The sequence below is a fragment of the Streptomyces sp. NPDC045470 genome (genome assembly GCF_040646595.1).
Classification (GTDB): Bacteria; Actinomycetota; Actinomycetes; order Streptomycetales; family Streptomycetaceae; genus Streptomyces.
In genome coordinates this window covers 1-57671 of the sequence record NZ_JBEZAN010000018.1, presented here as the reverse complement: position 1 = coordinate 57671, position 57671 = coordinate 1, and the positions used below count along the sequence as shown (strand labels likewise).

The 57671-nt window shown below is 70.6% G+C and carries 44 protein-coding genes, 9 tRNA genes and 1 pseudogene (1 of these 54 running past the window's edge); 24 read left to right on the top strand and 30 right to left on the bottom strand.

Features of this window, described 5'->3' with window-relative positions; genetic code table 11:
• Positions 1 to 652: the 3' portion of a phosphoribosylaminoimidazolesuccinocarboxamide synthase gene (locus AB0A97_RS33760; RefSeq protein ID WP_361157260.1), read on the top strand. The gene continues 251 nt to the left of window position 1, outside the view; only the last 652 of its 903 coding nucleotides appear in the window; its start codon lies beyond the left edge, outside the window; its stop codon occupies positions 650 to 652.
• Between the two features lie 138 nt (positions 653 to 790).
• On the opposite strand, the gene AB0A97_RS33755 is transcribed toward AB0A97_RS33760, so the two are convergent.
• The 9 genes from AB0A97_RS33755 to AB0A97_RS33715 form a co-directional block, all read right to left on the bottom strand.
• Positions 791 to 863 (bottom strand) — tRNA-Gly (locus tag AB0A97_RS33755).
• Positions 864 to 897: 34 nt separating this feature from the next.
• Positions 898 to 1638 carry a response regulator transcription factor gene (locus AB0A97_RS33750; protein WP_361157257.1) on the bottom strand — a complete coding sequence of 247 codons (741 nt, stop codon included), beginning with the start codon at positions 1636 to 1638 and terminating at the stop codon, positions 898 to 900.
• Positions 1639 to 1740: 102 nt separating this feature from the next.
• Entirely contained in the window at positions 1741 to 3126 is a 1386-nt protein-coding gene (locus AB0A97_RS33745; protein WP_361157255.1) for a histidine kinase, read from the bottom strand.
• Positions 3108 to 3935, bottom strand: a complete 828-nt coding sequence (locus AB0A97_RS33740; RefSeq protein ID WP_361157252.1) for an ABC transporter permease — start codon at positions 3933 to 3935, stop codon at positions 3108 to 3110. Before AB0A97_RS33740 ends, AB0A97_RS33745 begins: the two co-directional genes overlap by 19 nt.
• The gene (locus AB0A97_RS33735) at positions 3932 to 4906 is read right to left on the bottom strand and encodes an ABC transporter ATP-binding protein (RefSeq protein WP_361157249.1); all 975 of its coding nucleotides are present in this window, start codon (positions 4904 to 4906) and stop codon (positions 3932 to 3934) included. Before AB0A97_RS33735 ends, AB0A97_RS33740 begins: the two co-directional genes overlap by 4 nt.
• A gap of 205 nt (positions 4907 to 5111) precedes the next feature.
• Positions 5112 to 5184, bottom strand: a tRNA-Gly gene (locus AB0A97_RS33730).
• Between the two features lie 75 nt (positions 5185 to 5259).
• Positions 5260 to 5331 (bottom strand) — tRNA-Gly (locus AB0A97_RS33725).
• A 45-nt stretch (positions 5332 to 5376) separates the two neighbouring features.
• Positions 5377 to 5448, bottom strand: a tRNA-Gly gene (locus AB0A97_RS33720).
• Positions 5449 to 5739: 291 nt separating this feature from the next.
• Positions 5740 to 6060, bottom strand: coding sequence for an Lsr2 family protein (locus AB0A97_RS33715; RefSeq protein WP_361157246.1), 321 nt, complete (start codon positions 6058 to 6060; stop codon positions 5740 to 5742).
• Between the two features lie 300 nt (positions 6061 to 6360).
• Here AB0A97_RS33715 and purS point away from each other — a divergent pair, with 300 nt between their 5' ends.
• Genes purS through purL form a run of 3 tightly spaced genes read left to right on the top strand, consistent with a single transcriptional unit; the run spans position 6361 to position 9589 of the window.
• Positions 6361 to 6618 carry a phosphoribosylformylglycinamidine synthase subunit PurS gene (gene purS, locus AB0A97_RS33710; protein ID WP_361157243.1) on the top strand — a complete coding sequence of 86 codons (258 nt, stop codon included), beginning with the start codon at positions 6361 to 6363 and terminating at the stop codon, positions 6616 to 6618.
• On the top strand, positions 6615 to 7319 hold the full coding sequence (purQ, locus tag AB0A97_RS33705) for a phosphoribosylformylglycinamidine synthase subunit PurQ (protein ID WP_361157240.1): 705 nt from the start codon (positions 6615 to 6617) through the stop codon (positions 7317 to 7319). Before purS ends, purQ begins: the two co-directional genes overlap by 4 nt.
• Positions 7316 to 9589: a phosphoribosylformylglycinamidine synthase subunit PurL gene (gene purL, locus AB0A97_RS33700; protein ID WP_361157237.1), complete on the top strand. Its 2274-nt coding sequence runs from the start codon at positions 7316 to 7318 to the stop codon at positions 9587 to 9589. The genes purQ and purL overlap by 4 nt, the downstream gene beginning before the upstream one ends.
• Positions 9590 to 9899: 310 nt before the next feature.
• Here purL and AB0A97_RS33695 read toward each other — a convergent pair whose 3' ends face one another.
• On the bottom strand, positions 9900 to 11375 hold the full coding sequence (locus tag AB0A97_RS33695) for an MFS transporter (protein ID WP_361157234.1): 1476 nt from the start codon (positions 11373 to 11375) through the stop codon (positions 9900 to 9902).
• A 228-nt stretch (positions 11376 to 11603) separates the two neighbouring features.
• Here AB0A97_RS33695 and AB0A97_RS33690 point away from each other — a divergent pair, with 228 nt between their 5' ends.
• The 4 genes from AB0A97_RS33690 (at position 11604) to purM (ending at position 16360) form a co-directional block, all read left to right on the top strand.
• The gene (locus AB0A97_RS33690) at positions 11604 to 12251 is read left to right on the top strand and encodes a TetR family transcriptional regulator (RefSeq protein WP_361157230.1); all 648 of its coding nucleotides are present in this window, start codon (positions 11604 to 11606) and stop codon (positions 12249 to 12251) included.
• Between the two features lie 10 nt (positions 12252 to 12261).
• The gene (locus tag AB0A97_RS33685) at positions 12262 to 13068 is read left to right on the top strand and encodes a sterol carrier family protein (protein ID WP_361157228.1); all 807 of its coding nucleotides are present in this window, start codon (positions 12262 to 12264) and stop codon (positions 13066 to 13068) included.
• Positions 13069 to 13673: 605 nt separating this feature from the next.
• The gene (gene purF, locus AB0A97_RS33680) at positions 13674 to 15233 is read left to right on the top strand and encodes an amidophosphoribosyltransferase (RefSeq protein ID WP_361157225.1); all 1560 of its coding nucleotides are present in this window, start codon (positions 13674 to 13676) and stop codon (positions 15231 to 15233) included.
• Positions 15234 to 15265: 32 nt separating this feature from the next.
• Positions 15266 to 16360: a phosphoribosylformylglycinamidine cyclo-ligase gene (gene purM / locus AB0A97_RS33675; protein WP_361157223.1), complete on the top strand. Its 1095-nt coding sequence runs from the start codon at positions 15266 to 15268 to the stop codon at positions 16358 to 16360.
• Positions 16361 to 16470: 110 nt separating this feature from the next.
• Here the strand turns inward: purM and AB0A97_RS33670 are convergent, their stop codons facing one another.
• On the bottom strand, positions 16471 to 16731 hold the full coding sequence (locus AB0A97_RS33670; RefSeq protein ID WP_125055478.1) for a DUF3073 domain-containing protein: 261 nt from the start codon (positions 16729 to 16731) through the stop codon (positions 16471 to 16473).
• 564 nt (positions 16732 to 17295) lie between these two features.
• Complete coding sequence (locus AB0A97_RS33665; protein WP_361157220.1) at positions 17296 to 18414, bottom strand: Glu/Leu/Phe/Val dehydrogenase dimerization domain-containing protein; 1119 nt, start codon at positions 18412 to 18414, stop codon at positions 17296 to 17298.
• A 263-nt stretch (positions 18415 to 18677) separates the two neighbouring features.
• On the opposite strand from AB0A97_RS33665, the gene AB0A97_RS33660 reads away from it, so the two are divergent.
• Together AB0A97_RS33660 and bldC are read left to right on the top strand one after the other, a co-directional pair.
• Positions 18678 to 19514 carry a hypothetical protein gene (locus AB0A97_RS33660; RefSeq protein ID WP_125046185.1) on the top strand — a complete coding sequence of 279 codons (837 nt, stop codon included), beginning with the start codon at positions 18678 to 18680 and terminating at the stop codon, positions 19512 to 19514.
• Between the two features lie 526 nt (positions 19515 to 20040).
• Positions 20041 to 20247 (top strand): developmental transcriptional regulator BldC, encoded by a 207-nt coding sequence (gene bldC, locus AB0A97_RS33655; RefSeq protein WP_003980577.1) that lies wholly within the window; start codon positions 20041 to 20043, stop codon positions 20245 to 20247.
• A 504-nt stretch (positions 20248 to 20751) separates the two neighbouring features.
• Here bldC and AB0A97_RS33650 read toward each other — a convergent pair.
• From AB0A97_RS33650 to hrpA, 3 genes are all read right to left on the bottom strand, one after another.
• Positions 20752 to 21078: a DUF6274 family protein gene (locus AB0A97_RS33650; RefSeq protein ID WP_361157216.1), complete on the bottom strand. Its 327-nt coding sequence runs from the start codon at positions 21076 to 21078 to the stop codon at positions 20752 to 20754.
• Between the two features lie 288 nt (positions 21079 to 21366).
• Positions 21367 to 21441, bottom strand: a tRNA-Asp gene (locus tag AB0A97_RS33645).
• A gap of 109 nt (positions 21442 to 21550) precedes the next feature.
• Positions 21551 to 25603 carry an ATP-dependent RNA helicase HrpA gene (gene hrpA / locus AB0A97_RS33640; protein ID WP_361157214.1) on the bottom strand — a complete coding sequence of 1351 codons (4053 nt, stop codon included), beginning with the start codon at positions 25601 to 25603 and terminating at the stop codon, positions 21551 to 21553.
• 175 nt (positions 25604 to 25778) lie between these two features.
• Between hrpA and AB0A97_RS33635 the strand changes: the two genes are divergently transcribed.
• Positions 25779 to 26885 carry an ABC transporter permease gene (locus tag AB0A97_RS33635; protein WP_361157211.1) on the top strand — a complete coding sequence of 369 codons (1107 nt, stop codon included), beginning with the start codon at positions 25779 to 25781 and terminating at the stop codon, positions 26883 to 26885.
• 135 nt (positions 26886 to 27020) lie between these two features.
• Here the strand turns inward: AB0A97_RS33635 and AB0A97_RS33630 are convergent.
• The 4 genes from AB0A97_RS33630 to AB0A97_RS33615 form a co-directional block, all read right to left on the bottom strand.
• Positions 27021 to 27097 (bottom strand) — tRNA-Phe (locus AB0A97_RS33630).
• A 4-nt stretch (positions 27098 to 27101) separates the two neighbouring features.
• A tRNA-Asp gene (locus AB0A97_RS33625) sits at positions 27102 to 27176 on the bottom strand.
• A gap of 48 nt (positions 27177 to 27224) precedes the next feature.
• Positions 27225 to 27297: transfer RNA gene (locus AB0A97_RS33620), tRNA-Glu, on the bottom strand.
• Positions 27298 to 27470: 173 nt separating this feature from the next.
• Positions 27471 to 29192, bottom strand: coding sequence for a metallophosphoesterase (locus AB0A97_RS33615; RefSeq protein ID WP_361157209.1), 1722 nt, complete (start codon positions 29190 to 29192; stop codon positions 27471 to 27473).
• A 120-nt stretch (positions 29193 to 29312) separates the two neighbouring features.
• Here AB0A97_RS33615 and AB0A97_RS33610 point away from each other — a divergent pair, with 120 nt between their 5' ends.
• From AB0A97_RS33610 to AB0A97_RS33585, 6 genes are all read left to right on the top strand, one after another.
• Positions 29313 to 29663 (top strand): metallopeptidase family protein, encoded by a 351-nt coding sequence (locus tag AB0A97_RS33610; RefSeq protein ID WP_003980582.1) that lies wholly within the window; start codon positions 29313 to 29315, stop codon positions 29661 to 29663.
• A 307-nt stretch (positions 29664 to 29970) separates the two neighbouring features.
• The gene (locus AB0A97_RS33605; protein WP_361157206.1) at positions 29971 to 30519 is read left to right on the top strand and encodes a hypothetical protein; all 549 of its coding nucleotides are present in this window, start codon (positions 29971 to 29973) and stop codon (positions 30517 to 30519) included.
• Positions 30520 to 30859: 340 nt separating this feature from the next.
• Positions 30860 to 33139: a DEAD/DEAH box helicase gene (locus AB0A97_RS33600; protein ID WP_361157203.1), complete on the top strand. Its 2280-nt coding sequence runs from the start codon at positions 30860 to 30862 to the stop codon at positions 33137 to 33139.
• 345 nt (positions 33140 to 33484) lie between these two features.
• Positions 33485 to 33557, top strand: a tRNA-Lys gene (locus tag AB0A97_RS33595).
• A gap of 428 nt (positions 33558 to 33985) precedes the next feature.
• On the top strand, positions 33986 to 34372 hold the full coding sequence (locus tag AB0A97_RS33590) for an STAS domain-containing protein (RefSeq protein WP_361157201.1): 387 nt from the start codon (positions 33986 to 33988) through the stop codon (positions 34370 to 34372).
• Between the two features lie 472 nt (positions 34373 to 34844).
• Positions 34845 to 35930, top strand: coding sequence for a PP2C family protein-serine/threonine phosphatase (locus AB0A97_RS33585; RefSeq protein WP_361157472.1), 1086 nt, complete (start codon positions 34845 to 34847; stop codon positions 35928 to 35930).
• 120 nt (positions 35931 to 36050) lie between these two features.
• Here AB0A97_RS33585 and AB0A97_RS33580 read toward each other — a convergent pair whose 3' ends face one another.
• Positions 36051 to 37079, bottom strand: a complete 1029-nt coding sequence (locus tag AB0A97_RS33580) for a DUF2332 family protein (protein WP_361157198.1) — start codon at positions 37077 to 37079, stop codon at positions 36051 to 36053.
• 583 nt (positions 37080 to 37662) lie between these two features.
• On the opposite strand from AB0A97_RS33580, the gene AB0A97_RS33575 reads away from it, so the two are divergent.
• The 3 genes from AB0A97_RS33575 to AB0A97_RS33565 all read left to right on the top strand — a co-directional run bounded on the left by AB0A97_RS33575 (position 37663) and on the right by AB0A97_RS33565 (position 41758).
• Positions 37663 to 38937 (top strand): M23 family metallopeptidase, encoded by a 1275-nt coding sequence (locus tag AB0A97_RS33575; protein ID WP_361157195.1) that lies wholly within the window; start codon positions 37663 to 37665, stop codon positions 38935 to 38937.
• 241 nt (positions 38938 to 39178) lie between these two features.
• A complete protein-coding gene (locus AB0A97_RS33570; protein WP_361157193.1) occupies positions 39179 to 40744 on the top strand; it encodes an MFS transporter in 1566 nt (521 codons plus the stop codon).
• Between the two features lie 72 nt (positions 40745 to 40816).
• Positions 40817 to 41758, top strand: coding sequence for an aldo/keto reductase (locus AB0A97_RS33565; protein ID WP_361157191.1), 942 nt, complete (start codon positions 40817 to 40819; stop codon positions 41756 to 41758).
• A 141-nt stretch (positions 41759 to 41899) separates the two neighbouring features.
• Here AB0A97_RS33565 and AB0A97_RS33560 read toward each other — a convergent pair whose 3' ends face one another.
• From AB0A97_RS33560 to AB0A97_RS33545, 4 genes and pseudogenes are all read right to left on the bottom strand, one after another.
• Positions 41900 to 42202, bottom strand: coding sequence for a hypothetical protein (locus AB0A97_RS33560; protein WP_361157189.1), 303 nt, complete (start codon positions 42200 to 42202; stop codon positions 41900 to 41902).
• A gap of 159 nt (positions 42203 to 42361) precedes the next feature.
• Positions 42362 to 42568 (bottom strand): hypothetical protein, encoded by a 207-nt coding sequence (locus AB0A97_RS33555; protein ID WP_361157188.1) that lies wholly within the window; start codon positions 42566 to 42568, stop codon positions 42362 to 42364.
• Between the two features lie 263 nt (positions 42569 to 42831).
• On the bottom strand, positions 42832 to 43245 hold the full coding sequence (locus AB0A97_RS33550; protein ID WP_361157487.1) for a hypothetical protein: 414 nt from the start codon (positions 43243 to 43245) through the stop codon (positions 42832 to 42834).
• A 45-nt stretch (positions 43246 to 43290) separates the two neighbouring features.
• Positions 43291 to 43503 (bottom strand): annotated as a pseudogene (locus tag AB0A97_RS33545) (helix-turn-helix domain-containing protein); the annotation flags it as partial.
• Positions 43504 to 44402: 899 nt separating this feature from the next.
• Between AB0A97_RS33545 and AB0A97_RS33540 the strand changes: the two are divergent.
• The 4 genes from AB0A97_RS33540 (at position 44403) to dcm (ending at position 49928) form a co-directional block, all read left to right on the top strand.
• A complete protein-coding gene (locus tag AB0A97_RS33540; protein WP_361157469.1) occupies positions 44403 to 45092 on the top strand; it encodes a hypothetical protein in 690 nt (229 codons plus the stop codon).
• A gap of 51 nt (positions 45093 to 45143) precedes the next feature.
• Complete coding sequence (locus tag AB0A97_RS33535) at positions 45144 to 46556, top strand: transcriptional regulator (protein ID WP_361157186.1); 1413 nt, start codon at positions 45144 to 45146, stop codon at positions 46554 to 46556.
• A gap of 6 nt (positions 46557 to 46562) precedes the next feature.
• Complete coding sequence (locus AB0A97_RS33530) at positions 46563 to 48389, top strand: DEAD/DEAH box helicase (RefSeq protein ID WP_361157184.1); 1827 nt, start codon at positions 46563 to 46565, stop codon at positions 48387 to 48389.
• A 318-nt stretch (positions 48390 to 48707) separates the two neighbouring features.
• The gene (gene dcm / locus AB0A97_RS33525) at positions 48708 to 49928 is read left to right on the top strand and encodes a DNA (cytosine-5-)-methyltransferase (RefSeq protein WP_361157181.1); all 1221 of its coding nucleotides are present in this window, start codon (positions 48708 to 48710) and stop codon (positions 49926 to 49928) included.
• Here dcm and AB0A97_RS33520 read toward each other — a convergent pair.
• From AB0A97_RS33520 to AB0A97_RS33495, 6 genes are all read right to left on the bottom strand, one after another.
• A complete protein-coding gene (locus AB0A97_RS33520; RefSeq protein ID WP_361157466.1) occupies positions 49863 to 50303 on the bottom strand; it encodes a very short patch repair endonuclease in 441 nt (146 codons plus the stop codon). The genes dcm and AB0A97_RS33520 overlap by 66 nt on opposite strands.
• 40 nt (positions 50304 to 50343) lie before the next feature.
• Positions 50344 to 51321, bottom strand: coding sequence for a NaeI family type II restriction endonuclease (locus AB0A97_RS33515; protein WP_361157178.1), 978 nt, complete (start codon positions 51319 to 51321; stop codon positions 50344 to 50346).
• A 127-nt stretch (positions 51322 to 51448) separates the two neighbouring features.
• A complete protein-coding gene (locus AB0A97_RS33510) occupies positions 51449 to 52792 on the bottom strand; it encodes a PrsW family intramembrane metalloprotease (RefSeq protein WP_361157175.1) in 1344 nt (447 codons plus the stop codon).
• 28 nt (positions 52793 to 52820) lie between these two features.
• Entirely contained in the window at positions 52821 to 53732 is a 912-nt protein-coding gene (gene trmB, locus AB0A97_RS33505; protein WP_361157172.1) for a tRNA (guanosine(46)-N7)-methyltransferase TrmB, read from the bottom strand.
• 104 nt (positions 53733 to 53836) lie between these two features.
• Entirely contained in the window at positions 53837 to 55054 is a 1218-nt protein-coding gene (gene lhgO / locus AB0A97_RS33500; protein WP_361157169.1) for an L-2-hydroxyglutarate oxidase, read from the bottom strand.
• A 285-nt stretch (positions 55055 to 55339) separates the two neighbouring features.
• Complete coding sequence (locus tag AB0A97_RS33495; RefSeq protein ID WP_361157167.1) at positions 55340 to 56809, bottom strand: MFS transporter; 1470 nt, start codon at positions 56807 to 56809, stop codon at positions 55340 to 55342.
• Positions 56810 to 57671 lie beyond the last annotated feature (862 nt).

The following is a 57671-nucleotide window of genomic DNA, read 5'->3' as shown; positions in this document are numbered from 1 at the left end:
CCTGCCCCCCGGCGCCCCGGCGGACTGGGAAGGCCGTACGACGGTCTGCACCTCCCTCGCGATGGTCCCCGTCGAGTGCGTCGCCCGCGGCTACCTCACCGGCTCCGGCCTCGCCGAGTACCAGCAGACCCGTACGGTGTGCGGGCTGGCGCTGCCGGAGGGGCTGGCCGACGGCTCGGAACTACCCGGACCGATCTTCACCCCCGCCACCAAGGCCGCCGTCGGCGAGCACGACGAGAACGTCCCGTACGAGGAGGTCGCCCGCCAGGTCGGCGCCGAGGTCGCCGCCCAGCTCCGGCAGACCACCCTCGCCGTGTACGGGCGCGCCCGCGACATCGCCCGCGAACGCGGCATCGTCCTGGCCGACACCAAGTTCGAGTTCGGTTTCGACGGGGAGCGGCGGCTGACGCTGGCGGACGAGGTCCTCACCCCGGACTCCTCGCGCTTCTGGCCCGCGGACGAATGGCAGCCGGGCCGGGCCCAGCCCTCCTTCGACAAGCAGTACGTCCGCGACTGGCTCACCTCGCCCGCCTCCGGCTGGGACCGCAAGAGCGAGCAGCCGCCTCCGCCGCTGCCGCAGGAGACGGTCGAGCAGACCCGCGCCAAGTACATCGAGGCGTACGAGCGGCTCACCGGGCTGCCCTGGTCGTGACACCGGGGACGGAGCGACGCCGGTCGCCGGTCGGGAAGCGGCGACCGGCGTCACTCCCCGCCCGCAGGTGAGGGCCCCGTACGCAAAAGGCCCCGTACGCAAAAGGCCCCGGTCGCGATGACCGGGGCCTTTTCCCTGAGCGGACGACGAGGCTCGAACTCGCGACCTCAACCTTGGCAAGGTTGCGCTCTACCAACTGAGCTACGTCCGCCTGCCCCGCGCTCAGCGGCGCGGTGCGGGCTCCACTATAGCCAACCTCGGGCGCGGGCGATGCGCGCTGCCGCGTGCCGGTTCTCCGCGCACAGTTTCGCGGCGGCCGAGGACAGGTAGTTGCGCACCGTTCCCGGCGACAGCGCGGCCCGCTGAGCGATCTCCGCGATGGGCGCGCCGTTCTCCGCGTACTCCAGCACCTCCGCCTCCCGTACGGTCAGCGGCGAGTCCCCGGCGCTGATCGCGTCGGCCGCCAACTCCGGGTCGACGTAACGGTTTCCGGCGTGCACCGTGCGGATGACCTCGGCCAGCCGCTGGGCCGAGACGGTCTTGGGGACGAACCCCTTGACCCCCGCCTCCAGAGCCCGCTTCAGATGGCCGGGACGCCCGTGACTGGTCACGATCATGGTCCGGCAGCCGGGCAGCCGGGTGCGCAGGGATGTGGCCACCGCCACACCGTCCATCCCCGGCATCTGAAGATCCAGTACGGCGATGTCGGGACGCTGGGCCAGCGCCATCGCCAGGGCCTCCGGCCCCGAAGCGGCCTCCGCCACCACCTGGAGATCGTCTTCCAGGGCCAGCAGCGCCGCCAGGGCTCCCCGGATCAGATGCTCGTCGTCGGCGAGCAGCACCCGCAGCGGCGCCGGGGCCCCGGCCGTATCCGGATTCCCGGTGACATCCGGAGCCCCAGCCGCACCCGGAACCCGCTCCGGAGCCGCGTCCGGCCCCCGCCCCTCGGCCCGCTGCGCTTCCACCATGCTCTCCGCTTCTCTCACGTCGTTCCGTCCCTGCGCCGGGGCTTCCGGCGGCATCCGATGGCCTGCGGGCCCCACGCCCGGCCTGTCCCCGCGCCTCCCCCCCCCGCGTCCCGGTGGCGCCTACCCTTGCGCCCCGGCAACCCGCCCGTCCGCGGTGGTCTCCGGCCCGTACCCCTGCGGCTCATCCTTCTCCAGCGGTACGTGAGCCCGCAGCCAGAAGCGCCCGTCCGGCCGGGGACCGACGGTCAGGGTGCCGCCGAGGGCGGCGAGCCGTTCCCGCAGTCCGGCTATGCCGCTCCCGCCGCCGCGGCGCACGGCATCCTCCACCACGCCGTCGTTCTCCATCGTGAACACCACCGCAGGTCCGGTCCGTGCCGTCGTGGCCGCCCGCCCGGCGCCGTCCGGACCGTCACCCGTCACCCGCAGCGTCATCCAGCAGGTGACCGCGTCGGCGTGCCGCAGCACATTGGTGGTGCCCTCCCGTACGACCCAGGCCAGCACCGACTGCATCTGCTGCGGTACCCCGGCGCTGTCCTCCTGGTCGATGAGGCACTCCACCCCGGCCGCCTGGAGCACGGCCCGGGCCCCCGCCAGCTCCACCTCCAGGTCGGCCTCCCGATAGGCGCGCACCACGTCCCGTACCTCCCGCTGGGAGTTCTGGGCCAGCTGCTGGACCTCCGCCATCTGGCCGGCGGCCTCCGGGCGCCCCTTGAGCGCGAGCCGTTCCGCCAGCTCGCTCTTGAGCGCGATCACGGCCAGGTTCCGGCCGACCACGTCGTGCATGTCGCGCGCGAACCGCAGCCGCTCCTCGGTGACGGCCAGCCGGGCCTGGTCGCCCTTGGCCTCGTCCAGCTCCCGCATCGCGGCGAGGATCCAGGCCCAGCTGCGGCACGTCAGCGCGGCGAAGCCCGCGGAGAAGGCGAAGGTGGGCGGCAGCCCTCCTGCGTACTTCAGCGGGACGCCCACGAGGGCCAGGGCCCCCACGGCGACCACCGAGACCACGAGGCACACCAGGGCCTGCCAGCGCTTCTTGACGACCAGGGAGAGGAGGGACCCGGCGGGCAGGGTGGGGAACAACATCGCCGTGCAGTAGACCGCCACCCGCAACGGCAGGGTGACGGCGACCGTTGTCAGCAGGCCCACCGACACGGCCGACAGCACCCCGGACACGGCGATCAGCAGCCACGGCGCGGGAGTGCCGTACACATAGTGCGACAGTCCGCGCCGGACACCGGGAACGTAGATGCCGCACTGCACCAGCCCCAGGACCACGGTCGCCACGAGCAGCGGCGGCACCCGGTGCGTCTCGGCCGCCGCGGCGACCAGGGGCCCCGCGAGCCAGCCGAGGAACAGCAGCCACGGTGTGACGTACAGCGTCCACCGCGCCCACAAGTACACCTGCGCGACCCTGCCGCGCCCCCGCAACTTGCGCAGTTGCCCGTGGATCACCGGCTCCGCACCCCCGTCGTCCCCATCGCTGTACATCGTCAGTGCCGTGGCTCCCAACGGAACCACCGTCGTACAGCAAACACCGCGAGACCGGCCCAGACCAACGCGATGACCAGCCGCTTCAGCGTTTCGGTGAGGTCGCCCTCGCCGAGCCAGCCGTCCCGGACCAGCCCCATCACCGGGGAGAGCGGCAGCAGCTCCAGGATGTTGGCGATCTTGTCGGGCAGGATGTCCAGCGGCAGGATCATGCCGGAGCCGCCCATCGAGACGAAGACGAACGGCATCGTCGTCAGCTGCGCCGCCTCGGCGCTCTTGGTGATGCCCGTGGAGGCGGCGGCCATCGCCACCGCGATCAGCATGCCCAGGGCCACCCCCAGCACGACCAGGTGCGGGGAGCGGGGCGCGCCCGCGTCCAGCACCATTGAGCCGAGGATCGCCAGCAGGACGATCTGCGCCAGCCCGAGGAGCACCGCCGGCAGCGCCGAGCCGGCCAGGATCTCCCGGTCCGACAGCTCACCGCAGCGCAGCCGCTTGAGCACCAGCTCCTCGCGCCGCGTCACCAGCGACCCGGTGACGGACGAGTACACCGCGAAGAGCAGCACGAAGCCGATGGTCCCCGGCAGCAGCACCGTGCCGACCGACAGGCCGTTGGCCTGCAACGGCATCTCGGAGACCGCCTGCCGCATGGCGAAGGCCATGATCAGCGGCATCAGCAGCGTCATGAACAGCGCGGTCTTGTTACGGCCCAGAAGGATCAGTTCGGCGCGGAACAGGGCGGTCAGCCGCTCCCGCGTTCCCCTACGGGCGGTCGCCCCGGCGCCCGTACCGGGCTCCTGCTCGACGGCCTTGACGTCGGCGACGCTCACTTGTCCTCCAAACCCTTGGCGATCCGCAGGAACGCCTCTTCCAGCGATGCCGAGCGGGCGTCCAGCCCCCGCAGCTCGACGCCCTCGTCCCGTGCCCAGAGCAGCAGGCCGGTCGCGGCCCGCTGCAGGTCGGACGTCTGCAGCCGCAGGGTCCGGCCCACCGTCTCGTGTCCGTCGACGCCCAGCGCCGCCAGCGGCGGCAGGTCGCCCGGCGTGTAGCCGGGGGGCAGTTCGAAGGAGATCTGCGCGGGGTGGGTGGCCACCACGTCCGCGACGGTGCCGGCCGTCGCGATCCGGCCCTGGTGCATGATCGCGAGGCGGTCGGCCAGCTCCTGGGCCTCTTCCAGGTAGTGCGTGGTCAGCACGACCGTCGTGCCGCCCGCCCGCAGCTCGCGGATCAACTCCCAGGTCGTGTGGCGGGCTTCGGTGTCCAGGCCGGTGGTCGGCTCGTCCAGGAAGAGCACCTCGGGCCGGCCCAGCGTCGCCGTGGCCAGGTCCAGCCGCCGCCGCTCACCGCCGGAGAGCTGCTTGACCCGTACGTCCTTGCGCTTGGTCATGCCGACCGCGGCCAGCGCCTCGCCGACCGGCCGGGCGCCGGTGGTGGCCCCGGCCCACATCCGTACGGTCTCCTCCACGGTCAACTCCGCGGGGAAGCCGCCCTCCTGGAGCATCGCGCCGACCCGCGGCCGGACCTTCGCGCGCTCCGTGTACGGATTGTGGCCCAGCACCCGCACCGTCCCGCCGGTCGGCGCGGCCAGTCCCTCCAGGATTTCGAGGGTGGAGGTCTTGCCCGCCCCGTTCGTCCCCAGCAGGGCGAACAGCTCGCCGCGGTCGACGGAGAAGTCGATGCCCCGTACCGCTTCGAAGGACGTGGTGTCCTTCTTGTTCTTCCGGCCGCCCCCGGACGGCCCGTACCGCCTGCGCAGGCCCGTGACGTCGATCACGCACCCGCTCGTGTCCCCGATGTTCATGCTTCAAGGCTCCCGCCGGAATCCGGCTCCGGGCAGTGCGGCTTGTCATCACCGCAGATGACAAATGTCAGGAGGGGCGGGGGCGGGGGAGCCGGAGGGCAGGGAGGGGCCCGGTACCGAGGCGGGGGTCGAGGTGGGCCGGGGCGAGGTCCGGTGCGGGAGAAGACAAAAGACCCCGGTCGCGATGACCGGGGTCTTTTTCCTGAGCGGACGACGAGGCTCGAACTCGCGACCTCAACCTTGGCAAGGTTGCGCTCTACCAACTGAGCTACGTCCGCAGGCATCCGACCGGCTTTCACCGGGCGGCGCGACAGCTACTCTACCTGATCCACTGGAGTGGTCGGTACTGTCGGAGCGGGTGACAGGGATTGCACACTGCGCCTCCCCCTTGGAAAGGGGGCGCTCTACTACTGAGCTACACCCGCATGACCACCATCAATCGGTCCGTACGGACTTCTTGATGCTGTCAGAGCGGGTGACAGGGATCGCACACTGCGCCTCCCTCTTGGAAAGAGGGCGCTCTACTACTGAGCTACACCCGCATGACTCCTCGGGATCCGGCCTTTCGGCCTCGCCCCTCGGCGTGCTCCAGACTCTAGCTGATCAACGGGGGTGCTGTGCAACTCCGCTGCGGGACAGCCGGAACCGGCCGCGGCCGCCCCCGTCTTCGCTCCTCGCCTCCGCGTCCGTCCCCGGCCCGTGCGTCCCCACTCCGTGCATCCCCAGTCCGACTGTCCCCGGTCCGTGCGCTCCCACTCCGCCCGGCTGCGGACCGGCGGCCGGACGGAGGCGGGGGCGGGTGGCGGTGTGTGGGGGAAGGCGGGCCTTCCGGGTCAGTTGTTGGCCGCGTCGAAAGCCTCGTAGATCTTCTTCGGGATCCGGCCGCGCGGGGGCACGTCCATGTGGTGGGAGCGGGCCCAGGCGCGCACGGCGGAGGGGTCCGGGGTCACCGAGGTGTGGTGGTACGCCTTGCCGGACTTCGACCGCTTGCGGCCGGCCTCCACGAACGGTGCGAGGGTGCCGCGCAGTTTCTTCGCATTGGCGGGATTGAGGTCGATCTCGTACCACTTCCCGTCCAAACCGAAGGTGACCGTCTCTGCGGCTTCTCCGCCTTCGATGTCATCGGAGAGCGTGACTACTACGCGCTGCGCCACGGATATCGGTCCTTTCGAGCAGCAACCCCGCCTTGACATGGGGGGACGCTGCAGATCCGGCTGATTGGGATCAATGCATTTTCATTTGTACAGCGGCGGGCATTGCATGGTGAAGCCCAGTTAATTTCCTCAGCGTGTCCGTCCGCAATGCGGACCCTAGGTCTTTTCTGAGATTTTCCCCACCGCTTACCGCGGCCGACGCCGTACCGTGACCGCGCCGTCACGATATCTATGCGCGTAGATTTTCGAACACGGTACTGTGATGGCACCGCCTTACGCACCACACCATCGGGAGTGCCAGTGGCACGCGTCGTAGTCGACGTCATGCTCAAGCCGGAGATCCTCGACCCGCAGGGCCAGGCGGTGCAGCGCGCACTGCCACGCCTGGGATTCGAGGGGATCGGCGACGTCCGTCAGGGCAAGCGATTCGAACTTGAGGTGGAGGGCCCGGTCGACGACGCCGCCCTCGCCCGTATCCACGAGATGGCCGAGACCTTCCTGGCCAACACCGTCATCGAAGACTTCACCGTCCATGTCGAAGACCGGCCCGGATCATGACGGCACGCATCGGAGTCATCACCTTCCCGGGCACGCTCGACGACCGTGACACCCAGCGCGCCATCCGGCTCGCCGGGGCCGAGGCGGTGCCGCTGTGGCACCGCGACAAGGACCTCAAGCAGGTCGACGCCGTGGTGCTGCCCGGTGGCTTCTCCTACGGCGACTACCTGCGGGCCGGCGCCATCTCCCGCTTCTCGCCGGTCATGGAGACCGTGATCGAACAGGCCAGGGGCGGCCTGCCGGTCCTGGGCATCTGCAACGGCTTCCAGGTCCTGACCGAGACGCACCTGCTGCCCGGCGCGATGCTGCGCAACGACAGCCTGCACTTCGTCTGCCGCGACCAGAAGCTGCGGGTGGAGAACGCGGACACCGCCTGGACCACCGACTACACCGCCGGCCAGGAGATCTCCGTACCGCTGAAGAACATCGACGGCCGGTACGTCGCCGACGAGCGCACGCTCGACATGCTGGAGGCTGAGGGCCGGGTCGCCTTCCGCTACCTGACCGAGGGCGACACCGCCGACGGGTACGGCAACCCCAACGGCTCGCTGCGCGACATCGCCGGCGTCACCAACGAGGCGGGCAACGTCGTCGGCCTCATGCCGCATCCCGAGCACGCCGTCGAGCCGCTGATCGGCACCGGCCGTACGGACGGCCTCGGATTCTTCACCTCGATCCTGAAGAAATTGGTCAACGCATGACGCTCGACACGGTCAAGCACGCAGCCGAGACGCCGGACACCGACCAGCCGTGGGCCGAACTCGGCCTGAAGCAGGACGAGTACGAGCGCGTCCGCGAGATCCTCGGCCGCCGCCCCACCGGCGCCGAACTCGCCATGTACTCCGTCATGTGGTCCGAGCACTGCTCCTACAAGAGCAGCAAGGTCCACCTGAAGCAGTTCGGCCAGAAGGTTCCCGAGAACGACGCGATGCTCGTCGGCATCGGCGAGAACGCGGGCGTCGTCGACGTCGGCCAGGGTTACGCCGTCACCTTCAAGGTCGAGTCGCACAACCACCCGTCCTACGTGGAGCCCTACCAGGGCGCGGCCACCGGCGTCGGCGGCATCGTCCGCGACATCATCGCCATGGGCGCCCGCCCGGTCGCCGTCGTGGACCCGCTGCGCTTCGGCGCCGCCGACCACCCCGACACCAAGCGCGTCCTGCCGGGCGTCGTCGCGGGCATCGGCGGCTACGGCAACTGCCTGGGCCTGCCCAACATCGGCGGCGAGGTCGTCTTCGACTCCTGCTACCAGGGCAACCCGCTGGTCAACGCCGGTGCCATCGGTGTGATGCGGCACGAGGACATCCACCTCGCCAAGGCGTCCGGCGCCGGCAACAAGGTCATCCTCTACGGCGCCAGGACCGGCGGCGACGGCATCGGCGGGGCCTCCATCCTGGCCTCCGAGACCTTCGACACTGCGCCGGACAGCGCCGACGGCACGGGCAAGCCGTCCAAGCGCCCCGCCGTCCAGGTCGGCGACCCCTTCCAGGAGAAGCTGCTCATCGAGTGCACCCTGGAGGCGTTCGCCGAGAAGCTCGTCGTCGGTATCCAGGACCTCGGCGCGGCCGGACTGTCCTGCGCCACCAGCGAGCTGGCCTCGAACGGCTCCGGCGGTATGCGGGTGGAGCTGGACGACGTACCGCTGCGCGACTCGACGCTCTCGCCCGAGGAGATCCTCATGAGCGAGTCGCAGGAGCGGATGTGCGCCGTCGTGGAGCCGGCGAAGGTCGAACGGTTCCTGGCGATCTGCGAGAAGTGGGACGTCACCGCCACCGTCATCGGCGAGGTCACCGACGGCGACCGGCTGGAGATCTTCTGGCACGGCGAGAAGATCGTCGATGTCGACCCGAAGACCGTCGCCCATGAAGGCCCGGTCTACGAGCGCCCGTACGCGCGCCCCGCGTGGCAGGACGCCCTCCAGGCCGACGACGCGGGCAAGCTGGCGCGGCCGCAGACCGGCGCGGAGCTGCGCGAGCAGGTCCTGAAGCTGGTCGCCTCGCCCAACCAGGCGTCCAAGTCCTGGATCACCAGCCAGTACGACCACTTCGTGCAGGGCGGCACCGTGCTGGCCCAGCCGGAGGACGCCGGCATGATCCGGATCGACGAGACGACCGGGCTGGGCGTGGCCATCGCCACCGACGGCAACGGTCGCTACGCCAAGCTCGACCCGTACCACGGCGCGCAGTTGGCGCTGGCCGAGTCGTACCGCAACGTCGCGGCGACCGGCGCCAAGCCGCTGGCGATCTCCGACTGCCTGAACTTCGGCTCGCCCGAGGACCCGGCGGTCATGTGGCAGTTCTCCGAGGCCGTCCGCGGTCTCGCCGACGGCTGCCTGGAGCTCGGTACGCCCGTCACCGGCGGCAACGTCTCGCTCTACAACCAGACCGGCGAGGCCGCCATCCACCCGACCCCCGTGGTCGCGGTGCTCGGCGTCATCGACGACGTCAGCCGTCGCACGCCGGTCGCCTTCGCCGACGAGGGCCATCTCGTCTACCTCCTCGGTGACACCGAGGACGAGCTGGGCGGTTCGGCCTGGTCCCAGGTCGTCCACGACCACCTGGGCGGCCTGCCGCCGCGGGTGGACCTCGCCCGCGAGAAGCTGCTGGCCGAGATCCTGATCTCGGCCTCCCGCGACGGCATGGTCGACGCGGCGCACGACCTCTCCGACGGCGGCCTGATCCAGGCCCTCGTCGAGTCGTGCCTGCGCGGCGGCAAGGGCGCCCGGATCGTCGTCCCCGACGGAGTGGACCCCTTCGTCCTCCTCTTCTCGGAGTCGGCGGGCCGCGCGATCGTCGCGGTCCCGCGCAGCGAGGAGCTGCGCTTCACCGACATGTGCGGTGCGCGCGGCCTCCCGGCCACCCGCATCGGTGTGGTCGACGGTGACGCGATCGACGTACAGGGCCAGTTCACCCTGCCGCTGAGCGACCTCCGCGCAGCGCACGAGGCGACCATCCCGTCCCTGTTCGGCTGACCCGGCCGGAGGGCGCCGTACCGGGCGCCGTCCGCCCGCACGGTGGCCCGTCCCTTCCGGGGCGGGCCACTGTCGTAGGCCCTGCCGGTTCCGGCCTCCGCAGCGGCAGATCCTCTGCCTCTTCCCTCCCTCCCCGCCCCCTCCCTCCCCGCCCCCTCTCTGCCCCCTCCCTCTCTGTCCTCTCTGCCCCTCTTGCCCCCTGGCTCCCCGTCCGAGCCATTCGCCCTCCTTGGGGCCCCTCCCCGAGCCACTTGCCCTCCTTGGGCCCTCGTCCCCGCCCCACTCACCCCCCGGGCCCCGTTTCTCCGTCCTACTCGCTCCCGGCTGCCGTCTTCGCCGGCTCCCCGGCCGCATCTCCTCCCCGTATGCGGAGCGCCAGGAGCGCTGCCAGTACCAGTACGGCGGTCGAGCAGAGGAAGACGACGGATATGGAGGAGCCGAAGGCGTCCACCGCGCGGGCGTGGGCCTCGCCCTTCAGGGCCGGTATGGCGCTGGTGGAACCGCCGGGGCCGCGGTCGGCGTAGACGCGGGCCAGCACCGTTCCGAAGAAGGCCACGCCCAGCGAGCTGCCGAGGGTCTGGAAGAAGCGGATGCCGGTCGTCGCCACCCCGAGCTGGTGGCGCGGCGCGGCCTGCTGCGCCAGCACGATCAGTTGCCCGAGCGTCTGGCCGAACCCGGCACCCAGCAGGAAGAGTTCGGCCCGTACGCTCCACAGGCCGGTGTCTGCGCCGTTCGTCGAGAGCAGCAGCGCGGCCACGGCGGCGCAGGCCGCACCGCTGACCACGGAACGCTTCTCCGACCAGCCGCGGGCGCCGAGCCGGCCCGTCATCAGGCCCGAACCGGCGATGCCGAGCGCCACCGGGATCATGAACAGGCTGGCCGAGGTGGGATCGATGCCGCGCACCAGTTGGAGATAGATCATCACGTACACCAGCGAGCCCGTCAGGGCCACGCCGACCAGGCCCTGGACGGCGAAGGCGGCACGCAGCGTACGGATACGGAACATCGTCAGCGGGAGCAGGGGTTCGGCGGCGGTGGCCTGCCGCCACAGGAACAGCGCGAGCAGCGCCACGGCCCCGCCGGCCAGGCCGAGTGTCACCGGGGAGCCCCAGGGGTGCTCCCGGCCGCCCCACTCCGTCACCAGCAGCAGCGCCGTCGAGAACGCGGCCGCCAGCGCGGCTCCGACGAAGTCGATGCGTCGCCGCTCGCCGTGGCGGGGGAGTCTGAGGACGAGTGCCGACACGACGAGCACGACCAGGCCGATCGGCAGGTTGACGTAGAAGATCCAGCGCCAGTCCGCGTGTTCGGCGAGCAGTCCGCCGACGACCGGTCCCAGGGCCATGCCGGCCCCCGCGACCAGCCCGCCCAGTCCGGCTCCCTTGCCGGCGCCGTGCTTTCCCGCCCCTCTGAGCTGGGCGATGACGACCATCGTGACGCTCATCAGCCCGCCGCCGCCCAGGCCCTGCACCGCGCGGAAGGCGATCAGCTGGTCCATGTCCTGCGCGGCCCCGCACAGCGCCGAGCCGAGCAGGAAGGTGGCGACGGCGCCGAGGAAGACCCGCTTCGCGCCGAGGGAGTCGCAGAGCTTGCCGTACAGGGGCAGCGCGGCGGTGGCGGCGAGCGAGAACGCGCTGACGAGCCAGGGGATGCGGTCGATGCCGTGCAGCGGGTCCAGTCCGCGGACGATCGGGACGGTCGCGGCCGAGACGATGTTCTGGTCGAGGACGGCGAGCAGCATCGTGGCGAGACAGACGAAGAAGCCGACCTTGCGCCGGGCCGACGTCATACCGCCGGACCCGTCGGCCCCGTGTCTGTCGCCGCCGATGGCTCGGTTTTCGTCGGCTCGGTTTCTGTCGGCGCCGGACCTGTCGCCGCCGGTGGCGACGCCGGCCGGCGAGGTCCGCGAAGGGTGCGGAGGAGCGGTGGAAGCGTTCATGGCAGCACCATGCCCGCCAAGCATGGACCGAGTCAATGTTTTGCCCGGTATTATTTTTTGCCCTGGTACAGTGGCGGCATGGCCGAGGAGCTGGGACTGCGCGAGCGCAAGAAACTGCAGACGGAGCGACGGGTGCGGCGGACCGCCGTCGAACTGTTCCTGGAGCGGGGCTTCGAGAAGGTCTCCGTCCAAGAGATCGCCGCTGCCGCCGAGGTCTCCAAGATGACCGTCTTCAACTACTACGGCTCCAAGGAGGACCTGGTCCTCAAGCCGATGGAGCACCACGCCGGAGACGCGGCCCACGCCGTCCACACCCGCGCGCCGGGGGAGTCGGCGGTCGCGGCCGTCTGCCGCCAGTTCGTCGAGCTGCTGGAGCTGCGGGACCCCTCCGTCGGCCTGTGCGACCAGCCGGAGGTGCTCAGCATCCGCCGCCTGATCGTGGAGACACCGGACCTGCTGCTTCGCGCGTACGCCAACCGGATGCACGGCCTCCAGCAGCTCGCCGAGGTGCTGGAGGCGGAGTCCGGCGGCGACCGGATGGAGGCCCAGGTCGTCGCGGGCCAGCTGATGGCCGCCCGTAACGCGCTCATCAACGAGAACCACCGCAGGCTGCTGGCCGGCGAGTCCGCCGACGCGGTGTATCCGGACGCGGTGGCCGCCGCCCACCGGGCTTTCGGCCTGGTGGAACAGGGGTTGGGGGACTACGCGACGCGCCCCGCCGAGTAGCCTCGACGCCATGCCCAGTGCCCGCAAGCCGTCCGGCCGAGCCCGCGCCCGCAGTTACGACTCCGCCAAGACCCGCGCCGCCGTCATCGCGCAGTTCGGACACGTACGGTCCGCCGTGGAGCGCCTGACGCCCGAGCAGTTCGCGCTGCCCACCCGGCTGGGGGACTGGACGGTCCGCGAACTGGTCGCCCATCTGGCCATGGCGGTGGAACAGGTCCCGGCGGCGCTCGCGCAGCCCGCGCCGCCCGCCCAGGAAGTCACCCTGGCCACCTGGCCGTCCGTGACGCGCGCGCTGGCCGCGAAGGTCGACGCGAACGCCCGCGACACGGCGGCCGGCGGCGAGCCCGCGGCCCTCCTGGACCATGCCGCCGCCCGGTATGCCGAAGCGGTCCCGATGGCCCCCGACGACCGGCTGCTGGCGGTCCGTGTCGGCGCGATGCGCCTGGCCGACTTCCTGGTGGTGCGCTGCGTCGAACTGGTCGTGCACACCGACGACCTGGCCGCCGCCACCGGCCTGGACATCCCGTTCGACCGCCAGGCCCTGGCCACCGCCACCCGGGTGCTCGCCGACGCGCTGGCCGTCAAGGCGCCCGGCGGCTCCGTCGAGGTACGGGTGCCGCCGTTCGCCGTCGTCCAGTGCGTCGAGGGCCCCCGGCACACCAGGGGCACGCCGCCGAACGTCGTCGAGACCGACCCGCTGACCTGGCTCCGCCTGGCCACCGGGCGTACGGACTGGCCCGCGGCGCTCGAAACGGCCGCCGTGAGCGCCAGCGGCGAACGGGCCGATCTCGCGCCGTACTTGCCTCTCATGGGATGAGCCCCGGGGAGCCGCTCGCCGCGCAGCGGACGACCCGCCGGGTCCGTACCGTCCAGCGGGCAGGCGCGGTGCCGATCCGTGGGCCGTGGCGCAGGCCGCGGTCTTCGGCGTCACCCTTGGTGACGTTGCCTTCGCGAACGTCGCACTCCCCGGCCGTCGTTCCGCGAGGAGATGGACAGGCGCGGGACGGAGACGCGACGAGCCGGGGCCGAAAAGCCCGGAATTCTCCGGAACGTTCGCCGTGCCGCGTCCCCCGGACGGTGGAGTGGCGCATCTCACCCCGCCCCTCGGTCCGGGCTGCGAGGGAAGCGGAACGGCACCCGCCGGATCCGTACCGGAACCGGCCGGACCTCGCGTGACGAGAAGGTGAAGACGAACGCGGGGCAAAGCGGCACGCAGCCCCGCCGCACGCGGCGACAGATGGCACCGGCGGCGCGCCCGGAATCGACGTGGCGGCGCTGCGCCAAGGGCCGTAGGGAGCGTGATCCCGTCCGCGAGTACGTGCTCACGTCAAGCACTCGCCCACCTGGAGCAGGCCCCCCGGACCCGGCCCCGGTTCGATCCCCGGTTCGGATGAATCGCGGACCTGCCCTAGACTCAGTGCTGTGCCACGTGGTGACGGACGACTCAGCCACGACCTGCTCCCCGGCGAGAAGGGCCCCCAGGACGCATGTGGCGTCTTCGGTGTCTGGGCTCCGGGTGAAGAGGTCGCCAAACTCACCTATTTCGGGCTGTATGCCCTGCAGCACCGCGGTCAGGAGTCCGCGGGCATCGCAGTGAGCAACGGCTCCCAAATCCTCGTATTCAAGGACATGGGCCTGGTTTCCCAGGTCTTCGACGAGACATCCCTCGGTTCCCTCCAGGGCCACATCGCCGTGGGCCACGCCCGCTACTCCACCACCGGCGCCTCGGTGTGGGAGAACGCCCAGCCGACGTTCCGCGCGACCGCGCACGGCTCGATCGCCCTGGGTCACAACGGCAACCTGGTCAACACCGCCGAACTCGCCGAGATGGTCGCCGCACTGCCCCGTGAGGGCGGCCGCGCGACCCAGGTCGCGGCGACCAACGACACCGACCTGGTGACGGCCCTGCTGGCCGGCCAGGTCGACGAGGACGGCAAGCCGCTGACCGTCGAGGAGGCCGCGCCGCGCGTCCTGCCCAAGGTCTCGGGTGCCTTCTCGCTGTGCTTCATGGACGAGCACACCCTGTACGCGGCCCGTGACCCGCAGGGCATCCGCCCGCTGGTCCTCGGCCGCCTGGAGCGCGGCTGGGTGGTGGCCTCCGAGACGGCCGCCCTGGACATCTGCGGCGCCAGCTTCATCCGCGAGATCGAGCCGGGCGAGCTGATCGCCGTCGACGAGAACGGCCTGCGCAGCTCCCGCTTCGCCGAGACCAAGCCCAAGGGCTGTGTCTTCGAGTACGTCTACCTGGCCCGCCCCGACACCGACATCGCGGGCCGCAACGTGTACCTCTCCCGGGTGGAGATGGGCCGCAAGCTGGCCGCCGAGGCACCCGCCGAGGCCGACCTCGTCATAGCGACCCCGGAGTCCGGCACGCCGGCCGCGGTCGGCTACGCCGAGGCCAGCGGCATCCCGTACGGCGTCGGCCTGGTCAAGAACTCCTACGTCGGCCGGACCTTCATCCAGCCCTCGCAGACCATCCGGCAGCTCGGCATCCGGCTCAAGCTCAACCCGCTCAAGGAAGTCATCCGCGGCAAGCGGCTGGTGGTCGTCGACGACTCGATCGTCCGCGGCAACACCCAGCGCGCCCTGGTCCGGATGCTCCGCGAGGCCGGTGCCGCCGAGGTCCACATCCGGATCTCCTCGCCGCCGATCAAGTGGCCGTGCTTCTACGGTATCGACTTCGCCACCCGCGCCGAGCTGATCGCCAACGGACTGACCGTGGACGAGATCGGTACGTCGCTGGGCGCCGACTCGCTGGCGTACATCTCGATCGACGGCATGATCGAGTCGACGACGATCGCCAAGCCGGACCTGTGCCGCGCGTGCTTCGACGGCCAGTACCCGGTCGACCTCCCCGACCCGGAGCTGCTGGGCAAGCACCTCCTGGAGGCGGAGACCGCGGGCCAGGCCAAGCCGGACCTGGACGGCGTCGGGACGCTGACGGCCGGGGTCGGCGGCGCCGACGCGCTGCGCCGCCCGTAGAGCTCGTACACACCGACAGGAAAGATCTCACCGTGTCTGCCGAGTCTTTTGAGCGTGCCCAGCACGCGGGCACCAGCGCCAGCTACGCAGCAGCGGGCGTGGACATCGAAGCGGGCGACCGCGCCGTCGACCTGATGAAGCAGTGGGTCAAGAAGGCCACCCGCCCCGAGGTCGTCGGCGGCCTCGGCGGGTTCGCCGGCCTCTTCGACGCCTCGGCCCTCAAGCGCTACGAGCGGCCGCTGCTCGCCTCGGCCACCGACGGCGTCGGCACCAAGGTCGACATCGCCCGCCGGATGGGCGTGTACGACACGATCGGCCACGACCTGGTCGGCATGGTCGTGGACGACCTGGTCGTCTGCGGCGCCGAGCCGCTGTTCATGACCGACTACATCTGCGTCGGCAAGGTCTACCCGGAGCGGGTCGCGGCGATCGTCAAGGGCATCGCCGAGGGCTGTGTGCTGGCCGGCTGCGCGCTGGTCGGCGGCGAGACCGCGGAGCACCCGGGGCTGCTCGGGGCCGACGACTTCGACGTCGCGGGCGCCGGCACGGGTGTCGTCGAGGCGGACCGGGTGCTGGGCGCGGATCTTATCCGTACGGGTGACATCGTCATCGCGATGGAGTCCTCCGGTCTTCACTCGAACGGGTACTCACTCGTCCGCCACGTGCTGTTCGACCGCGCGGGGATGTCGCTGGACCAGCGGATCGAGGAGTTCGGCCGGACGCTCGGCGAGGAACTGCTGGAGCCCACGAAGATCTACTCGCTGGACTGCCTGGCGCTCACCCGTACGGCCGAGGTGCACGCCTTCTCGCACATCACCGGCGGCGGCCTGGCCAACAACCTGGCCCGGGTGATCCCGGACGGCCTGCACGCCACGGTCGACCGGTCCACCTGGACCCCGGACCCGATCTTCGACCTGGTCGGCAAGGCCGGCGACGTCGAGCGGCTGGAGCTGGAGAAGACCCTGAACATGGGCGTCGGCATGATGGCCGTCGTGCCGCAGGAGTCGGTGGACGTGGCGCTGGCCACCCTCGCGGACCGCGGCGTGGACGCCTGGGTCAGCGGCGAGATCGTCGAGCGTGGTGACCACACCGAGGCAGTGACCCTGACCGGTGACTACTCCGCCTGACCCGGCCGCCCGCAGGGCAGCACAGAACCCGGTCCGAGGTGACTACCCCGGACCGGGTCCGTGGAACTGCTGTGCACACCGTGCACGTACGACAGAAGAGACGTCGTACGTCAGGCGCGACGACGCTGCTGGGACGAGTTGCCCTCGTCCTCGTCATCGTCGTCTCGGTTGTAAAGGTCGGCGTACCGCGCGTACGGGTCGTCGTCCTCGTCATCCTCGAACGGCTCGCCGTTCGGCGGCTGCTGCGATGCCGGCTGTTGCGGCGATGCACCCAGCTCTTCGGCCAGGCGTGAGAGATCAGTCCCACCGCTGTTGTACTTCAGCTGGCGGGCGACCTTCGTCTGCTTGGCCTTGGCCCGGCCGCGCCCCATGGCTCGACCCCCTCAACGACGGGGCTCGACGGCCCCAGAGTCTTGACACGCGTTCATGATTCAGAGCGGACTCTCGACGGAGAGACCGGCCCGTAGGGCTTTAACGGTACCTGCTTCCGCGGCCATACGGTACGTCGCCCGCATCACCGACCGCTCGGCACGACCGGCAGGACGCCCCGTCCCCGCTGGTCAGCTGCGATTTTAACCTGTCCCGTCCGGCGACCCGCCGACGGGTGGTGAGGGATGTCTCCTTCACCACCCGTGATCCCTTACGCAGCGTTCAGAGATCGTTACGCGAGCGTTCCGCAGGCCATTTCCGTACCCACCGTGACGGCGGCCGGTACGGTCCGTGACCGGCGCGGCGTCCGCAGGGGTGTACGGGCCCGCTCGGGGCCTCCCGTGTGCGTGATCGGATCGCGATCGGCTTCGGTCGGACCCGAGCATTCTTAGACATTGAGGAGCAGGAACGGTCGCGAATTCGCTCCGCGACCGGCTGGAAAAATGGCCTGAACCGTTCGGTCCCGGCCCGGCCGGCCCCGCCGCCGGACGGCGGCACCGGGTGCGTCAGGCCCGCCGGGCGTCCGCCATCCGCTGCTCGGCCAGCCGGTCCGCCGCCGCGGCGGGCGGAATGCCGTCCTCCTTCGCACGAGCGAATATCGCCAGCGTGGTGTCGAAGATCTTCGCCGCCTTGGTCTTGCAGCGGTCGAAGTCGAAGCCGTGCAGCTCGTCGGCCACCTGGATGACGCCGCCGGCGTTCACCACGTAGTCCGGCGCGTAGAGGACGCCGCGGTCGGAGAGGTCCTTCTCGACGCCGGGGTGCGCCAACTGGTTGTTGGCCGCGCCGCAGACCACCTTCGCGGTCAGCGCCGGCACGGACTCGTCGTTCAGCGCGCCGCCGAGGGCGCACGGCGCGTACACGTCCAGGCCCGGCGTACGGATCAGCGACCCGGTGTCCGGCGCCACCTGCACCTGAGGGTGCCGGCCGCGGATGCGCTCGATCGGTTCGGCACGCACATCCGTGATCACGACCTCCGCGCCGTCCTGGAGCAGGTGTTCGACGAGGTGGTGGCCCACCTTGCCGACGCCCGCGACGCCGACTTTGCGGCCGCGCAGCGTCGGGTCGCCCCACAGGTGCTGCGCCGAGGCGCGCATGCCCTGGAAGACACCGAAGGCGGTCAGGACGGAGGAGTCGCCGGCGCCGCCGTTCTCGGGGGAGCGGCCGGTGGTCCACCGGTTGGTGCGGGCGACGACGTCCATGTCCGCCACGTACGTGCCGACGTCGCACGCGGTCACGTAGCGACCGCCGAGGGAAGCCACGAACCGGCCGTATGCCAGCAGGAGTTCCTCGGTCTTGATCAGTTCGGGGTCGCCGATGATCACGGCCTTGCCACCGCCGTGGTCGAGACCGGCGAGGGCGTTCTTGTACGACATGCCACGGGAGAGATTCAGGGCGTCCAGCACGGCCTCCTCCTCGGAGGCGTACGCGTGGAAGCGGGTGCCGCCGAGGGCCGGGCCCAGGGCGGTGTCGTGGATGGCGATGACGGCCCGCAGGCCACTGGCGCGGTCCTGGCAGAGGACGACTTGTTCGTGGCCACCCTGATCGGAACGGAACAGGGTGTGCAGCACGCCCCCGTCAACGCTGACGGAGGAGGGACGTACGTCGGTCACGGTGGTGACTCCCATAAGTCGCGGAGGGCGCCTTCCGACGGCTCCCTATGGCTTGTGGCAGGAGGAGAGCCGGAGGGCCGGTCGGGAAGAGAGTAAGACCTGAGGGGCGCGCTGATCGGTGCAGTGCGGAGGATCACCCTCTCCTGAGGGACGGACGTGGGACGATTTGCCGTATCCCGAGCCGGGTGGCGCGAGCCAACTCCCGGTGCTTTGCACCTGTTTGCCATTCTTTGCGGTAGTTCTGCGGACGTCACGTTGTAGGAGACAAAGGAGCGGGCGTGGCCTTGGCGTCGTCGGTGATGGTCCCGTACGCGGCATATCTACGGGTCTACGAGCCGCTCGCGGCGTTCCCCGAACCGGAGCGCTCCTACTGGGCGCGCTATGCCCGGCGTGCGGAGACCCCCACGGTTCAGGACGAACTTCGGCGGTCTCTGGCCGATTTGCTGCCGACCCCGCCGGTGCCGGTCCCGGTCCACGAGAGCAGCGACGCCTTCGTCACGGTCGTGGACGGCGTGACGTGCGTCTGCCCCTGGCGGACGCGGCTGCGGGGCTGGCAGGCCCTGGAGGAGCTGTCCGAACTCCTTCCGGCACCCGTGCTGGACGCGGCGCTGCCCCCGGTGGTGCGGCGCCAGGCAGCCGCGGACTACGAGGAGTGGCTGGAGCGCAATCCGGACGCCCGGCCCTGGATCCGTACCGCCACCTGGCACGTGCCGGTGCGCTGGTTCGCGCTCTTCGGCGACGGCGAGCGGGAGTACACCAAGAGCGAGCACGGGCCGGTGCTGCGGTACCGGACGCCCATGGTGCAGGCGCGGCGCCGGGTGGCGCGGGGCCTGCGCACGCTGCGCGACTCCCTGGAGGAGGGGCCGTTGATCGACGGCCTGGTGGACGTGGGCCGCTGGCTGGAGGAGTTCCATCCGCGGGCGCTGGTGGAGCTGGACTACGGCGGGCTGGTGCACGCGGTGCCCGAGGGGCAGCTCGCCGAGGACCGGTCGGCCGCCGAGGTGGCGGAGGGGCTGGCGGCGTTGCGCGAGGGGGACAGCGACCGGGCCGGCGAGGCGTACGAGAAGCTGTCGGACCGCTGGCGCGAGGTGCGCGAGCGTCAGTTCGCCAGCTGACGCGGGCGCTTCCGCTTCCGCGGGACGACAAAATGATCTGCGGCTGCCGAGGCTCGTGCACACTACTGACACGGGGGTCGTGGGACGTAGGTCCCGATCCGGGCGATTGCCTCAGGGGTGACCTAAAGCACTGACTTCGGGCCTTGCGGCCAAGCCATACCCTCGTGCCAAAATAGGACAAGGAGCCTGACAAGGGCCCCTTCCGCCCTACTAAGGGCGGATAGTTCGGTATTGCGCTCCTTGGTGGGTCTGATGGCGGCTGATCACCATGTGACTGATCGTCACGGTGGTGTGACTGTCCGCTATGGCATGGTCCATCGGCTTCCGCCGAGGTTGAACACCTGAGAGGGCAATTCCATCGGTTTGGCCGACGTGGCTGGACAGATGGTGTAGTTGTAGTGCCGAGGACAAGCCGTTCGTCCTATAACCGACTCGGCCCGCGTCCGCCATTTCGGGCAACGCGGGTCAAGGTGCAGAATTTAGAGGAAAGAACCGTGATGGTTCGGTTCTCCCGAGGAGGCCGCTCATGACCGCTCGCACCCCTGACGCCGAGCCGCTGCTTACCCCCGCCGAGGTCGCCACGATGTTCCGCGTGGACCCGAAGACGGTGACCCGCTGGGCCAAGGCAGGCAAGCTCACGTCCATCCGCACGCTCGGAGGACACCGGCGCTACCGCGAAGCCGAGGTTCGCGCTCTGCTCGCGGGCATTCCGCAGCAGCGCAGCGAAAGCTGAACAACCGCATGACCGGGCTGTTTTCGGGCCCCCCAACCCGATTCCGGCCCGTGGAGCCCCACCCGGCTCCGCACCGCACCACCTAGCACCACACAGCTTCATACGACGCGGAGCCTGCCCCAACAGGCCCCACACCCGCACCATCTGGGTACGTCATCGATCGCGCTGGACTCCGCCGGGTCCAGCGCGATCTTTTTTGTGCGCGCGAGGACCCGTGCGGGCAGCCGGTCCGGCCGGCTGGACACCGCCCGCGGGGGCCGTCGCGGCAAGCCCCCGCTGTTCTCCGGTCCAGTCCAAGGACTGCCGGGCGGGCGGTGCAATTGCACATATTAAATTGACCGGGTGTAGGGCGACCGTAAGATTCCCGGTTCCGGAAACCCGGGCGGTGACACCCGTCACAGCCCGGGAAGCTTGTGACGTCGGCGTCGCTGCGATAGAGGGCCGAAGCGCCATCCCGTTCTCAACAGCCTCCCACCGCAGGGCCGGTGGGGAACGCGCCGTTGGTCACCGGGCCGGGGGACTTTGGTCCTCGACCCCCGCCAAGGGCGGCGCGGCGGGCGCGGCGGTCTCCGCCGACGACGCTTCGCGGGACGCCGGGTCCGTGTCCGGTGCGGCACCAGAAGTCGTGGACGGCCCTCTGGAGGGCCGCGCGGAGGTCCGGGCGGCGGAGTCGGCGGCCGGTGCGCCGGCGGCGCGGCTGCGGGGCTCCATGGCGAGCCGCAGGAGGCGGGCGCAGACGGGGCAGTGGCGGGTCAGGTGGCGATAGCCCGTGGCGGCCGACAGATGGGCCCGCAGCAGCGCCCTGGTCTCGCGCCTGGCGGCTGTCGACATCGCACCCTCCTCCCGGCCGGCGCACTCTCCCTCGTGACTACCGGTGGTACGTGCCCCCGTCAATACGCGCATCGGCCCGGGCCCGTACGACCCGGACCGTCTGGCCACGGGATGGAGCGCCGCTCCCGTCCACACTCCCCAGCCGCGGGGCGGCGCAAACGGCCCGCACCCGGCGCGGGGACACGGGTCGGACGGCGAGCGGTCGCGGCGCCGCCACGCGCCCCCCGACGTACGCCTGCCACAACGCGAACGGCCCGCATCCCCGAGGGGATGCGGGCCGATCAACTGCGGTCCTGACGGGATTTGAACCCGCGGCCTCCACCTTGACAGGGTGGCGAGCACTCCAAACTGCTCCACAGGACCTTGGTGCGGCTTCCGCTTGCGCGGTGCTGCGAAGCAAGACTCTACAGCAGGTCAGGGGGTGCGGTCGAACTCGGTCCCGCGGGGCCGCCCGGAGGGGCCCCGCGGCCGGTCACACCTTGGGTACCGCGGCGTCCACGGCCTTGACGATCCGCTTGTCGGAGACCGGGTACGCGGTGCCGAGCGCGTGCGCGAAGTAGCTCACCCGCAGCTCCTCGATCATCCAGCGGATCTCCCGGGCCTCGGCCGGCACCGGCCGCCCCTGGGGGTACTGCTCCAGCAGCCAGGCGTACTCGTCCTGCATCTCCTTGACCTTCGCCATCCGGGAGCGGTCCCGCTCGGCGTTGTTGGGGAGCTGCTGGAGGCGGCGGTCCACGGCGACCAGGTAGCGCATGAGGTCCGGCAGGCGCTTGGCGCCGTGCGCGGTCACGAAGCCGGGCTTGATCAGGGCGGCCAGTTGCTCCTTGACGTCCGTGAGGGACGGGAGCAGCGAGGCGAAGGTGGTGGCCTTCAGGCGGCGCTCGCACGCCTGCCAGGCCGCCAGCACCTCCCGTACCTGCTGGACCGTCCTCATCGTGGCGTCCACCAGGTCGGCGCGGACCGCGTCGAAGAGCTTGCGGAAGGACTCCTCGTCCCAGGCCGGGCCGCCGTGTGCGGCGATCAGCCGGTCGGCGGCAGCGGTCACACAGTCCTCGAAGAGGGCCTGTATGGAGCCGTGGGGGTTCGCGGACAGTGCCAGCTTCTGTTGGTTGGTGAGCTTGCCCTGCGCGAACTTGGCTGGGTTGCTCGGAATATTCAACAAGATCAAACGGCGGGTGCCGGTCCACATCGCCGTGCGCTGTTCCGCCTCGGTGTCGAAGAGGCGTACGGCGACGCTCGTACCCTCGTCGACCAGCGCCGGGTACGCCTTCAGCGGCTGGCCCCCGCGCCGGGTCTCGAAGGTGCGGGGCAGCGTGCCGAGCGTCCAGGACGTCAGGCCGGTGCGCTGTTCCAGGCCGGCCGGTGTCCCGGCGCCCGCGGCCGCGCCGTCCCCGCCGCCCTTGGCGGGCCGCTCGGCGGCCTGTGCGAAGGCTTTGCTGAGGGCTGCCCGCGTCTTCGGCTTGAGCTTCAGGCGCAGCGCTTCGAGGTCCTTGGCCTCGGCCAGCTTGCGCCGGCGCTCGTCGACCACCCGGAACGTGATCTTCAGGTGGTCCGGGACCTTGGCCGGGTCGAAGTCGGCCGGGTCGACCGGGACGCCGACCATCCGCTGGAGCCCGGCTGCCAGGGCCGTGGTCAGTCCGCCCTGGAGGGGCACGGTCGAGTCCAGGAAGCGGGCGGCGAAGTTCGGCGCCGGCACATAGTTGCGGCGGATCGGTTTGGGCAGCGAACGGATCAGTTCGGTCACCAGTTGTTCGCGCAGGCCCGGGATCTGCCAGTCGAAGCCTTCGGAAGAGACCTGGTTGAGGACCTGGAGGGGGATGTGGACGGTCACGCCGTCCGCGTCCGCGCCCGGTTCGAACTGGTACGTGACGCGGAACTTCAGCTTCCCCTGCCGCCAGGAGTCCGGGTAGTCGTCCTTGGTGACGGCCTCGGCGGACTCGTTGATGAGCATGGAGTGCTCGAAGTTGAGCAGCTCCGGCTCGTCATGGCGCTTCTTCTTCCACCACGCGTCGAAATGGGCGCCCGATACGACGTCTTCGGGCAGCCGCTGGTCGTAGAAGTCGAAGAGCGTCTCGTCGTCCACGAGGATGTCGCGCCGCCGGGCGCGGTGCTCCAGCTCCTCGACCTCGCCGAGCAGCTTGCGGTTGTCGTGGAAGAACTGGTGGTGGGTGCGCCAGTCGCCCTCGACCAGGGCGTTGCGGATGAACAGGTCTCGGGAGGTCTCCGGGTCGATCCGCCCGTAGTTCACCTTCCGCTGGGCGACGATCGGCACGCCGTACAGCGTCACCCGCTCGTACGCCATCACCGCGGCCATCTTCTGTTCCCAGTGCGGCTCGCTGTACGTCCGCTTCACCAGGTGCTGGGCCAGCGGCTCGATCCACTCGGGCTCGACCTTGGCGTTCACCCGCGCCCACAGGCGGGACGTCTCGACCAGCTCCGCCGACATGACCCAGCGCGGCGGCTTCTTGAAGAGCGCCGAGCCGGGGAAGACCGCGAACTTGGCGCTGCGGGCGCCCAGGTACTCGTTCTTGGCGTCCGTGTCCTTCAGTCCGATGTGCGAAAGCAAACCGGACAGCAGGGAGGTGTGGATGAGGTCGGGCGCCGCGTCCTGCTCGCTGAGGTGCACCCCCATCGTCTTGGCGACCGTCCGCAGCTGCGAGTAGATGTCCTGCCACTCGCGTATCCGCAGGTAGTTCAGGAACTCGTTACGGCACATCCGGCGGAACGCCGAGGACGACAGCGCCTTCTGCTGTTCGCGGACGTACCTCCACAGGTTCAGGTACGCCAGGAAGTCGCTGGTCTCGTCCTTGAAACGGGCGTGCTGCTGGTCGGCCTGCTGCTGCTTCTCGGCGGGCCGCTCGCGCGGGTCCTGGATGGACAGCGCCGCCGCGATCACCATGACTTCGCGTACGCACCCGTTGCGGTCGGCCTCCAGCACCATCCGGGCCAGCCGCGGGTCCACCGGTAGCTGGGACAGCTTGCGCCCCATCTGGGTGAGCCGCTTCTTCGGGTCCTTCTGCTTCGGGTCGAGCGCGCCCAGCTCGTGCAGCAGGTCCACGCCGTCCTTGATGTTGCGGCGGTCCGGCGGGTCGATGAACGGGAACTTCTCGATGTCGCCGAGGCCGGCCGCGGTCATCTGCAGGATGACGGAGGCCAGGTTCGTGCGCAGGATCTCGGCGTCGGTGAACTCCGGCCGGGTGAGGAAGTCGTCCTCCGAGTACAGCCGGATGCAGATGCCGTCGCTGGTCCGGCCGCAACGGCCCTTGCGCTGGTTGGCGCTGGCCTGCGAGACCGGCTCGATCGGCAGCCGCTGGACCTTCGTGCGGTAGCTGTAGCGCGAGATCCGGGCCATGCCGGGGTCGATCACGTACCGGATGCCCGGCACGGTCAGCGAGGTCTCCGCGACGTTGGTCGCGAGCACGATCCGGCGGCCGGTGTGGCGCTGGAAGACGCGGTGCTGCTCGGCGTGCGACAGGCGCGCGTACAGCGGCAGCACCTCGGTCTGCGGCAGGTTCTTCTTGTTGAGCGCGTCCGCCGTGTCGCGGATCTCCCGCTCGCCGGAGAGGAAGACCAGGATGTCGCCGGGGCCCTCGTCCCGCAGCTCGTCCACGGCGTCGCAGATCGCCGTGATCTGGTCGCGGTCGCTGTCGGTGCCGCCCTCCTCCAGGAGCGGGCGGTAGCGCACCTCCACCGGGAACGTACGGCCGGAGACCTCGACGATCGGCGCGCTGGGGGCCTCGGCGCCCTCCTTGGGCGCTGCCACGGAGGCGAAGGAGCCGAAGTGCCGGGCGAACCGCTCCGGGTCGATGGTCGCGGAGGTGATCACGACCTTCAGGTCCGGCCGCCGGGGCAGTAGCTGGGCCAGGTAACCGAGGATGAAGTCGATGTTGAGGCTGCGCTCGTGGGCCTCGTCGATGATGATCGTGTCGTACTGGCGCAGCTCGCGGTCGGTCTGGATCTCCGCGAGGAGGATGCCGTCCGTCATCAGCTTCACGAGGGTGCCCGGGCCGACCTGGTCGGTGAAGCGGACCTTCCAGCCGACCGCCTCGCCCAGCGGGGTGTTCAGCTCCTCGGCGACCCGCTCGGCGACCGTACGGGCGGCGATCCGGCGCGGCTGGGTGTGCCCGATCAGACCGCGTACGCCACGGCCCAGCTCCAGGCAGATCTTGGGGATCTGGGTCGTCTTGCCGGACCCGGTCTCACCCGCGACGATCACGACCTGGTGGTCGCGGATCGCTTCGAGGATCTCGTCCTTCTTCTGGCTGACCGGTAGCTGCTCCGGATACGTGATCGCGGGCACCGCGGCGCGGCGCTGCTCGACCCGCAGCTCCGCCTCCTCGATCCCCTCGGCGATCTCGGCGAGCACGGCCGCGCGGGCCTCGGGCTTACGGATCCGGCGCGCGCCGTCGAGCCGGCGCCCCAGCCGCTGCTGGTCGCGCAGCATCAGCTCGGGCAGCCGCTCCAGGAGAGCGGGCAGGGAGGGGGCGGCACCGTCGGGCCGGGCGGAGGCAGGCTGACTGGACATACGTCCCCCAGGATCTCACCTCCGTGAATACGGTGGCGAACGAATTGCCGCCGGTGCGGGGCCGGGAGGACGTCCGGGCGGCTGCGGTGGCCCTCGGGGCCGTACCCGGCGGGCCCTGCGCACGGTGGGCCGACCACCAGGGGAATGTCCGGGATAGGTGCTTTAGCGTGGCCTTATGTCTGATCAGCACGGTGACCTCCCCCAGCCGCACGGCGCCCACGGACGGCCTCCCACCGCGGCCGAGAGATGGGCCGCGTTCAAGAAGTCGCCGTTCCTGCCCGCCACCGTGCTGGTCTTCATCCTCGCCGTCGCCGCCGGCCTCTTCGCGGGCTCGTACACGTACACCATGGCCAACCCGACCCCGCGGCACATCCCGACCGCCGTGGTCGGCCCGCCGGACACCCCGCACGGCAAGGCCTTCGTCGGGGGCATGGAGAAGGCCCTCAACGCCTCCCTCCAGCTGCACGCGTACGACACGTACGCCGCGGCCGAGGAGGGCATCGAGGAGCAGGAGGTCTTCGCGATCCTGCGGGTGCGGGACAAGAGCATGGAGCTGGACGTGGCCGGGGCGGCCGGCGTCCAGGTGGCGCAGGTGCTGGAACAGGCGGGGCCCCAGGTGGGCCGGGCGGTCGGCGTACCGGTCGAGGTCAAGGACCTCAAGCCGCTCCAGGAGGGCGACCCGCGCGGGCTCGCCCTCTTCTACATCTCGCTCGCCGCGGTGATCATCGGGTTCGTCGGCGCGATCCAGCTCAGCGTGCACGCGCGCGGCCTCAATCCGCTGGAGCGGATCGCCTTCACCGCGCTGTACGCGCTGCTGGGTGCCTTCGCGATCGCCGCGGTCGTGGACTGGCTGCTGGGGGCGCTGGACCTGCCGTTCGTGGAGTCCTGGCTGATCCTGGCGCTGACGATGTTCACGTCCGGCATGGTCTTCACGATGTTCAACACCCTGATCGGGCGCTGGGCGATGATCCCGACGTGGGGCCTGATGGTGCTGCTGGGCAACCCGTCCTCGGGCGGCGCGGTCTCCTGGCCGCTGCTGCCGTCCGTCCTCGGGCACATCGGCCGCTGGCTGCCGCCGGGTGCCTCGGTCAACGCGCAGCACACGGCCGTCTACTTCGGCGCCTCGCAGCACCTCTTCCCGTTCCTGGTGCTGGCCGGCTGGGCGCTGGTCTCGTGCGCGGTCTTCTGGACCTGGCGGCACCGGCACCCGGGCGGGCGCGAGGTGGGGGCGCTCACCTCGGGGGCGCACCGGGCGGGCGCACCGGACGCGCCGGGCGCCTGACGTACGCGGGGCCGGGCCTTCGGGCGCCGGCCCCGGCTTCGGCCGTACGGGTGGCGGGGGACGGGCGGGCCGGGCGGACCGCTCGGGCAGAAAGAAAAAGGCCCCGATCCGAAGATCGGGGCCTTTTCCCACTGCTGGTGGCTGGGGCCGGGGTCGAACCGGCGACCTATCGCTTTTCAGGCGATCGCTCGTACCAACTGAGCTACCCAGCCACAGCGGTCCTGACGGGATTTGAACCCGCGGCCTCCACCTTGACAGGGTGGCGAGCACTCCAAACTGCTCCACAGGACCTTGCACTGTGCGAGATCAAGCGTACCTGGTCTCGCACACGGTAATGCGTGCCCCCAACGGGATTCGAACCCGTGCTACCGCCTTGAAAGGGCGGCGTCCTGGGCCACTAGACGATGAGGGCTGATGGCCCGCCTCGACGCCTTGTGGGGCGCCGTCGGGGACGTGAGAAGCATATGGGATGCGGGGACCGTTCGCCAAAACGGTTTGTTCGAGCCCCTCCGAGGAGGTGTTCGGGGAGGGGGCGGCGGGCGGCCGGGGAGGGGGTGCGCCGAGCTCCCCGGCCGCTCCGTGGGCCTACGGGGGACCCGGTGAGGACGCCCCAGGAGACCCGGCGCCCGGGGACGGGGTGGCGCCTGGGGACGGCGTGGTCCTTTGGGGTGGCGTGGTGCGCGTGGATGGCGTGGCCCCTGGGGACGGCGTGGCCCCCGGCCGGTTCTCCTGCGGCAGGTGGCGGCTGACCTCGGCCTTCGACAGCCCCAGCCCGCCGAGCGTGATCTCGTCCCACGCCTGGAGGCGCCGGGTCTCCCGGTCCAGGTAGAGGACGGACGCCTGCACCGGAGCGGGCTTCTTGCCCTGCACCGCGCGCAGCCCGCCGCCGCCCGTGGAACCTTCGATCATCAGCCGGGTGCCCCGGGGGAGCACGCTGTTCTCGCGATGGTGGACGTGACCGGCCAGCGCCAGCGGGACCAGGCCGTCCGCCTCGGACACCGCGACCGGGTTGTGCGCCAGGGCGATGTCCACGGGCGTACCCGCGAGCCGCTGCGTACGGAGCGAGTCGGCCAGCCTGCCGCCGGCCGTGCGTTCCGAGAAGTCCCCCTCCGCGACGACCGAGCGGTCCGGGGTGAACTGCGGGTCGCCGACGCCGGCGATCCGCAGTCCGCCGACGCTGACCGCCCGCCCGTCGTCGAGGACGGTGGCGTTCTTACGGGTCTCCAGGTACTTCTGCGTCGTCGCGGAGTCGTGGTTGCCGCGCACCCAGACGTACGGCGCGCCGAGCGTGGCGACCGGGTCCAGGAAGGCGTTCTCGGCGGCCGAGCCGTGGTCCATGGTGTCGCCGGTGTCGATGATCACGTCGATCTTGTACTGCTTCACCAGCGACTTGACGATCTGCCAGGCCGCCGGGTTGAGGTGGATGTCGGAGACGTGCAGCACACGGATCGTGGTGGGGTCGGGCGCGTACGCGGGCAGCGTCGAGGTGGCTTCGTACAGCTTGGTCACGTTCGTCACCAGACGTGCCAACTCCCGCTGGTACACGTCGAACTCGCTGACGATGTTGCGGGCGGTGCCGACCACCGAGGGCGCCGAGGAGAGCAGCCCGGAGAACTTCGGCTCCAGGACCGACTTCGGGTTCCAGGTGGCGTACGCGGCGGCGCCCGACGAGGCCAGCAGGACGAGCGCCAGCCCGCCCGCGGCCAGCGCGCGGCGCGGCCGCCGGTAGACGGTCAGCCCCAGCGCGGTGGCGCCGGAGACGACCGCGACGCAGGAGCGGAAGGCGAGGGTGCCGGTGCCGCTGACGACGTCGCGGGTGACCTGCTCCTGGAGGCCGGCGAACCGTTCCGGGTGGTCGACCAGGGCCTGGGCCCGTACGGGATCCAGCCGGTCGACGTCGACGTCCAGCCGTATCGGCGCGTGGTGGCTGCGCAGCTCCAGGGCGCCCAGCGGTGAGACGTTGATCTTCGTGCCGCCGGAGAGCGACGGGCGCAGTGTCATGTTCGTGTCCACCGGCCCCACGGGCGCGTGGATGCTGCCGACGATCAGCAGCCCCAGCCAGGCGCCGAGCAGGGTGACGGCGATCAGGCCCAGGGCACGGGCGTACGGGTGCGGTGTGTGGGTGAGGGTGCTGGTGGGGGCGGTGTGGTGGGAGCGGTAGTCGCGGAGCACGGCGGCGGGAAAGCCCCGTACCCGGGCGAGCGCGGCGCGGAGCAGTCGGAAGACGGCGGGACCGGCGGAGTCGGCGGAGCCGGGAGAGTCGGAGGAGCCGGGGGAGGAGTCCCCGGACGGCGCGACACGGGCCATTGGGCGCGTATTCCCGGGCGCCGCGCCCGTCATGCCCGGAAAACGGGCCCCGCGCGCCGGGCCGCCCTCGCCACCGCGCGGTACCGCCGCCGCGCGGTGGCGTGGCGGACAATGGGTGGTGTGCTGGAGATGACGCGCGAGGAGTTCGAGGAACTGGTGGCCGAGGCGCTGGACCGGATCCCGCCGGAGCTGACACGGCTGATGGACAACGTGGCGGTGTTCGTCGAGGACGAACCACCGGCCGAGGACCCCGATCTCCTGGGGCTGTACGAGGGGACGCCGCTGACCGACCGGGGCGAGTGGTACGCGGGCGTGCTGCCCGACCGGATCACGGTCTACCGCAACCCGACCCTGCGGATGTGCGAGACCCGGGAGGACGTGGTGGCGGAGACCGAGGTGACCGTCGTCCACGAGATCGCGCACCACTTCGGCATCGACGACGAGCGGCTGCACGCGCTGGGGTACGGCTGACGGGCGGCTCGGCGCGGAGGCGTACGGCCGGGGCGGCAGGGACGCCGGAGCGGTCGCGGCGGCCGGGGCGGGCAGGGTGGCCGGCGCGCGCGTGGTGGCCGGGGCGGGCACGGCGGTCAGGACGGCCGGCGCGGCCGGTTCGCGGCATTCGTGGCGTTCGGGGTGGTGCCGCTGGTGGCCGGGGCGGAGATCGGGCCCGTACGGACGCGATCTCGTGCCCGCGGCGCGTGTCCTCGGGTGCCCGGCGGGAGTTGGGCAGGGCGTTCATCTCCGCAGTCTCCGCGCTCCGGATCCGGAGGTCCCGCCCGTGCGCCCGATCGCTTCCCCCCTCCCCGGCCCGGCCCTGAACCGGCTCGCCGCCGCCGTGGCCGCCGCTTCCGCCCTGGCCGCGTCGCTGAGCGGCTGCATGAGTGTGAGCGACGCGGAGCCGCCCAAGCCGTCGGGGTCCTCCGCGCGGCCCGACGGCGGACCCGCGCCGGACGGCGGCACGGTGGACACCCGCGGCGGGAGCCCGGACCGCAGGGCGCGTACGGGCGGCGGCCACGGTGTGGAGGGGCACGCGGGGGCGCCCGCGAGTGATCACACGCCCTCGGCGCACGAGACGGAGCCGGAACCGGAACCCGCTTCGGGCGCCGCGCCCGGCCCCGAACAGCCCGGCCCGCCCGGCACCGGCCCCGCCGCGCCAGGACCGCCGCGGCCCGGCAGCGGCCGCCCTTCCCCGACCGCCCAGCCGCCCCGGACGACCCCGACCGTGAAGCCGACGCCGAGCGCCAGTCCGGACCCGCAGCCGAGTTCCCCCGCGCCGACCCCGTCGTCCGCTCCGCCCGCGCCCTCGAATCCGGAGGGCGGGGGGTAGCGGCGGGGGGATGGGGGAGTGGGGAGTGGCGTACGGGAGGGCGGGGGCGCCGGAGTGGGCGGGTGCGGGTGGGGGCCGAGGGGCGCAGGGCGTGTGGAGTGCGGCAAAAGGCCAGGTGGGCGCGGTGGGGAACGGAGGTTCGGGAGGGCATTTGCCTTCTGGGGGGCGGAGTGAGTATGGTGGTAGATCGTTTGATCCCATTTGCCCGGCGCATGATGCAGCGCCGTGTGGCGCGTTCTCTCCCTTGCCGTGGCTGACCGCATTGAGGCGGTCATTTGTGAAGTCTCACGGAGTTTGGGCGCGTGCCTGTGCCGAGACTCCGGAAGGTTTCGCATTTCGCATGTCTGTTTCCACTGATCAGTCCGTCCTGCCCGCTGCCGACGAGCAGGCGGCCCCCCAGCAGGACCAGCCGCAGGACCAGGCCGTCATCGAGACGCCTGCCGAGGCGACCGAAGCGGCCGAGTCGGCCGCCGACGCCTCCACCGAGGCCGCGGCCCCGCAGGTCACCTTCGGTGACCTCGGCCTCGACGAGAAGATCGTCCGCAAGCTGGCCGCGAACGGTGTCACCACCCCGTTCCCCATCCAGGCCGCGACCATCCCCGACGCGCTCGCCGGCCGCGACATCCTCGGCCGCGGCCGTACCGGCTCCGGCAAGACCCTCTCCTTCGGTCTGCCGCTGCTCAGCCGCCTGGCCGGCGGCCACACCGCGAAGAAGCGCCCGCGCGGCGTCATCCTCACCCCGACCCGTGAGCTGGCCATGCAGGTCAGCGACGCGCTGCAGCCGTACGGCGACGTCCTGGGCCTCAAGCTCAAGGTCGTCTGCGGCGGTACGTCCATGGGCAACCAGATCTACGCGCTGGAGCGCGGCGTCGACGTCCTCGTCGCCACCCCCGGCCGGCTGCGCGACATCATCAACCGCGGCGCCTGCTCGCTGGACGACGTCGAGACCGCCGTCCTGGACGAGGCCGACCAGATGGCCGACCTGGGCTTCCTGCCCGAGGTCACCGAGCTGCTCGACCTGGTTCCGTCCGGCGGCCAGCGCATGCTGTTCTCCGCCACGATGGAGAACGAGATCGGCACCCTGGTCAAGCGCTACCTGACCAACCCGGCGACCCACGAGGTCGACGCGGCCCAGGGCGCGGTCACCACCATGACCCACCACGTGCTGGTCGTGAAGCCGAAGGACAAGGCGCCGGTCACCGCCGCCATCGCCGCCCGCAAGGGCCGCACCATCATCTTCGTCCGCACCCAGCTCGGTGCCGACCGCGTCGCCGAGCAGCTCTGCGACTCCGGTGTGCGCGCCGACGCGCTGCACGGCGGCATGACGCAGGGCGCGCGGACCCGCACGCTGGCCGACTTCAAGGACGGTTACGTCAACGTCCTCGTCGCCACCGACGTCGCCGCCCGCGGCATCCACGTCGACGGCATCGACCTGGTCCTGAACGTGGACCCGGCCGGCGACCACAAGGACTACCTGCACCGCTCCGGCCGTACCGCCCGCGCGGGCCAGTCCGGCACCGTCGTCTCGCTGGCCCTGCCGCACCAGCGCCGCCAGATCTTCCGCCTCATGGAGGACGCGGGCGTGGACGCCTCGCGCCACATCGTCGGCGGCGCCGGCGCCTTCGACGAGGACGTGGCCCAGATCACCGGCGCCCGCTCGCTCACCGAGGTGCAGGCCGACTCGGCGAACAACTCCGCCAAGCAGGCCGAGCGCGAGGCGCAGGAGCTCGCCCGCGAGCTGGAGCGCGCGCAGCGCCGGGCGACCGAGCTGCGCGAGGAGGCCAACCGGCTGACCGCACGCGCCGCGCGGGAGCGGGGCGAGGACCCGGAGGAGGCGGTCGCCGCCGCCGAGGCCGCCGTGGAGGAGGCCGCCGAGGCCGTCGTACCGGCCCAGGCCGCCACCGAGGCCGACGAGGCGCCGCGCCGCTCCTCGAACCGTGACGAGCGGGGCAACTACGAGCGCCGGGACCGTCGGGACAACGACCGCGGTGACCGTGGCGAGCGCGGCGGCTTCCGCCGTGACGACCGTTCCGGTGGCGGTTTCAACCGTGACCGTCGTGACGACCGTTCCGGTGGTGGTTTCAACCGTGACCGTCGTGACGACCGCTCGGGCGGTGGCTTCAACCGTGACCGCCGTGACGACCGTTCCGGTGGCGGCTTCAACCGCGACCGCCGCGACGACCGTGGCGACCGCGGTGGCGACCGTGGCGGCTTCCGTCGTGACGACCGTTCCGGTGGTGGTTTCAACCGTGACCGTCGTGACGACCGTTCCGGTGGTGGTTTCAACCGTGACCGTCGTGACGACCGCTCGGGCGGTGGTTTCAACCGTGACCGCCGTGACGACCGTTCCGGTGGTGGCTTCAACCGCGACCGGAACGACCGCCCGAACCGTTCCTTCAACCGTGACGACCGCTCCGGCGGCCGCTCGGGCGGCGGCTACCGCTCCGGTGGCGGCGACCGTCCGTACAACCGCGACCGCCGCGACGACCGTCCCTCCTCGGGCGGCTACCGCTCGGGCAGCGGCGACCGTCCGTACGGCCGCCGTGACGACCACCGCGGCCACGGCACCAGCTCCTTCGGCCGCCGTGAGGACAAGCCGCGCTGGAAGCGCAACGGCTGACAGAGTTCATGACGCCTGAGGGCGTCCGTGACGTCTGACAGAGCCTGCGGCTCCTGACGACGTCCGTGACGCCTGACGGAGTCTGTGAAACCTGACAGAGTCCGCGACGTCCGACGGCGTCGCCCTCTGCGACCGCGGGGCCCGCGCCGCACTCCGTACTCCGGTACGGGGTGGGCGCGGGCCCCGCGTCTCAACTCCGCACCCCGTGCGGCCTCTTGGCCGCGCCCCTCGCCGTACGGCAGCCTCGCGCGCCACGTCCGCGCGGAAGCGGACGCGACGCCTCCGCCGGCCCGATGGCCCATGCCTTCGGGCTGCGGCGGGAACGCGGGCTATGCTGCTCGGTGCGGGCCATTAGCTCAATTGGCAGAGCAGTGGACTTTTAATCCATTGGTTCAGGGTTCGAGCCCCTGATGGCCCACCGCTGAAGGTCGGAGGACGCCCCCGTCGACCTGCTACGTAGCGCCCCGGTCGGTCTCCTCCGACCGGGGCGCTACGGCGTTTTCCGGCCATGCGTGCGCGATGCGTGAGCGGACGGACACACGGCTCCGGGACTCCGGTCCCCCTCCGCGGAATCGTTCGTGCCCGGCGTGCCACATCTCCGGCTTCCGCCCGGAGGCTGCTCAGCTCTGATGGGTGTGGCAGTCCGGCTATTAGCGGTCCGATTGCAGCAACAGGCTTCCCTGGACAGACAAGTACGTTCCGAAAGCGAAGTTTTGGGCCAAGGTCAGGCTGCTGCCGATGTGTCGTGTCGGCCCTTTCTAGGCTGGGCACGCGGTTTCTGTTCCTCCCCGGGCTCCCTCCGCACGGCCCGTTCGAGCAGCACCAGCCTGAGGAGTTGCATCAGCAGTGGAGAGCCGTTGGCCGGATCGGTTGGAGGACTGCCGGGTGGTCCACCCGTCCGGAGAGCTCGACGCGGCCACGGACCTGGGCTTCGCCACCCTGCTGCGGGGGTCGGACCCCGTGGCCGGCGCCGAGTGGCTGATCGTCGACCTCAGGCGAGTGACGTTCATGGACTGCCGCCCGCTGCGCAACCTCTGCACCGCCTGGGACCTGAGCCGGACCACGGGCCGGTGGACGCGGGTGGTCTACGACCAGCCCTCCATCGGCCGCCTCCTGCGTCTGACGGCCTTGCAGGATCGGTTTCCCCGCTATGTCAGCATCGACGCGGCCTGGCGCGAACGTCGTGCCGAGGGCACGCGAGCGCGCTCGCCGAAAGCAGGCGGCCCGAGCTGAACCGTTTCTGGAGGCTCTTCCCGGCACGGCGGAGCACCGGTGACGGTGGAGAGGTCCCACGTCAGGTGCCTCCGGGCGCGGGGCCTGCCGCGTTCCTGCCGCGTTTCCGTCGCCCTGCCCGCAGTCCTGCTGGTCGCCCTGTCCACCGCCCCGTAGGCAGTCCTCCCGCCGTCCCGTAGGCAGTCCTCCCGCCGTCCCGTCGGCAGTCCTCCCGCCGTCCCGTCGGCAGTCCTCCCGCCGTCCGGTCGGCAGTCCTCCCACCGTCCTCCCCCCGCCCCGTATGACCCGTACGGCCCCATCTGATTCGCCCCCCGGCCCGGCAGCGGAAAACCTTGGGACGGCGGCGGTGGTCGTACGGACGGGCGCGGGCCGCGGCCCGGCTGCGACGGGAGTGGGAGGCAGGCCGGTGCGGGTGCGTCGAGGCGGCAGGGGCCGTAAGGGCGAGCGGGAGCGGCGGCGCCGCCGCTCCGGCATGTCGCCGTTCGGCCGGCGGCTGGTCTGCTGGCTACCGCTGATCCTCCTGGTGGCGGGGCTGATCTTCGACAGCGGCACCCCGGCCCGGTACACGGCCGCGCCCTTCTTCTCCGCCGCTCCGCTGGTGGCGGCGCCGCTGTACTCGCTGGGCAGTACGGCCGTCATCGCGGCGGCCGCCGTCATCGCCGAGACCTGGGTCGTGACGTACCACGGGGACCGCGACGCCAACCAGTCCGTCACCGAGGGCCTGACCGTCCTGGTCGTCGCCGTCCTCGCGCTGGGCATCAACCGGGTCGTACGGATGAGCGACGCCCGGCTCGCCTCCGTACGGGACGTCGCGGAGGCCGCCCAACGGGCCGTGCTGCCGACGCCCGCCGAGCGCATCGGCGGGCTGGCGGTCGCGGCGCGCTACGTGGCAGCGCAGGCGGACGCCCGGATCGGCGGCGACCTGTACGCCGTCCAGGACACTCCGTACGGCGTACGGCTGATCGTCGGCGACGTACGGGGCAAGGGACTGGAGGCGGTGGAGGCCGCGGTGATCGTCGTCGGGGCCTTCCGGGAGGCGGCCGAGCAGGAGGCCAGTCTGGAGGCGGTGGCGGGGCGGCTGGAGCGCGCGCTGCAACGCGAGGGCAGCCGGCGGGAGGGCCTCGACCAGTTCGAAGGGTTCACCACGGCCGTACTGGCGGAGCTGCCCTCGGACGAACACGCGGCGCTCCGCGTCCTCAACCGCGGCCACCCGGCACCGCTGCTCCTCGCCCCCGACGGCGAACTGCGCGAGCTGACACCCAGGTCGCCCGCGCTGCCGCTCGGCATGAGCGAGGTGGCCGGCTGGCCGGACCGGGCGGACGAGACGGCCTGCCCCGCGGGCTCGATCCTGCTGCTCTTCACCGACGGCGTGACCGAGGCCCGGGACGCCGACAACGTCTTCTACGAGCCGGCGAAGCGGCTGCGCGGGCGGGTCTGGGCCTGCGAGGGGCCGGCGGCGCTGCTGGACGCGCTGGTGGCGGACGTGGCGGCGCATACCGGAGGGGAGACGGCGGACGACATGGCGTTGCTGGCGGTGCAGCGCCCTTTCAAGGGGTGAAGGGCCGCGGCGCGGAGTGGGCGGCGGGCCCTTCGCGGCGGAGTGCGTGGCGGCGCCCCGTGGTGGAGTGGGCGATGGGCCGGGAGCATCACCCGGCACCCGGTGCCGGTCTCACAGCTCTCACAGCCACTGCACGCTCTGCCCGTGCTGGCCGGTCAGGGCGACCGCCCGCCCGTCGAGGGCCAGGGTCAGCAGCCGCTCCGTCACCTCCAGCGGCTGCGCCGGGCGGGGCGTGGTGATCCACGGGAGCACGGAGCGGTACTCGTTGGAGACCCAGTGCCCGGGGCGGTCCCGCTCCCGGAGGACGGTCCGTACGGCCCGGGCGAACTCCTCGCGGCGCGCCGGAGGAAGGTACGTCAGCACGGAGGTGTGGAAGACGACGAGCGTCGCTCCGGGAGGGGCCTCAGCGGCCAGCGCGGGCAGCGCGCCGATCAGGTCGCCGCGGACGACCCGGGGGCGCGGCGCGGACCGTACGGCCTCGATGGCGGCCCGCTGCCGCCGTACGCGCTCGTCGGTGGCGCCCGGCCACACGAGAGCCTCCAGCCAGCGCACGTCGTCGGGGTCGGCCGGGTCGAGGGGGTCGAGGTCGATGCCCGCACGCCAGGCGATGTCCGGGACGCGATCGGGTACGGGGGTGCCCGGCCCCGTACGGCAGGGGAAGACCGCCGCGCTGTCCGGGGCCCCGAACTCCGGCCGGTCGTCGTAGCGGTAGCGGTAGCGGTCCGGGTACAGGCACAGCCCCGCCGACGCGCCGACCTCCAGGAGGGCCAACGGCTGCGGGAGCCGGGCGAGCAGGGGCAACAGGGGCGCGCAGCGGGCCGGCTCGTTGGTCTGCGTCAGGCGCCGCATGACGACGGCCCTGACCTGCTCCCAGTGGCGCAGGGTCCATTCACGCCAGCCGCGGTACGCCGCGGCGCCGCGCGGCCCGTGCTCGGCGTACGGGCCGTCGAGGTAGCGGACCGCGGCGAACAGGAGATGGGGCTGCTGCTTGTTGCCGGCGGGCAGGGAGCGCGCGAGATGGTCGCAGAACTCGGGGTCGTGGCCGATCCGCGCGGCCAGTTCCTCATGGGCGTCGGACTGCCCCCGTGCCTGGTACCAGGCGAAGTCCACGTATCGATCCGCCAGTGCCTGCGCGCTGTTGACGACCATGATCAGACGTTACTGCGCTCACCGGGGGTGAGCGCCGGGCACCCCTGCGCATAACGACTCCCGCACAATCGCGCATCACAGGTTTGAAGAGCGCTCGGCAACTCGCCCTGTTTTGTCCGCCGATGGGTGTTTAACCTCAGGCCAAAGCTATCCCAAAGCGCCCATGGATTCGGCGGAACGCTTGGTATCGGCCCACCGTTTCTATTACAGTCCGATAACGCAGCGCGGTCGTCCCAGCCGTCGCAAGAGGCGGCACCGTGCGCCGACGCCTAATCCCGTCAGCAGGTTCACAACTGAATCACCGTTGGGGCACCACTGGACCGGCCTCGGGGCCGGTGCCGTACCAGCGCGTGTCCTGGGAACCGGGGAACCACCACGTTGGGGTGCGCCGGGCCGGACGGCCGCCGATCCGTCGGAAGTCGCCCGCCGCCCGCCGCCTGCCGTCCGTGGCAGGTCTTCCTGCTCCGCACGTCCCAGCGCCCGCACGACTCCGGAGGTCCGTCCCGCTCCGGCGCCGGACCGGCCTGGGAGGCGGCTCCACCGCTGACCCGGTAGGCGAGAGGAAGGAAAGGAGTACGCCCCCGTGGCGTCCAACAGCCCTGCCGGCTCCGGCTCCGAGATTCCTTTCGGCGCCGCTCCCGGCGCCTCCGGCCCGTTCCAGGCGTTCGGCGCGGGTGCGGGCGGCGCGGCCGATGCCGCCGTCAGCGGGGGCGCGGCCGATGCTGCTGCCAGCGGGGCGGCGGCCGATGTTGCCGCCGTCGCGCCTGGTGCTTTCGCTTCCGGCACCGCCGCTGCCACTGCTGCTGCCGCCGTTCCCACCGCTGTTCCGGCTGCCGGCTCCGGGCCGTTCGCTGCCGAGCCCGCTGCGTTCGCTGCCGAGCCGACTGCTTTCGACACCGGCACCTGGGAGGAGTGGAACCCCACCGAGGACTCCGTACGGCCCGCACGCGGCAAGCACCGGGTGGCCGGCAAGCAGCGCGGCGGACTCGCCCGCAGCGGTACGGCCCTCGGCGTCGGCGTGATCGCGGCGGTCGGCGCCGGCGGCATGGCCTCCGCCGAGGGGAAGCCGCAGGTCGCGATATCCCTGCCGGATGTCGGCGAGCCGGCATCCGACTCGGCCACAGCTTCCCCGGACACGGTTTTTCCGGACCTGGTTCCCTCGGGCGAGGCTTCCTCGAACGCTGTGGAGGCCGGCACCGAGCCCACCGCTTCCATCGCTTCCGCCGCTTCTGCCCCTCCCGCCGCGGCCGGACGGGGAACCGGCGGCATGCACGGCACGGGCGCCCTGCACAGCACCGGGGACCTGCACGGTACGGGCGATCTGCACGGCACGGGCGTGGGTCAGTCGCTGAGCGACCACGTCAGCCCGCACGCCGACCGGCAGCAGAGCGCCGCCGAGGAGGAACGTCTCGCCGCGGAGCAAGCCGCTGTCGAGAACGCCGCACAGCACGCGACGCCGCCCGCCCGCGGCTCCGTCACCCCGCTCTCCACCTACACCTTCGCCGCCGGATTCGGCCAGGCCGGCGACCGCTGGGCCGCCAACCACACGGGCCAGGACTTCGCCGCCCCCGCAGGCACCCCGGTCAAGGCGATCCACGGCGGCACGATCACGCAGGCGGGCTGGGCCGGCGCGTACGGCTACCGGTCCGTCCTGACCCTGGACGACGGTACGGAACTGTGGTTCTGCCACCTGTCCTCCCTGGTGCGGACCTCCGGCCGGGTCGCCGCCGGCGACATCATCGGCCGGGTCGGCGCCACCGGCAACGTCACCGACCCCCACCTCCGCCTCGAAGTACGCCCGCACGGCACCCCGGTGGACCCGAAGCCGTGGCTGCGCGAACACGGCATCGGCGTCTGATCCCGGAGGCACCTCCCCCTACCCCTCTCCCCCTTCGTTCTCCCTCCTCTCCCTCCTCCCTGTCCTCCCTCCTCCACGACACGCTGCCGCGCCGCGGGGCCGATCTGCCCCGGTGGCCCCCCGCCTCGTAAGAGAATCCCCCTCAACCTGGGCATTTCCCCTGCTTCGCGCGCTGTCCGCCGGGCACTCGGACGGATGCGCCGCCGGGGTGACCGGCCCCGGCCCGGTTCAGGAGGGTGCGATGAGTCCGAACGACAAGGCAGGGGACACGTCGGGCGCGGAGTACGGCGGGGGAGCCGCAGCGCCCGGGGACAGCAGCCCCCGTACCCCCACCGGCACCCACCCGCCCGCGTCCCACCGCAATGTCGCTGCCCCCACCATCACCACCGACGTCCCCGCCCGCCTCGACCGCCTCCCCTGGTCGCGCTGGCACTGGATGGTGGTCGTCGGCCTCGGCACGGTGTGGATCCTCGACGGCCTGGAAGTCACCGTCGTCGGCAACATCGCCGGCCGCCTGTCCGAGCACGGCAGCGGGCTGCCCATCTCGTCCGCGCAGGTCACCGGTGTCGCCGCGGCGCTGTACGTGGCCGGGGCCTGCCTGGGCGCGCTGTTCTTCGGGCGGCTCACCGACCTCTTCGGCCGTAAGAAGCTCTTCCTGATCACCCTGGCCGTCTACCTGGCCGCCACCGCCCTGACCGCGGTCTCCTTCTCCTCCTGGTGGTTCTTCCTCTTCCGCTTCCTGACCGGTTTCGGGATCGGCGGCGAGTACGCGGCGATCAACTCCGCCATCGACGAACTGATCCCCTCGGCCTACCGGGGCCGCGTCGATCTCGTCATCAACGGCAGCTTCTGGCTCGGCGCGATCGGCGGCTCCCTGCTGTCCATCGTGATGCTGGACACCGACATCTTTCCCATGAACCTCGGCTGGCGGCTGACCTTCGCGCTCGGCGTCGTCCTCGGCCTGGTCATCCTCCTCGTACGCCGCAGCGTGCCCGAGAGCCCACGCTGGCTGTTCATCCACGGCCGGGGTGACGAGGCGGATCGTCTCGTCACCTCCATCGAGAAGCAGATCACCAACGAGAAGGGTGAGCGCCTCCCGGAGCCCGAGGGCGAGATCACCATCCACCCCCGCAAGAGCATCGGCTTCCTCGAAATCGGCCGCACCGTCTTCTCGCGCTACCGCCGGCGCGCCATCCTCGGCCTTGCCCTCTTCATCGGCCAGGCGTTCCTCTACAACGCCGTCACCTTCGGCTTCGGCGCCATCCTCACCTCGTTCTTCGACGTGTCGACCTCGCACACCGGCTACTTCTTCGCCGTCATGGCGGCCGGCAACTTCCTCGGCCCGCTCCTCCTGGGCAAGCTCTTCGACACCGTCGGCCGCCGCATCATGATCTCCGGCACCTACCTGCTCTCCGGCGTTCTGCTCTTCGCGACCGCCTGGCTCTTCGCGGCCGGCCATCTGACGGCCACCACGCTCACCGCCTGCTGGTGCGTGGTCCTCTTCTTCGCGTCGGCGGGTGCGAGCAGCGCGTACCTGACCGTCTCGGAGATCTTCCCGATGGAGACCCGGGCCATGGCCATCGCCTTCTTCTACGCGATCGGCACGGCCGCGGGCGGCATCAGCGGCCCCCTGGTCTTCGCCGAACTGACGGAATCCGGCGTGGCGGCCGACACCGCACTCGCCTTCTGCATCGGCGCCGCCCTCATGTGCCTGGCCGGCCTGACCGCCGCCTTCCTGGCCGTACGCGCCGAACGCCGCTCCCTGGAAAGCATCGCCAGCCCGCTGTCCACGGCCCCCGACACGTGACCGACCCCGCTGCCTCCCGTTCCCCTTCCCTCAGCCGCGACTTGGTGCGGCTCCTCCTGGTTTGGACAGATCATGAACGCGACACAGAAGTCTCTCGGCTCCCTGTCCGTCTTCCCGCTCTCCCTCGGAGGCAATGTCTTCGGCTGGACCGCGGACGAGCCCGAGTCCTTCGCCGTCCTGGACGCGTACGTCGCCGGCGGCGGCAACTTCATCGACACCGCCGACGTCTACTCGGCCTGGGCGCCGGGCAACAAGGGCGGCGAATCCGAAACCGTCCTCGGCAACTGGCTCGCCTCCCGCGGCAACCGCGACGAGGTCGTCATCGCCACCAAGGTCGGCGCATACCCGGACCTCAAGGGGCTCGCCCCCACCACCATCAAGGCCGCCGTCGACGCCTCCCTCACCCGCCTGCGCACCGACTACATCGACCTCTACTACACCCACTACGACGACGAGTCCCTCGCCGTCTCCGACTTCCTCCCGGCCCTCGACGACCTGGTCAAGGCCGGCAAGGTCCGCGAGATCGCCGCCTCCAACATCTCGGCCCAGCGCCTCGAAGCCGCCCTGACCTTCTCAGCCGACGAGAACCTGGCCCGCTACGTCGCCGTCCAGCCCCACTACAACCTGGTCTCCCGCGACACCTACGAAGGTGACCTCGCCGACACCGCCGCCCGCCACGGCGTTTCCGCCGTCCCGTACTACGCCCTGGCGTCGGGCTTCCTCACCGGCAAGTACCGCCCGGACAGCGACGTGAACAGCGCCCGTTCCGAGACGGCCGCCAAGCACCTGGCCACCGACCGAGGCCGCAAGGTCCTCGCCGCCCTCGACACGGTCGCCACCTCCCACCAGGCCGAACACGCGACGGTGGCCCTCGCCTGGCTCGCCGCCCAGCCCACGGTCGCGGCCCCCATCGCCAGCGCCCGCACAGTCGACCAGCTCCCCGCCCTCATGTCCGCCCCCGACCTCCACCTCACCCAGAACGACCTGACCCTCCTCAACGAGGCCTCGGCCTGACCACCCTTTCCCCCCGCGACGCAAAGGGCGGGTGCGTACCCCCTGGTACGCACCCGCCCTCTACCCGCGCGTGCTGGTACGCCCCCGCCCTTCACCCGCGCGTGCCAGGCCCCTCGCCCAAAACGGACCCAGCACCCCCGGCTACGCCCGTCGATCAGCTACAGCCCACGAAGCCGCCCCCACAACCCCCGCCACCGCAAACACCGAAGGCCAGGCCCCCACCTTCTTGGCCAACGGATGCGACCCGGCAAACGCCGCCACATAAGCCCCGCTCAACACCGCAGCAGCCTTCTTCCCCGCCTTCCGCTCCCACTCCCGAGCCGCCAAGGCCCCCGCCGCCGCCAGCGCCACCCCACCCAACGGCCGCTTCTTGGTCCAACGCGCCACGCCGTAACCACCTACGAGCCCGCCTGCCGCTATCACTGCCGCCGGCACCTGCGCCATGTCCGGAACCTCCCTTTCAGAGAACCAATGAACGTGACCCTACGCCGGCGGCTGACACAGAAGGCCAGCGCGGCCAGGAGACGGGTGTCTGCCGGCCGCGCTGCCGTACCGCTACGAGGAGGACCGCTCATAGAGGGGTGTCACAACGCGATCCGGCCGCTACGACCGCCGGGTGGCAGCCACCTGGTACCAGGTCTGGCAGATCATGGCTACGGAGGCCAGGACCACCAGGGCCCAGAGGTGCGCGGGGTCCTGGGGCCCATGCCCCGAGCCCGAAACCAGGCTGACGACCGGGTTCGAGCAGACGCACAGGATCAGCAGCGCCGGGGAGGCGCCAGCCCGCAGGTTCATGGGATCGTGGTTCATGCGTTCACTTCCTTGTTCAACGGCTTGGTGGTGACGTGACGCCCGTCGCTTCCTCCGGCAAAAGATGGAGCGGCGGGCCGTCTTCTGTCCGCGCAAGGGCCGCGCAGACCAACCAGTACGGCTGAGCTGTGTCCGTGCCCAGCCCCCTCGGGGCTGGCACTGCTCTCAGTAGGTGGGGCCCGGGGCCTGGTGCTGGCAGGCTCGTGAACGGCGTTCCGGATAACGGTCTTCCCTCTCGGTGAAGCCGCCGCGTAGGGCAGCGGTCAGGCGGGGTGGTGGCTGAGGGCGGCATCGACGAGCGTGGCAGCGTCCTCGATCTGCTGTGCTTCCAGAAGCGTGCCGACGATGCGGAGTACGGCACGGAGGTCACGGGCCGCAGCACTGTTCAGCATGGCTTCGGCTGCGTCCTCCCGTCCCGCGGCCCGGTACGTGGTGACCGCGTCCCGGATTTCCGCCGGAGCGTGAGCCCGGCCGGCGTGCCACAGGTAGGTAGCAGCGTCCGCGTCCCGCCCGGCACGGAGGTGGCTGAGGGCCTCGTCGTCCGCGGCGGGAGCAGCCGTTGCTGCTTCGTGGGACGCGCGGGTGGCAGGGCGCTGCGCCTGGGCCGGAAACGGCGTGGTGGTTTCGCCTGGCGGATAACCCTGCCGGGCGAGGACGGCGTTCCGGTGCGTCTCCAAGACCCTTTCCAGCGCTGGAGGCGGCTGTCCCGTATCCGACTGCGAGGCTTGTGCGAGGGTCCAGAGCCTCCGCACGACGTCTTCCGGAGCCATACGGCGCCCAGTCGTGTAGTCCGTGAGCGTTGAGGGGGCAACGGAGACGTCCCGCGCGACAGCTTTCTGGGTCCTGCCCCCCCGGCCCAGCGCGCTCAGGTGCGCGACGGTAAGCGCCAGTTCTCGCGCTTCAGACGTGAGACCGGCGAGGGGCTGGGCGCTCACCTGACCTTTCGGCGGCACGGCACGGATTCCCTTCTGCGGGTGTGGCGGGTTAACGGGAGGTTGGGCATGGGCGGTTACCGGTCTCCGTGTACGTACGGGTTTCTTCCGACGGTCAGAATTCTTGCACCAGCAGCTTACAGAAAGTCAATGCTGAATCGCCGGGGGCCGCTGGTGCAGGTGGGCGGTTCGCCGCGGGCCCGGTCACTATGCGGGGTCTGCCGCTCAGAGGTCTTCGGGTTAGCAGGACTTTAGCTCATCCAGCGGAAAGTGCCAGCGGGGCATCGGGCCTGTCGGCGTGGCATCGCTGGACAAGAAAACTTGATGTCTCCCTGGAGACGGCGCTCTGGGGAAATCGGAATGTTCGCGTCCGGTTGTGCCGCGAACAGCGGGCGTCGTTGGCCGGTTCGGTGGGTCGGCGCTGCCGGGTAGCGCGGGAGCTGGCATAAGTGCACGTCAGGAGGTGCGCGTCGGCTTCTCGCGTGTTCGCGCCCTGTTCGCAGAGCCGAGCCTCTGCTGGCGATCTCCGCGGAAAAGTTCTGGCCGGTCGGTTAATCCAGGGGGACCGGCAAGTGGGTGCGGCAGGGCGGCGGAGGCGGCTTGCCGACACAGATCGCTTTGCAATGGCCATTTTTTGTGATGCGCGCCACAAGGGGTTCGTCAAAACTGGCCTCGCTTACCCTTAACAGGGCAGGAAGTCAATGGCTTCGTATTCGCGTTTTTGCGAATGCGGGAGAGCGTTGTCGTGTTGAATCTGGGCGTCCGATGTGGATCCTTGGGAGGGTGGCCCACCTTCCAGGTGATGCTGGCGGACCTGTGAATCCGACGGCGGGAAGAATGTGGCCGGTGAATCCGTTCAGTTACAAGAACTTGCGGAAAGTGAAAGGTGGTCCTCTGTGTCTGTGACACTGCCGTCCTGGGAGGACAAGAAGCTCGGCACGATGAAGCGTGCTGCCCTGTGGCTTGTCACCGAAGTCGGTGAAGGAGAGGTCTTCACCAAGGGGGCTCTGAGGGCCGCCTTCCCTGAGACGTCGCAGATCGACCGCCGCATGCGCGACTTGCGGGACCATGGCTGGCGGATTGATACAAACCGTGAGGACGCGCACCTCGAACCGCACGAGCAGCGCTTCGTCACCCGGGGTGAAGCGGTCTGGGAGCCCGGCAAGGGCCGCTCCAAGCAGGCGGCGGCCATCACAGCTACCCAGCGGCGCGAAATCCTCGCGCGGGACGGGCACTTCTGCCGGTCGTGCGGGATCTCCGCGGGCCAGACGTACCCGGGCACGTACGAGGCCGCGCAGCTGGACATTGCCCGGCGGCCAGTGCAGGGGGCAGGGGGAGCAGCCGAAGTGCAGCTGGTCACCGAATGCAACCGGTGCCGGGTGGGCGGCCGGGAACTGGCGGCAGACCTCCCGGGCGTACTCGGCGCCGTACAGCGGATCGGTCCGATGGAGCGCAAGATTCTGGCCGGCTGGATGGCGAAGGACCGCCGTGAGTTCAGCGAGCTGGAGCGGATCTGGGCCGACTACCGGTCGCTGCCCGCGGACTCGCGGGCTCAGGTACGTGAGCAGCTCGGCCTTGAGGACGGACGCTAGCCGCGCCGGCTGGGACAGCCCCATGATTTTTCAGAGCCAGGAGAACGGAACGTGAGCATGGACTTCGGACGTCCGCCCAAGGCGGCCGCCAACCAGGAGCGGGTACGGCAGCGGCTGGAGGAGGCTGAGTCGGCAGCCGGCACCAGGGAAAGCCTCACTGTTGAGTGGCGGAGCCAGCCCTTGCACGTCGAGGTCATCGACATGCCGGTGGCCGACCTCTACTACAACCCGGGCACGCACCGCATCAGGGCACAGCGTGATCACGACCCAGCGCTCGACGCTGAGCTGCACAGCGACCCCTGGAGCGACCGCAGCCAGGAATACCTGCACCAACTCTTGAAGGCGCTGCCGGCTGACCCGTCGAAGGATGACCCGGATTTCATCGCCCTGATGGAGAGCCTGCGCGACTTCCGGCAGAACGATCCCGGGCTCATCACACGCGATGGTGTGCTGGTCAACGGCAACACCAGGCGGGCCGCGCTGAAGGATCTGGGCGTCGCGCACATCCGCGTCGGTGTGCTCCCGGAGTCGTGTACCTGGGACGACATCAACGCGGTAGAGCTGTCGTTGCAGCTGCGTAAGGACCACCGCCGCGAGTACTCGTACATCAACCGGCTGCTGGCTATCGATGAGCAGGCGGAGCTCGGCCGCTCCGCTAAGGACATCGCCCGAGACTTCCGGATCAAGGAGGAGACCTGCAAGCAGGACCAGTGGATCCTCACCTGCCTGCGCGATCTCATTGAGCGGAGCCGGAGCGAGGGGACCGGGCTGAGGCTGCTTGACTTCGAGCAGCACCAGGAGAAGCTGCGCGAGCTGCACCGCAGGTATGTAAAGGAAGCGCGGGTTAGCAAGGCCAACGCTGACGTGATGAAGGAGAACCGGCTGGCAGCCATGGTCCTCGGCTTCTCCAAGACTGACGTGCGGCTGATCGAGCCGGACTTCGCGCGCCGGTATCTCGACCAGCGCCTGCCTGAAGAGCTGAAGACCGAGTCTTCCGCTGTGAGCTCAGTCGCGATCCCCGGGCTCGGAAGGTCGATGAAGTCCGTAGACGCCAGTGTCACGGTAGCCAGGACACTCACTGACACTGTTCTGCGGGCGAAGGCGGTAAGCCCGACGGCGAGTGGTGTATCTGCCGAGCGTGTACAGGTGGCGACGCGTACCTTCGAGGCGGCCAAGTACGCGTTCGAAGAGGCCCTGGTCCCGGCCGGCAAGGACGCTCGTATCCGCAAGCGCAAGCAGGCTGCCCCCGGGCGCATCACCGACGCGTGCCAGGACATCGAGCAGTGCATCACCGATCTGGTGATGGCCAGGGCTTCCCGGAGCCTCGACGAGGAAGCGTTCGACGAAGCGGTGCTGAAGCTGCGGGACAGCCTCGGGAAACTCGCCCTTGAGTCTGCCCGTAGCATCGAAGTCCCCGGGGACGGGGTTGAGTGGCTGCTCGGTGCGGTGAAACAGGAGGAGTGACGGCCGATGGAGGGCAAGCAGGAGCCGTCGCTGCACATCGGGTTCGACGTAACCCGTACCAAGGCGGCCCTGCGGGTAAGCCCAGCCCACCAGAGCGACCTCACCCAGCTGGCGGGCTGGTTCCCCGCCAGTACGCGGAGCGGCCCGCTGGTTGTGGAAGTCGAGCTCGATGACTTCCTCGTCGGCCTGGAAGCGCTGGGCACCTGGCCGGCCCCGGAAGATGTCGAGTGGGACGAGACGCTGGCTGACCTTGTCGGCAGCGTGCTGGATGACGCCGAGGCAGCCGAGCAGGCACTGGCCGGCGAGGGCGGCGCGGCAGTCACCGCGGACGATGTCATCTCCCTGCTGGGCGCTGGCTGGAAGGCTGACCTCACGTCCTTCCAGCGGCGCGACATCGCGCACCTGCTTTCCATGCGGCACGGCGCGAATTTCAGCGTCCCGGGAGCCGGAAAAACCCGCGTCGGGCTGGCGGTCTACGCGGCGATGCGGGCACGCGGAGAAGTCAGGCGGCTCCTCGTGGTCAGTCCGAAGTCAGCGTACGAATCGTGGCTCTTCGAAAGCGCGGCCTGCTTCGAAGAGCCGCTCGCCGCCGAGGTCATGGCCAAGAGCCCCGACCTCGGCACGGAACTGCTGCTCGTGAACTACGAACGACTGGACCGCTCACTGGCCCAGCTCGCCTCCTGGCTTCGGGCGGCCCCGTCCATGGTGATCCTGGACGAAGCACACAGGATGAAACTGGGCGCGAATGGTGTCTATGGAAGCGCTTGCATGCTCCTGGGCCCCCTCAGCCGTCGTCGGCTTATCCTGACCGGTACGCCGGCTCCTAACGGGGCCCGCGACCTGGAGAACCTGCTGTCCTTCGTCTGGCCAGGTCATGGCAGGCGGGTAGTGACCAGCGCGGTGAACGGCGGGGACCTGGCGTACGCCAGCAAGATCCTGCGCCCGCTTTTTACCCGTACTACTAAGCACGAACTCGGCCTCCCCCCCTACGAGACCCGAATCCGCTACGTAGACCTCCCGGACCTGCACCGCGAAATCTACGACGCGCTGATCGGCCGCTTCACGGCCAGAGCCGAGACGTCCCGGGACGACTTCGACGCACTGGGCAAGGCGCTGATGCGGCTCCTCATGGCTGCCACCAGCCCCGCACTGCTGCGCGAAGGCAGCAGCAAATACGAGCCTCTCGCCTACCAGGTGCCGCCGCTGGATGTTCCGGAAGGCGATTCGCTGTACGAGCTGATGCGGGACCTGCCGAGCTACGAAGTGTCCCCGAAGTACTCAGAGGCGCTGAGCCTGCTGGCCGAGAACGCGGCCGCTGGCCGGAAGACCCTTGTATGGTCCACCTTCGTACGCAGTCTGACCACGATGGAGCATCTGTTCGCCGACTACGGTCCGGCCGTAGTCCACGGGGGCACAGCTGACCGCGAGGAACAGATTCACCGCTTCCGGACCGATCCGGACTGCATGGTGCTGCTGTCCAACCCGGCGACCCTGGGCGAAGGCATCAGCCTTCATCAGGTGTGTCACGACGCGATCTATGTGGACCGGGACTTCATGGCCGGACGGTTCTTGCAGAGCCTGGACCGCATCCACCGGCTGGGGCTCGCGCCGGGTACTGAGACGCGTGTCACTGTGCTTGCCGCCACCGGGACGGTGGACGAGGTCGTGGCCCGCCGTATGGAAGAAAAACTGGAGTTCATGGGCGGCATCCTTGACGATCCCGCCGTTCGGCAGCTCGCTGACCTGCAGGAAGAGCCCTCTGTTGCTGGTGGCATGGACGCTGCGGATGTCCAGGCACTGCTGCGGCATCTGGGCGCCGCCTGGCGGGGGTGAGCAGCTGCGGATTCTCCGTATCGCGGTGGCGGCTGCCGCGAAGCGATGAAGAGTGCCGGCTGAGTGCATCATGATGTCCTTCGGTACGTGACTCTCGGTCTGTGTCACCGGCTCCTGAACGTCGCTGGGATGCGGTTGCGGCAATACTGAGAGGCGTTCGCTGCGTTGTCTGTGATGGCAGCAGCGGCGCGAACGAGTGCCGCACACTAGTGGAGGCCGAGTTGTTGCCGGGGCCGAACCGTTGTCAGTGGCGTCTGTCACCCTCTGTGAGGGCGGACTGCAAGCTGTGTCCGCCGTGGCACGTAGGAAGGAGGGTGCATGACCCGCACTGAGTCCAAGTTCACCTCTGTGGAGATCTGTGCAGGGGCTGGGGGGCAGGCACTCGGTCTGCACCAGGCAGGTTTCCGTCACCACGCGCTGATCGAGATCGACAAGCACGCGTGCGAGACGCTGAAGCTCAATGTCACGGAGAAGAACGGCTGGGGCGGCTGCAGAGTCATCCCGGCCGACCTGACGAAGTTCGACCCGGCCGACCTTGAGCTGGAAGCCGGAACCCTCGACCTCCTGGCCGGCGGCGTGCCGTGCCCGCCTTTCTCGGCCGCGGGCAAGCAACTGGGCCGGGATGACGAGCGCGATCTGTTTCCCGTCATGCTCGACCTGGTGAGCTACCTGCAGCCCAAGGCCGTCATGATTGAGAACGTGCGGGGTCTTCTGCAGCCTCCGCAGAAGTTCGAGTCCTACCGCGAGGAGATCAAAGCACGCCTCCGTGAAGAGGGCTACGTCATCTGCGGCTGGCGGGTGATCGAAGCTCGCGATTACGGGGTACCGCAGCTCAGGCCGCGTGCAATCCTCGTCGCGGTGCGCCCGGAGTTCGCCGGCCACTTCACCTGGCCGGATCCGGAGAAGATCGAACTGGTGACGGTGGCGAAGGCTCTCGCGCCCACGATGAAGAAGCGCTTCGGCAATTCCGAAGAGGGCCGAGCCGCATACAAGCGCTGGTATGACAAAGCTGTCACCGGAGTAGCGCCTACGCTGGTGGGCGGATCCAAGAAGCATGGTGGCGCGGATCTTGGCCCTACACGGGCCAAGAAGGCATGGCTCAAGCTCGGAGTCGATGCCATGGGGGTAGCCAATGACCCCGAGGATATGAAGGATCCGGTCCGGGACCTTTACAGCGTGGACAGGCAGGGCCACCCCATCGGTCCGAAGCTGACCGTCACCCAGGCAGCGATCATCCAGGGTTTCCCGGAGAAGTGGAAGTTTTTCGGGCGCAAGACAGCGGCATACCGCCAGGTCGGTAACGCCTTCCCGCCGCCGGTCGCGCGAGCCATCGGTGAGCAGATCATCATCGCCCTGGAGAAGGGCATGAAGGCTCCCTTCCCCGTGGAAGAGACCTTGGAGCGGGAAGCGGCCTTGGAAGCTGAAGCGGCGAGAAGGGCGCGGGAAGCAGCTCTCTTCGAGATTCCAGAACAGTCAGCGCTGATCTCCGCGGAGCCTGCTGACCGTACTGGCGATCTTGAGGGCGCAGTCGCCCGGTGACTCGTGCTCCCAGAACCGGAGGATGGTCCATCCCGCTTCGATGAGCCGCTGGTCAGTGTCCCGGTCGCGCGCCATGTTCCGGGCCACCTTGTCTGACCAGTACCCCTGGTTGGTCTTCGGCGGCACATAGTGTTCCGGGCACCCGTGCCAGTAGCAGCCGTCGATGAACACCGCGACCTTCGCCGGACGGAAGACCATGTCTGCTGTCCGGCGAAGGTCTGCGAGGGGCCTGGCCGCCACCCGGTACCGGAGCCCTTGTGCGTGCACGAGCCGCCGGATGAGCTGCTCAGGCTTGGTGTCCCGGCTTCGGATGGCCTGCATGTTGCGCCGCCGGGCGGCGGATGACGCCCAGGAGCCGTCCGGCGGGGTCCAGATATCGCCGTTAGAGGGCTGCCTCTGATCTGAGCGGTTCTCGTCAGTCACGGTTCTTCTCAGTGTGCTTCGGAAGGAAGGGCGCTGCCTGGGGCGGGTCCTCTGGGGTCGCAAGGACCCATGCCCGGTTATCGAGGATGACACGCGGGAGACCTTCGTGGTGAGCGGCCGCTTCAGCTACCCGGAAACTGACGAGCTCACCGACCCGCGGCACGGGGGCGCCGAGTCCGCGTGCCACGGCCTGGTGGCTGCTGTAGTGCCCCGGGATGAGGATCCCTACTTCGCGCAGGACTGTCCGAGCACGGCCCTTCGCCTCTCGGACCCGGGCCATGTAATCGCTCTGCTGGGCGACAGTACGCACCACACCTCTGCCGATGGGACGCATCTGAACGCGGCGGAAGAGCTCGTTGACTCTCGTCTGGCCTGAGGATGGCCCGAGGATCTTGTCCCGGGTTGCCTGGTCCAGGTGCAGCAGCACGTTCTCGGGCAGCGGAGCGTCCCGCCAAAGCCAGTAGATCTTGTTGCGGTGCTCAGCCTTGATGGTTAGCTTGCGGTCGCGGTTATTGCCGCTGTTCAGCAGTTCCGGGCGAATCCGGAGCAGTCCTGCGCTCCAGCGGCTCTGCTCATCGTCGGCCCAGACCAGCAGACAGATGTGGTTCTCCGCCTCGGGTGGGATCATCCACCCGCCGAACTGCTGGGAGTATTTGCAGTCGACCTGAATCCCGGCTATCCGGTAATCGGTGACGTCACCGTCATCGAAGCCGAACTCGCGCTGCAGGTTGATCTCGACGATCGAACCAGCGTGTGTCTTCTCCGTCTTGGACAGTGTTTTCCAGTCGTAACGGCCTGTGACCTCACCATTGAGCAGCTGGTCGATGGTGTCACGCAGCACTCGGGCGAATCGCTCGCCTTGGGGATCGAGCTGCCGGAGATGCTCGCGCACAGCGACGAGTCCGCTGTCCGATCCGGCTAGGGCTGCGGCCACGGTGTTGGAAGCGGCCGAATGGTCGAGCGGAAACACGAAGTCACCTCACCAATGCGCCGGCACCACACCAGCGTCAGGCTCTTGAGCCTGCCATAGGCGGGACTTGGCGTGATCCGTTGTCCGGCTGCAGGCACGTACCGATCGCATCCCTGGGCCTGATGTGTCACCGGCTGTAAGGCGGTCTGCGCCCGCCGTCTGGCAGCCAGGACGCTTGGCTGGGCACCGGCCGGTGCGTCGTATGCAGGGCCTGGAGCAGGGCTGGGTGGGCCACTGGCTTGTGGTGCCACAGGTGGTGGAGGAGGGTGCGTTCCTGGGTGGGGAAGTCGGGGGTGGGGCCGGTGCGGTGGGCTCGGCGGCGGAGGAAGGCGAGGGAGGTGGCTACGGCGGCGTATTCCGTCACGGCGCGGGCGGCGGCGGGGCCGTGGGTGCGGCGGGCGATGTCGCGGGCCACTGAGCGGGTCTTGAGGGAGGAGAGGGAGATCGGTTCGGTGGGGGAGAGCCAGCCGGTGGCGACGTACGGGGGGAGGTAGGTGCGCAGGGCGAGGAGCTCGCGGTGGCGGGCCCAGACGGCGAGCCAGGTCAGGGCGGCGAAGACCGGCAGCATGAAGAGGCCGTAGACGGTGATGAAGCCGAGGTCGCCGAGGGTGGTCGCGGCGTTCCAGATGGCGTGCAGGAGGACGGCGGTGGCCAGGCCGACGAAGGGCAGGGCCAGGCGCAGCGGCCGGCGGTGGGGGTAGCTGGTCGCGGCTATGCCGAAGGCCAGGCCGGTGAGCATGGTGAACAGGGGGTGGGCGAACGGGGAGAGGATGATGCGTACGAAGAAGGTCGCGGCGGTCAGGGAGTCGAGTCCGGTGTGGCCGAGGGACTGGTCCTGGCCGAAGGCGTTGCCCAGGTAGAGAACGTTCTCGGTGAAGGCGAAACCGGTGGCCGTGATGCCGGCCAGGACGAGGCCGTCCGTGATGCCGTCGAAGTTCTGGCGACGGAAGAGGAAGAGCAGGACGACGGCGGCCGCCTTGACCGTCTCCTCGATGATCGGGGCGAAGACGGTCGCGCCCCAGGTCTTCGCGTCGTCCGGGGAGAGGGTGGAGAGGTTATTCTCCAGCCAGTTCGTGGCGAAACCGTTGGCCAGGAGGGCTACGAGAGTCGCCGCGCAGGCGCCCCAGGCGAAGGCGAAGAGCAGGTTGCGGCGTGGTTCGGGATCTATGCGGTCCAGCCAGCAGAAGCCGGCTATGAGGACGGGTACGGGGAAGACGGCCAGGCCGAGGCCGACGAGGAACCCTTGGGTACCGGTCTGCTGGCGGACCATCGCCAGGATGATCACGCCGGAGAGGGCGAGGAGCGAGAAGAGGGCGACGGCGCGGGCCGTCCTGCTGTGCCAGGGCGCCGGGCGGCGGCGCGGTGCGTAGTGCCACTGCGCCGCCGCGGGCGACGCGGCGGGGCCGGCGTGGCGCGGGTCGGGCGCGTACGCCGGTTTCGGCGGAAGCGGAGGCGGCTGCGGCAGATTCACCCATCGACCCTAACCACCGCGGGGCGGACTATGCCGGGAGCCGCCGGAAGAGGAGGTCGTGGACGACATGGCCCTTGTCCAGGCCCTGTCCCTCGAACTTGGTGAAGGGACGGAAGGCCGGGCGCGGGGCGTAGCCGGAATGCTCGTTCGCGAGGGTGGGCTCGGCGGAGAGGACTTCCAGCATCTGTTCGGCGTACGGCTCCCAGTCGGTCGCGCAGTGGACCAGCGCGCCCGGGGCGAGCCGCGTCGTGACCAGGGAGATGAACTCGGGCTGGATCAGGCGGCGCTTGTGGTGCCGCTTCTTGGGCCACGGGTCGGGGAAGTAGACGCGCAGACCGGCCAGGGAGGCGGGGGCGAGCATCTCGCGGAGCAGGATGATCGCGTCGCCGTTGGCCACCCGGATGTTGGACAGGCCGTTGCGCTCCGCGAGGCCGAGCAGGTTGCCCTGGCCCGGGGTGTGGACGTCGCAGGCCAGGATGCCGGTGTCCGGGTCGGCGGCGGCCATCTGTGCGGTGGCCTCGCCCATGCCGAAGCCGATTTCGAGGACGACGGGGCGGCCCTCGAAGAGCTGGTCCAGGTCGATCCGGGAGAGGCCGTCGATGTCCAGGCCCCACTGGGGCCACAGGCGTCGCAGGGCGTCCGCCTGGCCGGGGGAGACCCGGCTGCGGCGCGGCTGGAAGGAACGGATCCGCCGCTCGTGGTGCGAACCGGCCGGGTCGGCCGCCGGGCCGGTGCCGTCGGGGAACATCGGCTTGGGGGCGGGGCGGGAAACCTGCTGGTGCGCCGAGGCCGGCGCTGCGTCGTCCTGCCCGGGACGCTCGCCCGGGTCCGCGGCATCGGGGCCGGGAGCAGGGCCGGGGGCGGAGGCAGGGCGGGGCTCAGCGGCGGGGCCGGGCCGGGCGGCGGGGCCGGATTCGGGGGTGGCGGAGTTCTCGGACACAGTGGGTCGATTCTACGGGCGGGGGAGTGGGGGAGCGGGGAAGAGGGGCGGTGGGGACGGGGTGGGGCGGGCCGCCCTCCCGCATCAGTCGCCCGTCGGCGGCCTCACCCCGTCGTCTCCAGCATCGCCAGTGCCCGCCCGGCTATCTCCCTCCCGATCGGCAGGGAAGCCGTGGCCGCGGGGGACGGGGCGTTGAGGACGTGGACGGCGGACGGGGACTCGGTGATGAGGAAGTCGTCGGCGAGGGTCCCGTCGGGCAGGACGGCCTGGGCGCGGACGCCGGCGGGGGCGGGGCGCAGGTCCTCTTCGCGGACGGCCGGGAGCAGGCGGCGGACCGCTTCGGTGAAGGCGCGGCGGGAGAGGGAGCGGTGCAGTTCACCGGTGCCGTAGCGCCAGTGGCGGCGGGCTATGTGCCAGGAGCCGCGGTACGTCAGGGTGCCGGCCAGTTCCGCGGGGCGGACGGTGCGCCAGTCGTACCCCTCGCGGGCGAGGGCGGGGACGGCGTTGGGGCCGATGTGGACGGAGCCGTCGATCCCTCGGGTGAGGTGGACGCCGAGGAACGGGAAGGCGGGGTCGGGGACCGGGTAGACCAGGCCGCGCACCAGGGAGGCGCGGGCCGGGGCGAGGGTGTAGTACTCGCCGCGGAAGGGGACGATGCGCATGGCCGGCGCGTCGCCCGCCAGGCGCGCGATGCGGTCGCAGTGCAGGCCGGCGCAGTTGACCAGGGTGCGGGCGCGGACGACGGTGCCGGCGGAGGTGCGCACCGCGACCCGGCCGGGACGGCGGCCGATGGTGGTGACCTCGCTGCCGTACGCGATGCGGGCGCCCGCGTCCGTGGCCAGGGCGGCGAAGCGCCGGGCGACCGCGCCGAAGTCGGCGATGCCGGTCGTACCGACATGGATGGCGGCCAGGCCGCTGACCTCCGGTTCGTACGTCGCGAGCTGCGCCGGGCCCAGCTCGCGGACCGGAATGCCGTGTTCCCGGCCGCGCTGGATGAGGCTGTGCAGGCGGGGCAGTTCGCTGCGGTCGGTGGCGACGATCAGCTTGCCGGTGACCTCGTGCGGGATGTCGTGGTCCAGGCAGAACTTGATCATCTCCGCCGAGCCCTGGAGCGCGAAGCGGGCCTTCAGGGAGCCGGGCGGGTAGTAGATGCCACTGTGGATCACGCCGCTGTTCCGGCCGGTCTGGTGCCGGGCGGGGCCCGGCTCCTTCTCCAGGACCACCACGCGGGTGCCGGGAGCGGCGCGCGTGATCGCGTAGGCCGTCGAGAGTCCGACGATGCCGGCTCCGATCACCAGCACGTCGCAGTCGTACGCCGTCACAGCACCTCCCCTGGAATCAGACGTATCCCATCATGACGCGGGGGTCTGACAACGGGCCGGGAGAGCGGCGGGGACGCGTCCGCGCCCAGGCCCCCGCCCGCGTGCACACTCAGGATCACGCCCGCATCCGTACCCAGAATCACGTTCGCATCCGTACTCACACTCGTACGTTTCCGTACCTGCCCCCGCGCCCGCCTCCGTACCCGTGCCCGCGCCTGTCTTTGTACCTGTGTCCGCGCCCGCCTCGTGTCCGTGTCCGTACCTGTCGTCGTGCCCGTGCCCGCTCTACGCCGGTGCCACGAGCAGCGGCCGGGCCCGTTCGCGCAGCTCCACGACGCGGGGCTCGTCACCGTACGGTTCGAGGCGGTGCAGGAGATCACGTACGTACTCGGTCGTACGGGCCGACGAGATGCGGCCGGCCACCTCGACCGCCCGGGTGCCGGCCGCGCAGGCCGCGTCCAGGTTGCCGGACTCCAGCTCGGCCACGGCGGAGACGACGAGCCGCAGCCCGTGCGAGCGGACGTACTCCTCCGTGGGGCGGGACAGCGCCTGCTCCGTGAAGCGGCGCACCTGGCGGGGCAGCCGCAGGTCCCGGTAGCACTCGGCGGCGTCGGCGGCGAATCGTTCGTACGAGTAGAAGTCCAGCCAGGACGGGTCGGGGTCGCCCTCCCGGGAGCGCTCCAGCCAGCCCTCGGCGGCCTTCAGGGCCACCTCGCAGGCGCGCGCCTCGTTGGCCTTGGCCTGCGCGCGTGCCTCCACCAGGCGGAAGAAGCTCATCGTGCGGGCGGTGGCCAGGCCGCGGTTGCGTTCGAGGGCGGCCTGCGCCAGGTCCACGCCCTCGTCGGCGAAGCCGCGGTAGGTCGCCTGGAGTGACATCGAGGCCAGGACATATCCCCCCAGTGGGACGTCGGCGGCGGCCCGCGCCAGGCGCAGCGCCTGGATGTAGTAGCGCTGGGCCGCCTCCTGCTGCCCGGTGTCGAAGGCCATCCAGCCCGCGAGGCGGGTCAGTTCGGAGGTCGCCCCGAACAGCGCGCGGCCCACCTCGTCGCTGTACGAGGCGAGGAGCAGCGGCGCCGCGTCGACCCGCAGGCACTCGGGCACCATCGAGGAGCGCCAGTCACCGCCCCCGTACTTGGAGTCCCAGCGGCGGGCGTCCTCGGCGGCCTCGCGCAGCTTGGTGACGTCGCTGTGTCCCACGTGCAGCGGGGCGGTGTCCGACCCGGGGGCGCCGTCCTTGCCCGTCGCGCCGTTGCCGTCCCGTACTTCCCGCAGGTCAGGTGCTTCGCGCGCGACGGAACTGTCGGCCGGGGATATCAGCCACCGCGAGGCGGGTGTCGCGTACGCGCTCACCGAGAAGGACCCGGCCAGACTCTGCCAGATGCCCCCGCCACCGCGCCGTCCGGCCAGGTCGAGGCGGTACAGCTCGGTCGCGGACCGGACCGCGGCGCCCACGTCGCGCGGGAAGGCGAGGCCCACCTCGGGGGCCGGGTCGGCGTCGGCCAGGCCGATCTCGTGGAGCGGCACCGGACGGCCGAGCTTGCCCGCTATCGCGGCCGCGATCAGATGGGGCGCGGCGCCCTGCGGCACCATGCCCTTGGACACCCACCGGGCCACCGACGTCTTGTCGTAGCGAAGCGTCAACCCGCGCTGCGCCCCCAGGTCGTTGACCCGGCGGGCGAGCCCGGCATTGCTGATCCCCGCGAGGGCGAGAACGGTGCCGAGCTTCTCGTTCGGCCCGCGTATATCCCTTGACATGCGCACCCCTCGACACAGCGACGGCAGCCCCGGTACCCCGGGGCACGCGTCCACCCAGAGTAGTTCGCCGAATCCCTACCGTTAAGGCCCGATGTCCCGGATGGCGGGTTTCAAGTCCAAGCGCCCGCAGGGGGTTTGGCATGTGCTCCGGGTACGTGTTGCCGTGCGCCCGTGTGTGCGCGCTGGCCGGGTTGGTGCGGGAGCGCTTCCATGAGACCTGCGTGGGTCGGCCCGCTGCACTGGATCCAGTGGGCTGGGGGACACCGCCGCCTCATTCCCCGCGGGTGGCGGTCCGGTCCGGGGGGCGAGTCCCGCCTCCCGGACTGTCGCATTTCGCGGGAAGGGCCCGCCGGGACGGCCTGGGGGGTGCCTGCTCGGCCGCAGCGGCTTCCGGGAGGGCGCCCGGCCGTTCGGCGCGGCGTCCCGAGGGCGCGTCCGGGTGCCCGGCGGAGCGGGTCCGGTGGCCGCCCGGCGGGTGATCGGCCGCGCTCCGGGCGCCCTGGCCGGTATCGGGCCAACTGCGCCGGGCCGCACAGATTTTGGCTGAAAATCGACGTAGCTGGGTTTGCTTTCGGGAGCGGGGTGAGCGGGGTGTGCAGGGTGTGCGGGGCTGCCGCTCTTTCGCGGGGGATCGCCGACGGGTGTCGCTGACTGGATGGCTGGGCCGGCTGGCTGGACTTGCTGACCGGCCTTACTGACCGGCCTTACTGGCCGGTCTGGCGGACCGGTCTGACGGGTCGGTCCCGCTGAACTTCCCCGCTTAGCCCTAATGCTGCTGACTTTATGCACTTCGGGGGAGCTTGCGTTTGGCTTTGGAGGTGGTCCTGGAGGCCGGGGTGATGGTGATCGTCTCGGCGGTTGG

Excerpts from the sequence above, each read along its gene's own strand:
- AB0A97_RS33735 (WP_361157249.1), bottom strand. The coding sequence starts at position 4,906 with ATGAACATCGGGGACACGAGCGGGTGCGTGATCGACGTCACGGGCCTG.
- purQ (WP_361157240.1), top strand. The coding sequence starts at position 6,615 with ATGACGGCACGCATCGGAGTCATCACCTTCCCGGGCACGCTCGACGAC.
- purL (WP_361157237.1), top strand. The coding sequence starts at position 7,316 with ATGACGCTCGACACGGTCAAGCACGCAGCCGAGACGCCGGACACCGAC.
- AB0A97_RS33695 (WP_361157234.1), bottom strand. The coding sequence starts at position 11,375 with ATGACGTCGGCCCGGCGCAAGGTCGGCTTCTTCGTCTGTCTCGCCACG.
- AB0A97_RS33690 (WP_361157230.1), top strand. The coding sequence starts at position 11,604 with ATGGCCGAGGAGCTGGGACTGCGCGAGCGCAAGAAACTGCAGACGGAG.
- AB0A97_RS33685 (WP_361157228.1), top strand. The coding sequence starts at position 12,262 with ATGCCCAGTGCCCGCAAGCCGTCCGGCCGAGCCCGCGCCCGCAGTTAC.
- AB0A97_RS33670 (WP_125055478.1), bottom strand. The coding sequence starts at position 16,731 with ATGGGGCGCGGCCGGGCCAAGGCCAAGCAGACGAAGGTCGCCCGCCAG.
- AB0A97_RS33665 (WP_361157220.1), bottom strand. The coding sequence starts at position 18,414 with ATGGGAGTCACCACCGTGACCGACGTACGTCCCTCCTCCGTCAGCGTT.
- bldC (WP_003980577.1), top strand. The coding sequence starts at position 20,041 with ATGACCGCTCGCACCCCTGACGCCGAGCCGCTGCTTACCCCCGCCGAG.
- AB0A97_RS33650 (WP_361157216.1), bottom strand. The coding sequence starts at position 21,078 with ATGTCGACAGCCGCCAGGCGCGAGACCAGGGCGCTGCTGCGGGCCCAT.
- hrpA (WP_361157214.1), bottom strand. The coding sequence starts at position 25,603 with ATGTCCAGTCAGCCTGCCTCCGCCCGGCCCGACGGTGCCGCCCCCTCC.
- AB0A97_RS33635 (WP_361157211.1), top strand. The coding sequence starts at position 25,779 with ATGTCTGATCAGCACGGTGACCTCCCCCAGCCGCACGGCGCCCACGGA.
- AB0A97_RS33615 (WP_361157209.1), bottom strand. The coding sequence starts at position 29,192 with ATGGCCCGTGTCGCGCCGTCCGGGGACTCCTCCCCCGGCTCCTCCGAC.
- AB0A97_RS33600 (WP_361157203.1), top strand. The coding sequence starts at position 30,860 with ATGTCTGTTTCCACTGATCAGTCCGTCCTGCCCGCTGCCGACGAGCAG.
- AB0A97_RS33585 (WP_361157472.1), top strand. The coding sequence starts at position 34,845 with ATGTCGCCGTTCGGCCGGCGGCTGGTCTGCTGGCTACCGCTGATCCTC.
- AB0A97_RS33580 (WP_361157198.1), bottom strand. The coding sequence starts at position 37,079 with ATGGTCGTCAACAGCGCGCAGGCACTGGCGGATCGATACGTGGACTTC.
- AB0A97_RS33570 (WP_361157193.1), top strand. The coding sequence starts at position 39,179 with ATGAGTCCGAACGACAAGGCAGGGGACACGTCGGGCGCGGAGTACGGC.
- AB0A97_RS33565 (WP_361157191.1), top strand. The coding sequence starts at position 40,817 with ATGAACGCGACACAGAAGTCTCTCGGCTCCCTGTCCGTCTTCCCGCTC.
- AB0A97_RS33560 (WP_361157189.1), bottom strand. The coding sequence starts at position 42,202 with ATGGCGCAGGTGCCGGCGGCAGTGATAGCGGCAGGCGGGCTCGTAGGT.
- AB0A97_RS33555 (WP_361157188.1), bottom strand. The coding sequence starts at position 42,568 with ATGAACCACGATCCCATGAACCTGCGGGCTGGCGCCTCCCCGGCGCTG.
- AB0A97_RS33530 (WP_361157184.1), top strand. The coding sequence starts at position 46,563 with ATGGAGGGCAAGCAGGAGCCGTCGCTGCACATCGGGTTCGACGTAACC.
- dcm (WP_361157181.1), top strand. The coding sequence starts at position 48,708 with ATGACCCGCACTGAGTCCAAGTTCACCTCTGTGGAGATCTGTGCAGGG.
- AB0A97_RS33495 (WP_361157167.1), bottom strand. The coding sequence starts at position 56,809 with ATGTCAAGGGATATACGCGGGCCGAACGAGAAGCTCGGCACCGTTCTC.